58 protein-coding genes and 1 pseudogene (2 of these 59 only partly in view) are annotated in these 55466 nt (G+C 71.4%); 25 read left to right on the top strand and 34 right to left on the bottom strand.

What is annotated here, in order from left to right; genetic code table 11:
• Together ACZ6IM_RS23815 and ACZ6IM_RS23810 are read right to left on the bottom strand one after the other, a co-directional pair.
• On the bottom strand, window positions 1-821 hold the beginning of the coding sequence (locus tag ACZ6IM_RS23815) for a serine/threonine-protein kinase (RefSeq protein WP_469558843.1). The gene continues 952 nt to the left of window position 1, outside the view; only the first 821 of its 1773 coding nucleotides appear in the window; its start codon is at window positions 819-821; its stop codon lies beyond the left edge, outside the window.
• A gap of 91 nt (window positions 822-912) precedes the next feature.
• Entirely contained in the window at window positions 913-1761 is an 849-nt protein-coding gene (locus tag ACZ6IM_RS23810) for a menaquinone biosynthetic enzyme MqnA/MqnD family protein (RefSeq protein WP_052839416.1), read from the bottom strand.
• A 292-nt stretch (window positions 1762-2053) separates the two neighbouring features.
• Between ACZ6IM_RS23810 and ACZ6IM_RS23805 the strand changes: the two genes are divergently transcribed.
• Window positions 2054-2257: a cold-shock protein gene (locus tag ACZ6IM_RS23805; protein ID WP_003974443.1), complete on the top strand. Its 204-nt coding sequence runs from the start codon at window positions 2054-2056 to the stop codon at window positions 2255-2257.
• 120 nt (window positions 2258-2377) lie between these two features.
• Entirely contained in the window at window positions 2378-3049 is a 672-nt protein-coding gene (locus ACZ6IM_RS23800; protein ID WP_469558840.1) for a class I SAM-dependent DNA methyltransferase, read from the top strand.
• 18 nt (window positions 3050-3067) lie between these two features.
• Here ACZ6IM_RS23800 and ACZ6IM_RS23795 read toward each other — a convergent pair whose 3' ends face one another.
• Both ACZ6IM_RS23795 and ACZ6IM_RS23790 read right to left on the bottom strand, forming a co-directional pair.
• On the bottom strand, window positions 3068-4996 hold the full coding sequence (locus ACZ6IM_RS23795) for an AMP-dependent synthetase/ligase (RefSeq protein WP_052839414.1): 1929 nt from the start codon (window positions 4994-4996) through the stop codon (window positions 3068-3070).
• Between the two features lie 222 nt (window positions 4997-5218).
• Window positions 5219-6505, bottom strand: a complete 1287-nt coding sequence (locus ACZ6IM_RS23790; RefSeq protein WP_052839413.1) for an acetyl-CoA C-acetyltransferase — start codon at window positions 6503-6505, stop codon at window positions 5219-5221.
• 150 nt (window positions 6506-6655) lie between these two features.
• Here ACZ6IM_RS23790 and ACZ6IM_RS23785 point away from each other — a divergent pair, with 150 nt between their 5' ends.
• Window positions 6656-7948 (top strand): 3-oxoacyl-ACP reductase, encoded by a 1293-nt coding sequence (locus ACZ6IM_RS23785; RefSeq protein ID WP_052839412.1) that lies wholly within the window; start codon window positions 6656-6658, stop codon window positions 7946-7948.
• Entirely contained in the window at window positions 7948-8829 is an 882-nt protein-coding gene (locus ACZ6IM_RS23780) for a MaoC family dehydratase (protein ID WP_052839586.1), read from the top strand. The genes ACZ6IM_RS23785 and ACZ6IM_RS23780 overlap by 1 nt, the downstream gene beginning before the upstream one ends.
• On the opposite strand, the gene ACZ6IM_RS23775 is transcribed toward ACZ6IM_RS23780, so the two are convergent.
• The 11 genes from ACZ6IM_RS23775 to ACZ6IM_RS23725 all read right to left on the bottom strand — a co-directional run bounded on the left by ACZ6IM_RS23775 (window position 8814) and on the right by ACZ6IM_RS23725 (window position 17860).
• The gene (locus ACZ6IM_RS23775) at window positions 8814-9521 is read right to left on the bottom strand and encodes a TetR/AcrR family transcriptional regulator (RefSeq protein ID WP_469558836.1); all 708 of its coding nucleotides are present in this window, start codon (window positions 9519-9521) and stop codon (window positions 8814-8816) included. The genes ACZ6IM_RS23780 and ACZ6IM_RS23775 overlap by 16 nt on opposite strands.
• 81 nt (window positions 9522-9602) lie before the next feature.
• Window positions 9603-10958: a dicarboxylate/amino acid:cation symporter gene (locus ACZ6IM_RS23770; RefSeq protein WP_052839410.1), complete on the bottom strand. Its 1356-nt coding sequence runs from the start codon at window positions 10956-10958 to the stop codon at window positions 9603-9605.
• Window positions 10959-11030: 72 nt separating this feature from the next.
• Entirely contained in the window at window positions 11031-11132 is a 102-nt protein-coding gene (locus tag ACZ6IM_RS23765; protein WP_309546884.1) for a putative leader peptide, read from the bottom strand.
• A 138-nt stretch (window positions 11133-11270) separates the two neighbouring features.
• Window positions 11271-11570 (bottom strand): DUF4229 domain-containing protein, encoded by a 300-nt coding sequence (locus tag ACZ6IM_RS23760; protein WP_052839409.1) that lies wholly within the window; start codon window positions 11568-11570, stop codon window positions 11271-11273.
• A gap of 83 nt (window positions 11571-11653) precedes the next feature.
• The gene (locus ACZ6IM_RS23755; protein ID WP_052839408.1) at window positions 11654-12178 is read right to left on the bottom strand and encodes a GNAT family N-acetyltransferase; all 525 of its coding nucleotides are present in this window, start codon (window positions 12176-12178) and stop codon (window positions 11654-11656) included.
• Between the two features lie 16 nt (window positions 12179-12194).
• Entirely contained in the window at window positions 12195-12836 is a 642-nt protein-coding gene (locus ACZ6IM_RS23750; RefSeq protein ID WP_052839407.1) for a UdgX family uracil-DNA binding protein, read from the bottom strand.
• A gap of 200 nt (window positions 12837-13036) precedes the next feature.
• Window positions 13037-14200, bottom strand: a complete 1164-nt coding sequence (gene mqnE, locus ACZ6IM_RS23745) for an aminofutalosine synthase MqnE (protein ID WP_052839406.1) — start codon at window positions 14198-14200, stop codon at window positions 13037-13039.
• A gap of 65 nt (window positions 14201-14265) precedes the next feature.
• Window positions 14266-14721 (bottom strand): Lrp/AsnC family transcriptional regulator, encoded by a 456-nt coding sequence (locus tag ACZ6IM_RS23740; protein WP_030401669.1) that lies wholly within the window; start codon window positions 14719-14721, stop codon window positions 14266-14268.
• Window positions 14722-14788: 67 nt separating this feature from the next.
• Window positions 14789-15445 carry a UbiX family flavin prenyltransferase gene (locus tag ACZ6IM_RS23735; protein WP_469559132.1) on the bottom strand — a complete coding sequence of 219 codons (657 nt, stop codon included), beginning with the start codon at window positions 15443-15445 and terminating at the stop codon, window positions 14789-14791.
• A 55-nt stretch (window positions 15446-15500) separates the two neighbouring features.
• Window positions 15501-16406 carry a menaquinone biosynthesis prenyltransferase MqnP gene (gene mqnP / locus ACZ6IM_RS23730; protein WP_052839404.1) on the bottom strand — a complete coding sequence of 302 codons (906 nt, stop codon included), beginning with the start codon at window positions 16404-16406 and terminating at the stop codon, window positions 15501-15503.
• Window positions 16403-17860, bottom strand: a complete 1458-nt coding sequence (locus ACZ6IM_RS23725) for a menaquinone biosynthesis decarboxylase (RefSeq protein WP_052839403.1) — start codon at window positions 17858-17860, stop codon at window positions 16403-16405. Before ACZ6IM_RS23725 ends, mqnP begins: the two co-directional genes overlap by 4 nt.
• A 91-nt stretch (window positions 17861-17951) precedes the next feature.
• On the opposite strand from ACZ6IM_RS23725, the gene ACZ6IM_RS23720 reads away from it, so the two are divergent.
• Window positions 17952-18281, top strand: a complete 330-nt coding sequence (locus ACZ6IM_RS23720; RefSeq protein WP_052839402.1) for a PLD nuclease N-terminal domain-containing protein — start codon at window positions 17952-17954, stop codon at window positions 18279-18281.
• A gap of 21 nt (window positions 18282-18302) precedes the next feature.
• Here the strand turns inward: ACZ6IM_RS23720 and ACZ6IM_RS23715 are convergent, their stop codons facing one another.
• The 3 genes from ACZ6IM_RS23715 to ACZ6IM_RS23705 form a co-directional block, all read right to left on the bottom strand.
• Window positions 18303-20261, bottom strand: a complete 1959-nt coding sequence (locus ACZ6IM_RS23715; RefSeq protein ID WP_469558827.1) for a serine/threonine protein kinase — start codon at window positions 20259-20261, stop codon at window positions 18303-18305.
• Window positions 20262-20389: 128 nt separating this feature from the next.
• Window positions 20390-22159, bottom strand: a complete 1770-nt coding sequence (locus tag ACZ6IM_RS23710; protein WP_469558824.1) for a protein kinase domain-containing protein — start codon at window positions 22157-22159, stop codon at window positions 20390-20392.
• Window positions 22160-22217: 58 nt separating this feature from the next.
• Window positions 22218-22625 (bottom strand): VOC family protein, encoded by a 408-nt coding sequence (locus tag ACZ6IM_RS23705; RefSeq protein ID WP_052839399.1) that lies wholly within the window; start codon window positions 22623-22625, stop codon window positions 22218-22220.
• Window positions 22626-22717: 92 nt separating this feature from the next.
• Here ACZ6IM_RS23705 and ACZ6IM_RS23700 point away from each other — a divergent pair, with 92 nt between their 5' ends.
• A complete protein-coding gene (locus tag ACZ6IM_RS23700) occupies window positions 22718-23725 on the top strand; it encodes a helix-turn-helix transcriptional regulator (protein ID WP_469558820.1) in 1008 nt (335 codons plus the stop codon).
• Between the two features lie 14 nt (window positions 23726-23739).
• On the opposite strand, the gene ACZ6IM_RS23695 is transcribed toward ACZ6IM_RS23700, so the two are convergent.
• Both ACZ6IM_RS23695 and ACZ6IM_RS23690 read right to left on the bottom strand, forming a co-directional pair.
• Window positions 23740-24102, bottom strand: a complete 363-nt coding sequence (locus tag ACZ6IM_RS23695) for a DoxX family protein (protein WP_469558817.1) — start codon at window positions 24100-24102, stop codon at window positions 23740-23742.
• The gene (locus ACZ6IM_RS23690; RefSeq protein WP_052839396.1) at window positions 24099-24593 is read right to left on the bottom strand and encodes a cupin domain-containing protein; all 495 of its coding nucleotides are present in this window, start codon (window positions 24591-24593) and stop codon (window positions 24099-24101) included. The genes ACZ6IM_RS23695 and ACZ6IM_RS23690 overlap by 4 nt, the downstream gene beginning before the upstream one ends.
• 80 nt (window positions 24594-24673) lie before the next feature.
• Between ACZ6IM_RS23690 and ACZ6IM_RS23685 the strand changes: the two genes are divergently transcribed.
• A complete protein-coding gene (locus ACZ6IM_RS23685; protein WP_052839395.1) occupies window positions 24674-25528 on the top strand; it encodes a LysR family transcriptional regulator in 855 nt (284 codons plus the stop codon).
• Here the strand turns inward: ACZ6IM_RS23685 and ACZ6IM_RS23680 are convergent.
• Window positions 25525-27396, bottom strand: coding sequence for a serine/threonine protein kinase (locus tag ACZ6IM_RS23680; protein ID WP_469558812.1), 1872 nt, complete (start codon window positions 27394-27396; stop codon window positions 25525-25527). The genes ACZ6IM_RS23685 and ACZ6IM_RS23680 overlap by 4 nt on opposite strands.
• 176 nt (window positions 27397-27572) lie before the next feature.
• Between ACZ6IM_RS23680 and ACZ6IM_RS23675 the strand changes: the two genes are divergently transcribed.
• Together ACZ6IM_RS23675 and ACZ6IM_RS23670 are read left to right on the top strand one after the other, a co-directional pair.
• Window positions 27573-28172 (top strand): TetR/AcrR family transcriptional regulator, encoded by a 600-nt coding sequence (locus tag ACZ6IM_RS23675; protein ID WP_052839391.1) that lies wholly within the window; start codon window positions 27573-27575, stop codon window positions 28170-28172.
• A 172-nt stretch (window positions 28173-28344) separates the two neighbouring features.
• Window positions 28345-29250 carry an alpha/beta fold hydrolase gene (locus tag ACZ6IM_RS23670; RefSeq protein ID WP_469558809.1) on the top strand — a complete coding sequence of 302 codons (906 nt, stop codon included), beginning with the start codon at window positions 28345-28347 and terminating at the stop codon, window positions 29248-29250.
• A gap of 76 nt (window positions 29251-29326) precedes the next feature.
• On the opposite strand, the gene ACZ6IM_RS23665 is transcribed toward ACZ6IM_RS23670, so the two are convergent.
• Window positions 29327-29929, bottom strand: coding sequence for an O-methyltransferase (locus ACZ6IM_RS23665; RefSeq protein ID WP_052839585.1), 603 nt, complete (start codon window positions 29927-29929; stop codon window positions 29327-29329).
• Window positions 29930-29972: 43 nt separating this feature from the next.
• On the opposite strand from ACZ6IM_RS23665, the gene ACZ6IM_RS23660 reads away from it, so the two are divergent.
• Together ACZ6IM_RS23660 and ACZ6IM_RS23655 are read left to right on the top strand one after the other, a co-directional pair.
• Complete coding sequence (locus tag ACZ6IM_RS23660; RefSeq protein ID WP_469558805.1) at window positions 29973-30701, top strand: TioE family transcriptional regulator; 729 nt, start codon at window positions 29973-29975, stop codon at window positions 30699-30701.
• A 173-nt stretch (window positions 30702-30874) separates the two neighbouring features.
• A complete protein-coding gene (locus tag ACZ6IM_RS23655; RefSeq protein WP_052839388.1) occupies window positions 30875-32278 on the top strand; it encodes a condensation domain-containing protein in 1404 nt (467 codons plus the stop codon).
• On the opposite strand, the gene ccsB is transcribed toward ACZ6IM_RS23655, so the two are convergent.
• From ccsB to hemL, 7 genes are all read right to left on the bottom strand, one after another.
• The gene (gene ccsB, locus ACZ6IM_RS23650) at window positions 32260-33402 is read right to left on the bottom strand and encodes a c-type cytochrome biogenesis protein CcsB (RefSeq protein WP_469558801.1); all 1143 of its coding nucleotides are present in this window, start codon (window positions 33400-33402) and stop codon (window positions 32260-32262) included. The genes ACZ6IM_RS23655 and ccsB overlap by 19 nt on opposite strands.
• Window positions 33399-35144 carry a cytochrome c biogenesis protein ResB gene (gene resB, locus ACZ6IM_RS23645; RefSeq protein ID WP_469558798.1) on the bottom strand — a complete coding sequence of 582 codons (1746 nt, stop codon included), beginning with the start codon at window positions 35142-35144 and terminating at the stop codon, window positions 33399-33401. The genes ccsB and resB overlap by 4 nt, the downstream gene beginning before the upstream one ends.
• A 3-nt stretch (window positions 35145-35147) precedes the next feature.
• Window positions 35148-35918 (bottom strand): cytochrome c biogenesis CcdA family protein, encoded by a 771-nt coding sequence (locus ACZ6IM_RS23640; RefSeq protein WP_052839381.1) that lies wholly within the window; start codon window positions 35916-35918, stop codon window positions 35148-35150.
• Window position 35919: 1 nt separating this feature from the next.
• Window positions 35920-36588, bottom strand: coding sequence for a TlpA family protein disulfide reductase (locus ACZ6IM_RS23635; RefSeq protein ID WP_052839379.1), 669 nt, complete (start codon window positions 36586-36588; stop codon window positions 35920-35922).
• A 78-nt stretch (window positions 36589-36666) separates the two neighbouring features.
• Window positions 36667-37965: a polysaccharide deacetylase family protein gene (locus ACZ6IM_RS23630; protein WP_052839583.1), complete on the bottom strand. Its 1299-nt coding sequence runs from the start codon at window positions 37963-37965 to the stop codon at window positions 36667-36669.
• A gap of 207 nt (window positions 37966-38172) precedes the next feature.
• Window positions 38173-38880, bottom strand: a complete 708-nt coding sequence (locus tag ACZ6IM_RS23625) for a histidine phosphatase family protein (protein ID WP_052839378.1) — start codon at window positions 38878-38880, stop codon at window positions 38173-38175.
• The gene (hemL, locus tag ACZ6IM_RS23620; protein WP_052839376.1) at window positions 38877-40193 is read right to left on the bottom strand and encodes a glutamate-1-semialdehyde 2,1-aminomutase; all 1317 of its coding nucleotides are present in this window, start codon (window positions 40191-40193) and stop codon (window positions 38877-38879) included. The genes ACZ6IM_RS23625 and hemL overlap by 4 nt, the downstream gene beginning before the upstream one ends.
• Before the next feature lie 318 nt (window positions 40194-40511).
• Between hemL and ACZ6IM_RS23615 the strand changes: the two genes are divergently transcribed.
• Both ACZ6IM_RS23615 and ACZ6IM_RS23610 read left to right on the top strand, forming a co-directional pair.
• A complete protein-coding gene (locus ACZ6IM_RS23615) occupies window positions 40512-41138 on the top strand; it encodes a hypothetical protein (protein WP_469558792.1) in 627 nt (208 codons plus the stop codon).
• Between the two features lie 295 nt (window positions 41139-41433).
• Window positions 41434-42306: a helix-turn-helix domain-containing protein gene (locus ACZ6IM_RS23610; protein ID WP_052839374.1), complete on the top strand. Its 873-nt coding sequence runs from the start codon at window positions 41434-41436 to the stop codon at window positions 42304-42306.
• Window positions 42307-42319: 13 nt separating this feature from the next.
• On the opposite strand, the gene ACZ6IM_RS23605 is transcribed toward ACZ6IM_RS23610, so the two are convergent.
• From ACZ6IM_RS23605 to ACZ6IM_RS23595, 3 genes are all read right to left on the bottom strand, one after another.
• Window positions 42320-42547: a hypothetical protein gene (locus ACZ6IM_RS23605; protein WP_052839373.1), complete on the bottom strand. Its 228-nt coding sequence runs from the start codon at window positions 42545-42547 to the stop codon at window positions 42320-42322.
• Window positions 42548-42585: 38 nt separating this feature from the next.
• Window positions 42586-43017 (bottom strand): Asp23/Gls24 family envelope stress response protein, encoded by a 432-nt coding sequence (locus tag ACZ6IM_RS23600; protein WP_052839372.1) that lies wholly within the window; start codon window positions 43015-43017, stop codon window positions 42586-42588.
• Window positions 43018-43363: 346 nt separating this feature from the next.
• Window positions 43364-43495: a hypothetical protein gene (locus ACZ6IM_RS23595; protein WP_308293441.1), complete on the bottom strand. Its 132-nt coding sequence runs from the start codon at window positions 43493-43495 to the stop codon at window positions 43364-43366.
• Here ACZ6IM_RS23595 and ACZ6IM_RS23590 point away from each other — a divergent pair.
• The 3 genes from ACZ6IM_RS23590 to ACZ6IM_RS23580 all read left to right on the top strand — a co-directional run bounded on the left by ACZ6IM_RS23590 (window position 43467) and on the right by ACZ6IM_RS23580 (window position 46562).
• On the top strand, window positions 43467-44618 hold the full coding sequence (locus ACZ6IM_RS23590) for an ice-binding family protein (protein ID WP_469558787.1): 1152 nt from the start codon (window positions 43467-43469) through the stop codon (window positions 44616-44618). The genes ACZ6IM_RS23595 and ACZ6IM_RS23590 overlap by 29 nt on opposite strands.
• 242 nt (window positions 44619-44860) lie before the next feature.
• Window positions 44861-45478, top strand: a complete 618-nt coding sequence (locus tag ACZ6IM_RS23585) for a DUF5819 family protein (RefSeq protein ID WP_052839370.1) — start codon at window positions 44861-44863, stop codon at window positions 45476-45478.
• A complete protein-coding gene (locus ACZ6IM_RS23580) occupies window positions 45468-46562 on the top strand; it encodes an HTTM domain-containing protein (RefSeq protein WP_052839369.1) in 1095 nt (364 codons plus the stop codon). Before ACZ6IM_RS23585 ends, ACZ6IM_RS23580 begins: the two co-directional genes overlap by 11 nt.
• A 52-nt stretch (window positions 46563-46614) precedes the next feature.
• Here ACZ6IM_RS23580 and ACZ6IM_RS23575 read toward each other — a convergent pair whose 3' ends face one another.
• Window positions 46615-46995 carry a thiol-disulfide oxidoreductase DCC family protein gene (locus ACZ6IM_RS23575; protein WP_052839368.1) on the bottom strand — a complete coding sequence of 127 codons (381 nt, stop codon included), beginning with the start codon at window positions 46993-46995 and terminating at the stop codon, window positions 46615-46617.
• Between the two features lie 204 nt (window positions 46996-47199).
• Window positions 47200-47355, bottom strand: a pseudogene (locus ACZ6IM_RS23570) (site-specific integrase); the annotation flags it as partial.
• Window positions 47356-47647: 292 nt separating this feature from the next.
• On the opposite strand from ACZ6IM_RS23570, the gene ACZ6IM_RS23565 reads away from it, so the two are divergent.
• From ACZ6IM_RS23565 to ACZ6IM_RS23525, 9 genes are all read left to right on the top strand, one after another.
• A complete protein-coding gene (locus ACZ6IM_RS23565; protein ID WP_469558783.1) occupies window positions 47648-48661 on the top strand; it encodes a radical SAM protein in 1014 nt (337 codons plus the stop codon).
• Window positions 48658-48870 carry a hypothetical protein gene (locus tag ACZ6IM_RS23560; RefSeq protein ID WP_052839367.1) on the top strand — a complete coding sequence of 71 codons (213 nt, stop codon included), beginning with the start codon at window positions 48658-48660 and terminating at the stop codon, window positions 48868-48870. Before ACZ6IM_RS23565 ends, ACZ6IM_RS23560 begins: the two co-directional genes overlap by 4 nt.
• Before the next feature lie 114 nt (window positions 48871-48984).
• Window positions 48985-49773, top strand: a complete 789-nt coding sequence (locus ACZ6IM_RS23555) for a protein kinase family protein (RefSeq protein WP_469558780.1) — start codon at window positions 48985-48987, stop codon at window positions 49771-49773.
• Between the two features lie 903 nt (window positions 49774-50676).
• Complete coding sequence (locus tag ACZ6IM_RS23550; RefSeq protein WP_469558777.1) at window positions 50677-51423, top strand: IPT/TIG domain-containing protein; 747 nt, start codon at window positions 50677-50679, stop codon at window positions 51421-51423.
• 174 nt (window positions 51424-51597) lie between these two features.
• Window positions 51598-52614 carry an IPT/TIG domain-containing protein gene (locus ACZ6IM_RS23545; protein WP_469558774.1) on the top strand — a complete coding sequence of 339 codons (1017 nt, stop codon included), beginning with the start codon at window positions 51598-51600 and terminating at the stop codon, window positions 52612-52614.
• 209 nt (window positions 52615-52823) lie between these two features.
• Complete coding sequence (locus ACZ6IM_RS23540) at window positions 52824-53333, top strand: Ig-like domain repeat protein (protein WP_361460897.1); 510 nt, start codon at window positions 52824-52826, stop codon at window positions 53331-53333.
• Between the two features lie 301 nt (window positions 53334-53634).
• Complete coding sequence (locus ACZ6IM_RS23535; protein ID WP_052839363.1) at window positions 53635-54015, top strand: nuclear transport factor 2 family protein; 381 nt, start codon at window positions 53635-53637, stop codon at window positions 54013-54015.
• Between the two features lie 898 nt (window positions 54016-54913).
• Window positions 54914-55300, top strand: a complete 387-nt coding sequence (locus tag ACZ6IM_RS23530; RefSeq protein WP_052839362.1) for an MmcQ/YjbR family DNA-binding protein — start codon at window positions 54914-54916, stop codon at window positions 55298-55300.
• Window positions 55297-55466, top strand: the 5' end (the start) of a protein-coding gene (locus ACZ6IM_RS23525; protein ID WP_052839361.1) for an MmcQ/YjbR family DNA-binding protein. 199 nt of this gene lie beyond the right edge of the window; 170 of the gene's 369 nt are visible here — the first part of the coding sequence; its start codon is at window positions 55297-55299; its stop codon lies beyond the right edge, outside the window. The genes ACZ6IM_RS23530 and ACZ6IM_RS23525 overlap by 4 nt, the downstream gene beginning before the upstream one ends.

The following is a 55466-nucleotide window of genomic DNA, read 5'->3' as shown; positions in this document are numbered from 1 at the left end:
GTCACCAGGCGGGCCGCGCCCTCGGGAGCCAGGCGCCGGGCCACCTCGCCGGGGGCCGGACGGGCGGCAGGGTCCTTGGCGAGGCAGGAGGCGACCAGCTCGCGCAGCCCAGCGTCCAGGCCGTCGAGCCGCGGCTCCTCGTGGACGACCTTGTAGAGCAGCGCGGCCGAGGAGTCCCCGGGGAAGGGCGGCAGCCCCGTCGTCGCGTACGCCAGCACGGCGCCCAGTGAGAAGACGTCCGCCGCGCCGGTCACGGCCTTGCCGAGGATCTGCTCGGGGGACATGTAGCCGGGCGAGCCGATGGACACGCCCGTCGAGGTCAGGGAGGCGGTGCCGTCCGTGGCGCGGGCGATGCCGAAGTCGATCAGGAGGGGGCCGTCGAGGGTGAGGAGGACGTTGGACGGCTTCACGTCACGGTGGACGAGGCCCAGCTCGTGCACCGCGGCCAGCGCCTCGCCGAGGCCCGCTCCCAGCGCCCGTACCGAGTGGACGGGCAGCGGGCCGCCGTCGGCCACGGCCGCCGTCAGGGACGGACCGGCCGTGTACGCCGTGGCGACCCACGGCACGCGCGCCTCGGGGTCCGCGTCCAGGACGGGCGCGGTCCAGGCGCCGCCGACCCGGCGCGCGGCGGCCACCTCGCGCCGGAACCGGGCCCGGAACTCCTCGTCCAGCGCGAAGTGCGGGTGCACGATCTTCACCGCGACCGTGCGGCCCCCGGCGCTGCGGCCCAGGTAGACCCGGCCCATGCCGCCGGAGCCCAGCCGGCCGAGCAGCCGGTAGGGGCCCACCACGGTGGGTTCGTCGACTTCGAGCGGCCGCATGGCGTCCACCCCTCCCCCGTACGCCGGTACCTGCCAGCAGGGTAGTGGGCCGCCCGCGGAAGGCCCCAGGGGCGAGGGGCCCGGCTGCGGATCAGGGCCGCAGCAGCTCCACCTTCACGTCCGCCGGGAAGCCGGTGGTCGGTCCGACCCGGCGGGCGAACTCGGTGACCGCCTCCAGCTGCGGGGCGCCGAAGCGGAAGTCCAGGGTGGTGAAGTACTTCGCGAGGGTCTCCTCGTCGAAGGCCTCCCAGCGGGCGGCCTGCTCGGCGACCTTCTCCACCTCCTCCAGGGAGAGGTTGCGGGAGGCGAGGAATGCCTCGTGCACCTTGCGGGTGATGACCGGCTCGCGCTCCGCGTAGTCGCGCCGGGCCGCCCAGACCGCGAAGACGAACGGCAGGCCCGTCCACTCCTTCCACAGGGCGCCCAGGTCGTGCACGTCGAGGCCGTAGCGCGGGCCGTCGATCATGTTGGCGCGCAGGGCCGCGTCCCCGATCAGGACGGCCGCGTCGGCCTCCTGCATCATCAGGCTCAGGTCCGGCGGGCAGGTGTAGTAGTCCGGCTGGACGCCGAAGCGTTCCGCCAGGAGGAGCTGGGCGAGGCGTACGGAGGTGCGCGAGGTCGACCCGAGGGCGACCCGGGCGCCGTCCAGGCGGTCCAGCGGGACCTGGGAGACGATCACGCACGACATCACGGGGCCGTCGCAGCCGACGGCGATGTCGGGGAAGGCGACGAGGTCGTCGGCGTTCTTGAGGAATTCGACCAGGGTGACGGGACCGATGTCGAGATCGCCGCGCACCAACTGCTCGCTGAGCTTCTCCGGGGTGTCCTTCGTCAGCTCGAAGTCGAGGAGCGTGCCTGTTCTCGCGAGCCCCCAGTACAGGGGCAGGCAGTTCAGGAACTGGATGTGGCCGACGCGCGGCCGGGTGCGAGAATTGTCCACATCGCGAGGCTAGCCCTCCTCCGGGGTCCGCCCGTCGCCGACCCCCGGCGTCAGCCGAACGGCGCAGGTGTTCAAACGTCCGGGTGAAGTGATCTTGACCTCTGTTGCGCTCGGGGGCCTGCGTGCTAGGCTCACAGCAAGTTGCAGTTTGGTTTCCCTTGCAGTACAGAGCCTGCGGAGCATGTGACCGCGGGCTCTCGTCGTTCTCAGACGTATGCAGTTGTGCGGCATTCAAAGTCTTCACACTTGCTGGTTCTGGAGCAGGGCAACCCTTTGGGCCCAAGGAGGGCTTATGGCTACCGGAACCGTGAAGTGGTTCAACGCCGAAAAGGGCTTTGGTTTCATCGCCCAGGAAGGCGGCGGCCCGGACGTCTTCGTCCACTACTCCGCGATCAACGCTCAGGGATTCCGTTCCCTCGAGGAGAACCAGCAGGTGTCCTTCGACGTCACGCAGGGCCCCAAGGGTCCGCAGGCGGAGAATGTCACTCCTGTCTGATTGACAGCAGTACCCAAGGAGCCCCGCGCCGGTTTCGGCGACGGGGCTCCTGCCTTTCGAGAAACCTCCGCGCACATCCCGTCCGGCCCGGCTGTCGGTGGCTGCCACTAGGGTCCCGCCATGACTGACGCGCCGCGTACCGACGACACCCGCACCGACCCCGCCTTCGTGGCCACCACCAGGGCCTTCTACGACGCCGTCGCCGAGGACTACCACGTCCGTTTCCGCACCGTGCTCGACGACGCCCCACTGGACCGGGCGCTGATGGGCGCCTTCGCCGAGCTGGTGGGACCGCAGGGGCAGGTGGCCGACCTCGGCTGCGGGCCCGGCCTGGTCACCGCGCACCTGGCCACGCTGGGCCTGCGGGTCTTCGGCCTCGACCTGTCCTCCTCGATGCTCGCGATCGCGCGCCGCGAGAACCCGGGGCTGCGGTTCGAGCAGGGGTCCATGCTTGACCTCGACCTGCCGGACGGCGCCCTCGCGGGGGCGGTCTCCTGGTACTCGTCGATCCACACGCCCTGGGAGCGGCTGCCGGACCTCTTCGGGGAGGTGCGGCGCGTACTGGCCCCGGGCGGGCACCTGCTGCTGGGCTTCCAGGTCGGTGACGAGCCCCGCCACCACGACCGCCCGTGGGGGCACCCGGTGGCCCTGGACTTCGAACGGCGGCGGCCGGAACCGATGGCGGAGCTGCTGGAGCAGGCCGGGTTCACCGTGCTGTCCCGGACGGTGCGGATCACCGAGGAGACCACCGTCGCCCAGGTACCGCAGGCCTGCCTGATCACCCGCCGCTGAGCACCCGCCGGGCGGGCCCTACCCCTCGTAAAGGGCCTCCACCGCCCCCGCGAAGTCCCGCATGATCACCTCGCGCCGGAGCTTCATGGAGGGGGTCAGGTGGCCCTCCCACTCGGTGAAGTCCCTCGGCAGGACGGCGAAGCGGCGGATGGACTCCGGACGGGAGACCAGCTTGTTGGCCTCGTCGACCGCGCGCTGGAGCACCGCGTGGACCTCCTCGTCGTCGGTCAGCAGCTCCGGCGGCACGGGGTGCTTGCCGTTCATCCGGCGCCAGTGGGTGACGCCGTCGGGGTCGAGGGTGAACAGGGCGGAGACGTAGGGGCGGCGGTCGCCCAGGACGATGCACTGGGAGATCAGGGGGTGGGAGCGCAGCCAGTTCTCCAGCGGCGCCGGGGCGACGCTCTTGCCGCCCGCGGTGATCAGCAGCTCCTTCTTGCGGCCGGTGATGGTCAGATAGCCCTCGTCGTCCAGGCTGCCGATGTCTCCGGTGGCGAACCAGCCGTCGGGGGCGGCCTGGACGACGCCCCCGGCCTGCGGGTCCCAGTAGCCGTGCAGGACCTGCTCGCCGGCGACCAGGATCTCGCCGTCGGCGGCGATGCGGATGCGGGTGCCGGGCAGCGGCCAGCCGACCGTGCCCAGGCGCGGCTTGAGCGGCGGCGTGACGGTGGCCGCGGCGGTGGTCTCGGTGAGGCCGTAGCCCTCGAAGATCTCGATGCCGGCACCGGCGTAGAAGGCGGCCAGGCGGCGGCCGAGGGGGGAGCCGCCGCAGATGGCGTACTTGACCCGGCCGCCCATGGCGTTGCGGATCTTCCGGTAGACGAGCGGGTCGTAGAAGGAGCGGGCGGTCTTCAGGCCGCGGCCGGGGCCGCCGCCCGAGCCGGTCTGGCGGGCCTCCCTGGCCTCCCCGTAGCGCACCGCCACCGAGACCGCGCGGTCGAAGGCCGAGGCCCGGCCGCCGGACTCGGCCTTGGCGCGGGCGCTGTTGAAGACCTTCTCCAGCATGTACGGGATGGTCAGCAGGCAGGTGGGGCGGAAGGCCGCCAGGTCGGGGAGCAGGTCCTCGGGCTTCAGGCTCGGCGCGTGGCCGAGGCGGACCCGGGCGCGGACGCAGGCCACGGCGACCATCCGGCCGAAGACGTGGGACATCGGCAGGAAGAGCAGGATCGAGGGCTCCTCGCCGGTCTCCGCCTTGAAGACGGGGTAGAGCAGCTCGATCGCGTTGTCGACCTCGGCGAAGAAGTTGCCGTGGGTGAGCACGCAGCCCTTGGGGCGGCCGGTGGTGCCGGAGGTGTAGATGAGGGTGGCCAGCGTGCTCGGGCCGAGCATGCCGCGGCGCACCTCCACCTCCGCGTCGGGCACCCGCGCGCCCAGCTCCGCCAGCCGCTCCACATGGCCCTTCTCCATGACCCACAGGTGCTTGAGGTCCGGTATGCGGTCCAGCTCCGGGCCGAGGGCGGCGGCCTGCGCGGTGGTCTCGGTGACCAGAGTGACGGCGCCGGAGTCCTGGAGGATCCAGCGGGTCTGGAAGAGGGAGGAGGTCGGGTAGACGGGGACGGTGACCAGACCGGCCGCCCAGGCGGCGAAGTCCAGCAGCGTCCACTCGTACGTCGTCCGCGCCATGATCGCGATGCGGTCGCCCGGCATCATCCCCTCGGCGATCATGCCCTTGGCCACCGCCAGCACCTGCCCGGCGAACCCGGCCGCCGTGACGTCGCTCCAGTCGCCCTCCGACGACCTGCGGCTGAGGACGACCTGGCCCGGGACCGCGGCCGCGTTGTCGAAGGGGAGATCGGCGAGGGAGCCGCGGCGCACCGGCGGCGCGAACGGGGGGACGTACGCCTCCCGCACGGCCCCGTCCAGCATCCGCGTCTCGGGCGCCACCAGGGTGGGGCCGGGCGAGTCGGCGTAGGCGGCGGATGCGGCGAAGGACGGAAGCGGGGTGGACACGGGCGGCTCCTGGGACGTGCAGCAAAGACACTGCTTCTGCTGTCGCTGCTCTGCTGCATGACGTACGTGCCTCGCGCGCCGAGGCGTTCATCGCCGGTCCGCGGACATGGGTTACCGGCGGTCAGTGACGGGATCGTACGGGGCCCGCGTGAGGAGTTGGTGCGCGTTCGGGGACGGTCCCGCGCCGGGCGTGTGCAGTGTTGAGGGTTACCTGAGGGTAAGTCACGTTCGTTCCAGTATGGCCGTGACGCCCTGGCCCCCCGCCGCGCACACGGAGATCAGGCCGCGCCCTGGGCCTTCCCGCTCGGCGAGCAGGGTGGCCAGCGTCGCCACGATCCGGGCGCCGGTCGCGGCGAAGGGATGGCCGGTGGCGAGGGAGGAGCCCGCCACGTTCAGGCGGGCCCGGTCCACCGGGGCCAGGCCGCGCTTCTCCCAGGCGGCCAGCGTGGCCAGCACCTGGGAGGCGAACGCCTCGTGGATCTCGACGAGGTCGAAGTCCGCGGTCCCGAGCCCGGCCCGCTCCAGCATCCGCGGGACCGCGTGGGCGGGCGCCATCAGCAGCCCGTCCTCGCCACCGGCCACGTCGCCGCCGACGAAGTCCACGGCCGCCGTCTCGTACGCCGTGAGGTACGCGAGGGGTTCGACGCCCCGGGCCTCGGCCCACTCCTCGCTCGCCAGGAGCACCGTCGCGGCGCCGTCCGTCAGGGGTGTGGAGTTGCCCGCCGTCATGGTGGGGCCGGGGGCGTCGAGCCCGAACACCGGCTTGAGCGCGGCCAGTTTCTCCACCGTCGAGCCGGGGCGCAGGTTCTGGTCGCGGGCCAGGCCGCGGAAGGGGATCACCAGGTCCTGGAAGAGGCCGCGTTCGTACGCCGCCGCCAGCCGCTGGTGGCTCGCGGCGGCCAGCGCGTCCTGCTCCTCCCGGGTGATGCCCCACCGGCGTGCGGTGACCGCAGCGTGCTCGCCCATCGACAGGCCGGTGCGCGGCTCGGCGTTGCGCGGGATGTCGGGGACCAGGTGCCCCGGGCGGATCTTGGCCAGGGCTTTCAGCCGGCCGCCGGTGGACTTCGCCCGGCGGGCCTCGAGGAGGATGCGGCGCAGCCGGTCGTTGACGCCGAGCGGTGCGTCGCTGGCGGTGTCGGCGCCGCCCGCGATCGCCGACTCGGTCTGGCCGAGGGCGATCTTGTTGGCGGCGGCGATCACGGCCTGGAGTCCGGTGCCGCAGGCCTGCTGGATGTCGTAGGCGGGGGTGCGCGGGTCGAGGGCCGAGCCGAGGACCGTCTCGCGGGCGAGGTTGAAGTCCCGGCTGTGCTTGAGGACCGCGCCGGCCACGAACTCGCCGACGGCGCCGGGTCCCTGGAGGCCGTGCCGCTCGACCAGGCCGTTCAGGGCGGCGGTGAGCATCTCCTGGTTGGAGGCGGTGGCGTACGGCCCGTCGGAGCGGGCGAAGGGGACGCGGGCGCCGCCGAGGACCGCGACGCGGCGCGTTGGCTGCGGTGCCAGAGGGCTCATCTCGACCTGCTCCTCACCCGTGACATAGGCTTACCTCCGGTAACCTTACTCCAGAGTAAGCAATTGTGGGCAGGGCCTGGTTCCGCAAGCCCGGGTCCGCAGGCCCTCGGGAAGACCTCTGGACCGTCGCAGCCGTTGGGGAGACAGGACATGGCCGACCGCTATCTCAGCTTCACCGGCACCGCACCCGGCCGTTTCCTCACCCGAAGGCTGGGGCTGCCCCAGCCCGCGGCACTGCGGCGGGACGCGTTCGACGGCGGCCTTCTGCACCTCACGGCCGGCAGGTCCGACCTCGGCCTCGCGCCCGTCCTGGCCCGCACGGGCCTGGCCCGGGACGGGGACGGCCGGCCCGCCGCAGTCGTCCTGGACGCCACCGGCGTACGGGACGTCGACGCGCTCGCCGAGGTGCACGCCGCGCTGCACCCCGTGGTGAGGTCCGTCGCCGCGAGCGGCCGCGTGGTGGTGCTCGGCGCCCCGCTCGACCCGGCCGACCACCACCAAGCCGCCGCCCAGCAGGCGTTGGAGGGCTTCACGCGCTCGCTCGGCAAGGAGATCGGGCGGGGCAGGACCGTCAACCTCGTACGGCTCACCGACGCGGCGCCCGCCGAGTCCACCCTCCGCTTCCTCCTCTCCCCCGCCTCCGCCTACGTCAGCGGCCAGGTGATCGAGGTCGGGCCGTCGGGCGAGGACACCGCGCCCGACGACTGGACCCTCCCCCTCGCCGGGCGCACCGCCCTGGTCACCGGCGCCGCGCGGGGCATCGGCGCGGCGGTCGCCGAGACGCTGGCCGGACAGGGCGCCCAGGTCGTCGTCCTCGACGTACCGCAGGCCGAGGAGGCCGCACGCCGGGCCGCCGAACGCCTCGGCGGCACTTCCCTCGCGCTGGACATCACGGCGGCGGACGCGGGCGAGCGCATCGCCGCCGCGCTGCCCGGCGGGCTGGACATCCTGATCCACAACGCGGGCGTCACCCGCGACCGGCGCCTGGTCAACATGCCCGCCGAACGCTGGAGTTCCGTCCTCGACGTCAATCTCGCGAGCGTCCTGCGCACCACGGACGCGCTGCTCGCGGCGGGCGCCGTCAACCGGGGCGGCAGGATCGTGGCCACGGCCTCCATCGCCGGGCTTGCCGGCAACGCGGGCCAGACCAACTACGGCGCGAGCAAGGCGGGGATCGTCGGCCTGGTCCGCTCGCTGGCGCCCCGCGCGCTCGCCGGGCACGGGGTGACGGTGAACGCGGTGGCGCCGGGCTTCATCGAGACGAAGATGACCGCGGCCGTCCCGCTCTTCATCCGCGAGGCCGGACGCCGTATGAACTCCCTCGCCCAGGGCGGGCTGCCGGTGGACGTCGCCGAGACGACCGCCTGGCTCGCGCACCCGGCCTCCGGCGCCGTCAACGGCCAGGTCGTACGGGTCTGCGGCCAGAGCCTGCTGGGGGCGTGATGACCGCCACGAGCCCCGCCACCCCCGCCACCATCACGCTGAGCGGCGTCCCCGCCCTCGCCCCGCTCCTCGCCCGCGGCGCGCTGCTGTCGCCCCTCAGGCGCCCCCGTCCGGACGCGGACTTCCCCCGCACCCGGCTGGTGCTGCCCGGCCTGCGCGTCGACCTCGCACGGCTGGCGGCGTACGAGCGGGTGTGCGGGTTCGCGACCGGCGCGGACGCGCTTCCGGTGACGTATCCGCACGTGCTGGGCTTCCCGCTGGCCATGCGCCTGATGAGCGCCCGGGACTTCCCGCTGCCCCTGCTCGGGCTCGTCCACACCTCCATCGGCATCACCCGGCGGGCCGCCGTGCCCGCGACCGGCGCGTACGAACTCGCCGTGCACGTCGAGGGGCTGGCCCCGCACCGGCGCGGCACCGAGGCGTCGGTGGTCACGGAGCTGCGCGCCGGTGCCGACGTCGTGTGGGAGTCCCGCAGCACCTATCTGGCCCGGCACCGCACCACCGCCCGGCCCACCGCAGAGGAGACCCCCTCGGGAGACCGGGAGCTCCTCCCCGCCCGCGCCGAATGGCGGCTGGCCGGTGACGTCGGACGCCGCTACGGCGCCGCGTCCGGCGACCGCAACCCGATCCACCTGCACCCGCTCACCGCCCGCCTGTTCGGCTTTCCGCGGGCCATCGCACACGGCATGTGGACCGTGGCCCGGTGCCTGGCCGAGCACGGGACGCCGGACGCGGCCGTGGTGTGGGCTCGGTTCCGGGCACCGGTGCTGCTGCCGGGAACGGTGACGTACGGGGCCGAGGACGGGCGGTTCGAACTGCGCGGCGCCCGCGACGGCCGGCTGCACCTGTCCGGCGAGGCCGGGCCCTACCCCGCCGCCTGAGCCACCGGCGCGGGAACCTGCACCGGTACCGGCTCCGGTCCCGGCTCGGGCTCCTCCGGCGGGCTCCACGGCCGCCCCGTCATCAGGTCGCCCAGGCCCGCCCAGGCGAAGTTCATCAGGGTCGCCGCCGCCTGCTTCGCGGTGACGCCCTCGGTGGCGCCCGCCCAGTCGGCGAGCGACTCCGCGGCGCCGACCAACGCCTCGGCCAGCCCGGCGACCTCGCCCTCGGGCAGATGCGGGTCCCGGTGCGCGTCACGCGCCGCGGCGGCGATCAGCTGCGTCACGAACGCGACGATCTCCTCGCGCATCGCCGCCACCTCGGCCGCGAACCGCTCCCCGTGCGTACGGGCGTGCAGGTGCAGGACCCGCCAGGCGTCCGGGTGCCGCGCGGTGTGGGTGAAGAACGCCCGCAGCCCCGACCAGAGTTGTCCGTCGGCGGACAGCCCCGGACGCACACCGGCCCGCACCGCCTCGGTGAGGGCGCGGGCCTCGCGGCTGATGCAGGCGCTGAAGAGGTCGTCCTTCGAGTTCAGGTACAGGTACACCAGCGGCTTGGACACGCCCGCCAGTTCGGCGATCTCGTCCATCGACGCCGCCATGTACCCGCGCCTGCCGAAGACGCTCACGGCGGCGTCCAGCATCTGCTGCTCACGGACCGCACGCGGCATCCGCTTGGTCTTCCCAGCACCCATGCGAATCAGCGTACGGTCCGTGCGGCGGTGATCAGGACGTCAGCGCGGTGCCGGCGTCCGGAACCGGGCGAACACCGGCGGTCAGGCGGCGACCGGAACGGGCTCCGCGTCCTGCTTCTGCCGCTCCGGCTCGTCGATCGGCGAGGCGTGCGCCTCGTCGTACGCCTTGCGGTCGAGCAGCCCCTCGCGGGCCGAGACGATGACCGGGACGAGGGCCTGGCCCGCGACGTTGGTCGCCGTCCGCATCATGTCCAGGATCGGGTCGATGGCGAGGAGGAGGCCGACGCCCTCCATGGGCAGGCCCAGGGTGGACAGGGTCAGGGTGAGCATGACCGTGGCACCGGTGAGGCCGGCCGTGGCGGCGGAGCCGACCACCGAGACGAAGGCGATCAGCAGGTAGTCGCCGACGCCGAGCTGGATGTCGAAGATCTGCGCGACGAAGATCGCGGCGATCGCCGGGTAGATCGCGGCGCAGCCGTCCATCTTGGTCGTCGCGCCGAACGGCACGGCGAAGGAGGCGTACTCCTTCGGGACGCCGAGGCGCTCGGTGACCTTCTGGGTCAGCGGCATGGTGCCGACCGAGGAGCGGGAGACGAAGGCCAGCTGGATGGCGGGCCAGGCGCCCTTGAAGAACTGGAGCGGGCTGGCCTTGGCGACGGTGGCGAGCAGCGTCGGGTAGACGACGAACATCACGAGGGCGCAGCCGACGTAGATGTCGGCGGTGAAGGTGGCGTACTTGCCGATGAGGTCCCAGCCGTAGGTCGCGATGGCCTTGCCGATGAGGCCGACGGTGCCGAGCGGGGCGAGGCGGATGACCCACCACAGGGCCTTCTGGAGGAGTTCGAGGACGGACTCGCTCAGGTTCAGGATCGGCTGGGCCTTCTCGCCGAGCTGGAGGGCGGCGATGCCGGCGACGGCGGCCATGAAGACGATCTGCAGGACGTTCAGCTCGGTGAACGGCGTGATGACGTCGGTCGGCACGATGCCGGTCAGGAAGTCGATCCAGGAACCGGTGTGCTCGGGCTTGGCGCCGTCGGCGGGGGTGAGGCCGGTGCCGGAACCGGGGTTGGTGACCAGGCCGATGACGAGGCCGATGGCCACCGCGATCAGCGACGTGATCATGAACCAGAGGAGGGTGCGGGTCGCCAGGCGGGCCGCGTTGTTCACCTTCCGCAGGTTGGTGATCGAGACCAGGATCGCGAAGAAGACCAGCGGTGCGACGGCCAGCTTCAGCAGGCCGATGAAGGTGTCACCGACCTTCTCCAGGGTGGTGACCAGCCACGATATGTCCTGGCTGCGGGCCAGCCAGCCCAGCAGGACGCCGAGGACGAGACCGCCGAGTATCTGGGCCCAGAAGGGCACCTTGAGGTACTTCGTGAAGGACGGCGACGAGGTCTTCGTCGCCGGAGACGGTGAGGAAGGTGAAGACACGGACATGCTCCGTAGGGGGACGGGACGCGGGATGGGACGCGCTGAGCTGACGTGGGGACGACTGGCGAGGGGGGAACGTCAGGGGCGACAGTTCGCGGACGCGCACCGGCAGAGGTCCACGTGCAGGCGCGCCACGAGCGCGAGGCGCTGCGGTGTGGTGGGCGCGGCTGCTTGCTTCATGCACACGACTTTAACACCCATGCTTTGAGACACTCAAAGCCATGCTTTGAGAGGCAGGAGTGCACTACTGCCCGCAAAACGCAAAGCGCCCCGGTTTCCGGTGAATTCGGAAGCCGGGGCGTGCGTGCGTGACGGACGTTACGAGGTCTGGCCCTGTGCCCGCGCCGTGTCGTCGGCGCTGTCCTCCTGGCCGCGGTTGGCCTCCAGGTTGGCCTTCATGCGGGTCACCCGGCCCGCGACCTGGACCGAGGCCCGGTCCCGCTCCTTGCGCAGCGCGACGTAGCTGATGGGGGCGGAGATCAGCAGGGAGAGCAGGAGGATCCACATGCCGTTGGAATCGCCGAGGCCGCGCGGGAACACTCCGGCGTAGACGAGCCCCCAGACGACCACGAGGCAGCCTGCGAAGATCCCGAGGCGCATCAGCGTGTAGCGGAGCATCTCAATCCACTCTTCCGTTTCTGGCACAAAGAGGCACTGTCCAGTGAAACATGCCGGGCTGCCGATCTTGCACGGGGGTCGCGTCAGCCCAGGGGCAGCAGCATGAAGACGTCGTCCCGGTCGTCGCCGGGGGCGACCCGGATGGCGCCGGGGACCCGGCCGACCTCCTTGTAGCCGCAGGACTCGTAGAACCGCTCCAGGCCGAGGCCGCCCCGGCAGGTGAGCCGTATCGCCTCGATGCCTTCGCAGCTACGGGCGGCGTCGGCGGCGGCGGCCATCAGGTCCCGGCCGTAACCCCGGCCCTGGTGGCGCGGGTGGACCATGACCGTGTAGAGCCACAGCCAGTGCCGCATCAGCCGGTGGGTGTTGAGGGCGAGGAACGCGGTGGCGGCCACCCGCCCCTCCTCGTCGTGTCCGACGAGCAGACGGGTACGCCCTTCGGCCATGCCCGTCATGTGCTTGACCAGCTCGGGGCGGATGTCCTCCCGCGTCACCGGCGGCACGAAGCCCACGGAGCCGCCGGCGTTGGAGACGTCGGTCCACAGGTCGAGGACGCCGTCGCGGAGGTCGGGGGTGACGGCCGGTTCGAAAGTGAAAGTAAGGGACACACCGCCATACTAGCCATTACCCCAGGGCCCGTGCGGCGACTTTCAGGTCCGAGACCAGTCCCCGGTAGGCCCCCTCCCGGTCGTCGGCCCGCAGCACCGCCGACGGGTGCACGGTCGGCACCAGCCGTTCCGGACGCCCGTGGATCTCCTCCTCCAGCAGCGTGCCGCGCACCTGCGTGACCCGGAACGACGAGCCGAGCAGCGCCTTGCCCGCCGTGGCGCCCAGCACCACGATCAGCTCGGGCTCCACCCGGTCCAGCTCGGCGGCCAGCCAGGGGCCGCAGGCGGTCGTCTCGCGCAGGGTGGGCGCCTTGTGGATGCGGCGCTTGCGGGGCTCGGCCCGGGTGAATTTGAAGTGCTTGACGGCGTTCGTCACGTACGCGTCCGCCGGGTCCAGGCCGGCTTCCGCCAGCGCCCGGTCGAGGAGGTGCCCGGCGGGGCCGACGAACGGTCTGCCCTGCCGGTCCTCCTGGTCGCCGGGCTGCTCGCCGACGAGCATGACCCGGGCGGTCGCCTTGCCGGCGCCGAAGACGGTCTGGGTGGCGTCCCGGTGCAGGGGGCAGCCCCGGCAGCCGGCTGCCGCCTCGCGCAGGGCGGGCAGGCCGCCGCGCCTCGGAACGAAGGGTTCGGCAGAGTAAGCGTCCTCGGTACCGGCCATGCGGTGCGGGTACCCGCCGTTGTCCTGCGGACCCGTGCCGGGTGCGGCTGGGTGTGTGGTTGCTCGCGCGGTACCCCGCGCCCCTGGGTCAGGACAGTCCCCGGCGCCCGTTCAGGCGGCGTGAGTGCCTGCCCTGAGGGGCGCGGGGAACTGCGCGACCAGCCCGGCCCGCACCCGGCGGACAACCGAACCGCCCCGTGTCAGACCCGCATCGGCTGCGGCGACTCCCGGCGCGCCGGGTCGGGGCCCTCGTACTCCCGGAGGATCTCGTACCGCGTGTTCCGCTCGACCGGGCGGAACCCGGCGTCGCGGATCAGGTCCAGCAGGTCCTCGCGCGTCAGCTTGTTCGGCGTGCCGAAGTCGTCCGCGTCGTGCGTGATCTTGTACTCGACGACCGAGCCGTCCATGTCGTCCGCCCCGTGCTGGAGGGCCAGCTGGGCGGTCTGGACGCCGTGCATGACCCAGAAGACCTTGACGTGCGGGACGTTGTCGAAGAGGAGCCGCGACACCGCGAACGTCTTCAGCGCCTCCGCACCGGTCGCCATCTGCGTCCGCGCCTGGAGCCGGTTGCGGATCTTCCCGTCCTTCATGTCCACGAAGTCGTGCTGGTAGCGCAGCGGGATGAAGACCTGGAAGCCGCCCGTCTCGTCCTGCAGCTCACGCAGGCGCAGCACGTGGTCCACGCGGTGGCGGGGCTCCTCGATGTGGCCGTAGAGCATGGTGCACGGGGTCTTCAGGCCCTTCTCGTGGGCCAGGCGGTGGATGCGGGACCAGTCCTCCCAGTGGGTGCGGTGGTCGACGATGTGCTGCCGCACCTCCCAGTCGAAGATCTCCGCGCCGCCGCCGGTGAGGGACTCCAGACCGGCGTCGATCAGCTCGTCCAGGATGTCGGAGGCGGACATCCCGGAGATGGTCTCGAAGTGGTGGATCTCGGTGGCCGTGAACGCCTTGAGCGACACGTCCGGCAGCGCGGCCTTCAGTTCGCGCAGCGAGCGCGGGTAGTAACGCCACGGCAGGTTGGGGTGCAGGCCGTTGACGATGTGCAGCTCGGTGAGGTTCTCGCCCTCCATCGCCTTGGCGAGCTTCACCGCCTCCTCGATGCGCATCGTGTACGCGTCCTTCTCCCCCGGCTTGCGCTGGAAGGAGCAGTACGCGCAGGAGGCGGTGCACACGTTGGTCATGTTGAGGTGGCGGTTGACGTTGAAGTGGACGACGTCGCCGTTCTTCCGCGTCCGCACCTCGTGCGCGAGGCCGCCGAGCCAGGCGAGATCGTCCGACTCGTACAGCGCGATGCCGTCCTCGCGGGTCAGCCGCTCACCGGAGCGGACCTTCTGCTCCAGCTCGCGCTTGAGCCCGGCGTCCATGCGATACCTCTTTCTGAGACGAACTCGTCAACCGTACGCCCCGGCCCGGCGGCCGGTTGCAGAAGCTAGACCTCTTCGGGCAGCTCACCCACCCGGTTCTCCCACTTGGTGGAGAGAACGATGGTGGTACGGGTGCGGGACACGCCCTTGGTGCCCGACAGCCGCCGGATGATGCTCTCCAGGCCGTCCACGTCGGCGGCGCGCACCTTGAGCATGTAGGAGTCGTCGCCGGCGATGAACCAGCAGTCCTCGATCTCCCGCAGCTCCTTGAGGCGCTGGGCCACGTCCTCGTGGTCGGCGGCGTCGGAGAGCGAGACGCCGATCAGGGCGGTGACGCCGAGGCCCAGCGAGGCGGCGTCCACGGTGGCCCGGTAGCCGGTGATGACCCCGGCCGCCTCCAGCCGGTTGATGCGGTCGGTGACGCTGGGGCCGGAGAGCCCGACCAGGCGCCCCAGCTCCGCGTAGGAGGCCCGGCCGTTCTCCCTCAGGGCCTGGATGAGCTGCCTGTCCACCGCGTCCATGCGATCGAAGCCTTCCACTGAAGAATTCTGAAGATGTGGGTAACAACCGTGTGGGGGGAGGTGATGCTCAGGTGGTGGGGCGGGCCCCGCCGAGGTCGCCGCGCCAGCGGCGGTAGAGGTCGTGCCCGACGCCCGCCGCGTCGAGGACGCGCCCGGCGACGAAGTCCACCAGGTCCTGGATGTGCGTCGCGCCCGCGTAGAAGGCCGGGGAGGCGGGCACCACGCTCGCGCCGGCGTCGTCCAGCGTCACCAGGTGCCGCAGCGTCCGGCCGTCCAGCGGGGTCTCCCGTACGGCCACGACCAGTGTGCGGCGCTCCTTGAGGGTCACGCTCGCGGTGCGCTGGAGCAGGTCCTTCGACAGCCCGAGGGCGACACCGGCCACGCAGGCCGTCGACGCGGGCACGATCAGCATGCCCTTCGTCGGGTACGACCCCGAGGACGGCCCGGCCGCGAGGTCGCCCGCGCTCCAGTGCCGCACCTGGTCCCCGTCGAGATCCACGTCGAAGGTGCCGGGCTTGCCGTCGGCTCCGCGGGCCAGCCACGCTCGCAGGTCCTGCTGCCAGTGGGCGTCGCGGAAGGAGATGCCGGTCTCGTCGAGCAGGGTGAGCCGCGAGGCCCGGCTGACCACCAGGTCGACGCTCTCGCCGGCGGCGAGCAGCGCACGCAGCACGGCGGCGGCGTACGGGGTGCCGGACGCCCCGGACACCCCCACGATCCAAGGCACGCGCTGCGTCTGTCCTGGCTTCATGATGCCGAGCCTAGTCGCAGGCTCAGGGCTTTCAGACCGTGAGGCCCCGTACGAGCAGATCCAGCAGCGCGCACACGAACAGGGCGATGCCGATGAAGCCGTTGACCGAGAAGAACGCCCTGTTGAGGCGGGTCAGGTCGGTGGGGCGGACGATGGTGTGCTCGTAGAGGAACGCGCCCGCGACGATCAGCAGGCCGAGCCAGAAGAAGACGCCGGCGTCGGTGGCGACGGCGTACCAGGCGAACAGGGCCGTGGTGATCGTGTGGCAGACGCGGGCGCCCCGGATCGCGGCCGGCACGCCGAAGCGGGCGGGGACCGACTTCACGCCGACCTGACGGTCGGTCTCGACGTCCTGGCAGGCGTAGATCAGGTCGAAGCCGCCGATCCAGATGCCGACCGCGAGGCCCAGGATCACGGCCTCCCAGGACCACTCGCCGCTGATCGCCAGCCAGCCGCCGACCGGGCCCATGGCCTGGGCGAGACCGAGGATGGCCTGCGGGAAGTTCGTGAACCGCTTGCCGTACGGGTAGACCACCATCGGGATCACCGCGACCGGGGCCAGCGCCAGGCAGAGCGGGTTGAGCAGGGCCGCCGCGCCGAGGAAGACGACCAGGGCGATCAGCGCGCCGGTCCAGGCGTGCTTGACCGACATGGCGCCGGTGACCAGTTCGCGGTGGGCGGTGCGGGGGTTGCGGGCGTCGATCTCGCGGTCGATGATCCGGTTGACCGCCATCGCGAAGGTGCGCAGGCCCACCATGGCGACGGTGACCAGGAGCAGCCGGCCCCAGTGGATGTTCCCGTCCCGCTGGTACATCGCGGTCAGCGCGGCGATGTAGGCGAAGGGCAGCGCGAACACCGAGTGCTCGATCATCACCAGGCGCAGGAACGCCTTGGTGCGCCCCGGCTGCTGCGGCAGGGCGGCGGAAGCCGATGTCACAGTCCGTACTCCTTCCAGCGGCGGTCGACCTTCGCCGCCGTCTCCGGGTCGGACAGCACCATGTCCGGCCAGCCCCCGTCCCGCGTGTACCCCTCCTCGGGCAGCTTCTTCGTGGCGTCGATGCCCGCCTTGCCGCCCCAGAACTGCTGGTAGGAGGCGTGGTCGAGGTGGTCGACCGGGCCTTCGACGACGGTGAGGTCGCGGCCGTAGTCGGTGTTGCCGAGCGCCCGCCAGGCGACCTCGTGCAGGTCGTGGACGTCGCAGTCGGAGTCGACGACCACGATCAGCTTGGTCAGGGACATCATGTGCGCGCCCCAGATGGCGTGCATGACCTTCTGGGCGTGCTTCGGGTACTTCTTGTCGATCGAGACGATCGCGCAGTTGTGGAAGCCCCCGGCCTCGGGGAGGTGGTAGTCCACGATGTCCGGGACGATGATCTTGAGGAGCGGGAGGAAGAAGCGCTCCGTGGCGCGGCCGAGGGGACCGTCCTCCGTCGGGGGGCGGCCGACCACGATCGACTGGAGCAGCGGGCGCTTCCGCATCGTCACGCAGTCGATCTTCAGGGCGGGGAAGGGCTCCTGCGGGGTGTAGAAGCCGGTGTGGTCGCCGAAGGGGCCCTCGGGAAGCATCTCGCCCGGCTCCAGCCAGCCCTCGACGACCACCTCGGCCTGCGCGGGGACCTGGAGCGGGACCGTCTTGCAGTCCACCATCTCGATCCGCTTGCCCTGCAGGAACCCGGCGAAGAGGTACTCGTCGATGTCGCCGGGGAGCGGGGCGGTGGAGGCGTAGGTCACGGCGGGCGGGCAGCCGAAGGCGATGGCGACCGGCAGCCGCTCACCGCGCCGGGCGGCGACCTGGTAGTGGTTGCGGCTGTCCTTGTGGATCTGCCAGTGCATGCCGATGGTGCGCTTGTCGTGGCGCTGGAGCCGGTACAGGCCCAGGTTCCGGACGCCCGTCTCCGGGTCCTTGGTGTGGGTCAGGCCCAGGTTGAAGAAGGAACCGCCGTCGTCCGGCCAGGTGAACAGCGCGGGAAGCCGCTCCAGGTCCACGTCGTCGCCGGTGAGGACGACCTCCTGCACGGGCGCGCTGCCCGGCTTCACCTTCTTCGGCGGTACGTGTGTCATCGTGCCGAGCTTCCCGAAGGCCTCGCGGATGCCGACGAAGCCCTGGGGCAGCTCGGGCCGGAGCAGCCCGCCGATCTTGTCCGAGATCTCGGAGTACGACTTGAGGCCGAGGGCCTTGAGCAGGCGGCGGTCGGTGCCGAAGACGTTCATCGCCAGCGGCATGTCGGAGCCCTTCACGTTCTCGAAGAGCAACGCCGGGCCACCCGCCTTGTTCACCCGGTCGACGATCTCCCCGACCTCCAGGTAGGGATCCACCTCGGCCTTGATGCGCTTGAGGTCGCCCTCGCGCTCCAGAGCCCTGAGCAGGGAGCGAAGATCGTCGTAAGCCATGCGGTCCAGTATCCCCGAGCGGCTACCCTGGCCCTGTACCTGGGGGCCGTGACGCGTCCCCAACCCCCTAGCTTCCCGCTGGAGAGGCCCCATGCTCCGGGTGCTGATGTTCCTCGTGCCGCTGGCACTGAGCGTCTACGCGTTCATCGACTGCATCAGCACGAAGGACGCGGACATCCGCCACATGCCCAAGCCGCTGTGGGCGATCCTCGTGCTGCTCTTCCCGCTGGTCGGCTCGATCTCCTGGATCATCGCCGGCAAGAAGCGGCAGCCCGCCGGCTCCTCGCCCTGGCAGGGCGGCGGGCGGCGGCAGTGGGTGGCACCGGACGACAACCCCGACTTCCTGAAGTCGCTGGGCAAGGACGACGACGAGGACAAGGACGACGAGGACCGCAGCGGCGGCAGGCGGGACGAGCCCTGACGCTCCCCCCGTCACGGTCCGTCAGATCCTGGTCCAGCGCTGGGAGGCGGAGCCGGTACACGTCGTGGTCGTCAGGCCGATCATGGACGCCCGGCGGTTGAGGTCGAGGCAGCCGCCCGTGGTGAGGCTCCTGAGCGAACCGTTCGCCCCCTGCCGCCACTCTCCGCCCGGCTGTCCGCAGGCGGCCCTGACGAGCCAGGCGTTCGCGCTCCTGGCGTGGACGCACTGGGCCGTTCCCACGTTGAGCATCCGGAAGGCGCCGTCGGAGGTGCTCTGGAAGCGGAAGACGGCGGTGTCGCCCGAGCAGGCGCCGTCGTCGATGGGAGTGCCGACGTACATGCACTTCCCGCTCGATCCGTTCTTCAGCATGAAGCTGCCCGACGCGGACCCGCCGCCCTCCGCGTCGTCACCTGAGGACCCGTCCGACCCCGACCCGCTTCCGGAGCCGGAGGACGCACCCGCGTCGGACGAGCCCCCCGAAGCGGACGACCCTCCCGCACCGGAGGCGCCCCCCGCACCGGAGACGCCGGAATCCGAGCCGCCGCCGGACGCGCCACGCGCGGCGGCCGCGTCCCCGCTCCCGTCCCCGCCGGGCGCGCCGCCGTCGCCGTCCCTCCCGCTCTCCTCACCCTTGGCCGTGTCCTTGCCGTCCTTGCCGTCCTTGTCGTCCTTGTCGTCCTTCTTCCCGCCGTCGGGACTGGGGGACGCGGAACCGCTCGGGCCGGCGGCGGGGCCCGGGGCGGCCGTTCCGGTGGCCGCGGGCGGCGCGGCCGCGTTCCCGCCCTCGTCCGCGTCGTTCATCGCGTACGGCAGCAGCGTGAATCCGAGCGTCGCCCCGGTCACGGCGATCGGGATCACGAACGCCAGCACCTTCGTACGGCCCCGCCGCGGGCGCTTCTCCGGCTGTCCGTCGGCGGCGGCGGGGGCGGACGGCGCGGCGGGCACCCGCTCGCCCGCCTGACCGGCTCCACCCGCCCCTTCGGCCCCTTCGGCCTCTTCCGCCCCTTCCGCCCCGTCGGGCTCGTCCGGCTCGGGCAGGTGCGCGGGGTCCGGGACCCGTGCGGCGAAGGCCGCCCGCTCGGTCAGCCGCTCGGTGATGTCCTGCGGCCACGGCGTGGCGGCCGACGGACCGTGCGCCGCGGCGCGTTCGACGAGTTCGGCGGCGGTGGGGCGGCCCTCGTGATCCTTGTCGAGGCAGGACGCGACGACCTCGGCGAGTTCGGGGTCCAGGTCCCGCAACGGCTGGAGGTCGGGCTCCTCGTGCACGATGCGGTACAGCACCGCGTGCCCCGACTCGTCGCCGAACGGCGGCCGGCCCGACGCCGCGTACGCGAGCACCGAGCCCAGCGCGAAGACGTCGACGACGCCGCTGGACGCCCGCTTCCCCGAGGCCTGCTCGGGCGACATGTAGGCGGGCGTGCCCACCACCATGCCGGTCCTGGTCAACTGGCTCTGGTCGGCTGCCCGGGCGACGCCGAAGTCGATGAGGGTGAGTCCGTCGAGGGTCAGCATGACGTTGGACGGCTTCAGGTCCCGGTGGACCATGTCCAGGGCGTGCACCGCCGCCAGCCCGGTGGCGGCCTCCCGCAGGATGAGCCACAGCGCTTCGGCGGGCAGCGGCCCGTGCAGGTCGACGGCCTCGCGCAGGGTGAGCCCGGGCACGTAGGCGGTGGCGAACCACGGCGGCCGGGCCTCGCGGTCCCCCACGAGCAGCGGCGCGGTCGCCTCCGCGGGCAGCCGGGCGAGGTTGTCCAGCTCGTGTCCGAAGCGGCGCAGGAAGTCCTTGTCCTCCCCGGCGACCGACGGCAGCACCTGTTTGACGGCCGCGTACCGGCCCTCGTGGACGCCGAGATAGACGCGGCCCATGCCGCCGGCCCCGAGCCGGCCCAGCAGTGGGACCGGCCCGATCCGGCGCGGGTCGTCGTCCTCCAACGGCTCGGCGCCACTGCCCGTGAGGCCGGATCCGGCTTCCCCGCTCAACTCTCTCCCCGTTCGCCGGCGCCGCGTGCTCCGTGCGGGTGCCGCGGCCACTCCTCGGAAGCTACATCTTTAGCACGAGCGCCCCAACTGCTGTCCCGCGGAACGCCGATGAGTCCCCGTCAGCCGGGTCACGCGAGCTTCGCGACCCGCTCCGGGCCCAGCGCCCGGTCGAAGGCCCGTACGTCGCGGATGGCGCCGGGGAAGAAGTCCCGGGGCTGTCCGTCGAAGGAGGCCCGGCCGATCACGAAGGCGCCGGTGGCGGGTACGGGGCCGGTGTCCTCGACGACCGCCTCCTCGACCCCGTTGACGTACAGGCGCAGCTTCCCGGCGCGGCCGTCGCAGACGCCGGTCAGGTGGGTCCAGACGTGCGCGGCGGGGGCGGTACGGCCGACGGCGCGCAGGCCGGGCCGGGAGAAGGCCCAGCCGCTGTCCTCGCTGGAGTACTGGAGGTAGAAGCCGCTGGCATCGGCGCTGTCCTGGCTGACGGCGGTGGCGAAGGTGCCCGGCACGGCGGAGAGGCGGACCCAGGCGGCGACGGTGAAGCTGCGGCCCGCGCCGGTCTCCAGCACCGGGCCGTCGGTGACGATCTGGCTGCCGGTCCCGTCGAAGGCCGCGCCCTGACCCGCACCCTGCCAGGCGACGCCGGTCACGGTGCCGTCGTGGCCGCCCGCGGTGTCCCGCGCGACCGGGCCGGAGACCTCGTCGAGGGGCCAGAGCCCGACAGGAACCGGCGGCGGCGGAGTCGTGGAGGAGGGTGCCGGGGAGGGTGCGGAACCGTCCGACGCGCCCGAAGGGTCCGAGGCCGCCGGGCGGTTGAGCCAGAACCCGGTCCCCACGCCGAGGGCGGCGAGTGCGCCCGCGCCGGAGAGCAGGAAGGCCCGCCGGCCGGGGCGACCGCCGTCCCCGGTCGCCGTGGGGTGTACGTCCGCCGGCGCGGGCGCCGTCGCGTGCGCCGGTGGCCGGGTGGTGTCGACGCGGGTGCGCGCCTGCGCCGGGGGCGGCGGGACGATCTCGGTGGGCACGGTGTCCGCGCGGGTCGGACGGACGGCCGGCGTCCACTGCTGGGCGTGCGGCAGGGCCGTCGCGCTCTCGCCGCCCAGCGGGCCGATGCGGGCGAGGATCTCGCGCGGGGTGGGCCGGTGGGCCGGGTCCTTGGCGAGGCAGTCGGCGATCAGGGAACGCAGGGCCGGGTCGGTGACGGCGTCCACGTCGGGGGCGTTGTGCACGACGCGGTAGAGCAGCGCGGGCGTCGGTCCGGCGCCGAAGGGGCCCGCGCCGGTCGCCGCGAAGGCCAGCACCGTGCCCAGGCAGAACACGTCGCTGGCCCAGGTGACCTCGTCCCCGTTGACCTGCTCCGGGGACGTGAAGCCCGGGGAGCCCGCCATGTGTCCGGTGCCGGTGAGGGAGTCGGCGTCGACGCTGCGCACGATGCCGAAGTCGATGACGCGCGGCCCGTCCTCGGCGAGCAGCACGTTGGAGGGCTTGAGGTCGCGGTGGACGAGGTGCGCGGCGTGGATCGACACCAGCGCCTCGGCCAGCCCGGCGGCCAGCGTGAGCACCGCCCGCGGCTCGAACGGTCCCCGCTCGGCCACCGCCTGCTCCAGCGACGGTCCGGCGATGTAGCTGGTGACCAGCCAGGGCAGGGGCGCGTCCGGGTCGGCGTCGACGAGCGGGGCGGTGAAGGCGCCGCTGACCATCCGGGCGGCCTGGACCTCGCGCCGGAAGCGGTCGCGGAACTCCGGGCGGCGCAGCAGCTCGGCGTGCACCACCTTGACCGCGACGAGCCGCCCGCCCGGGGACCGGCCGAGGAAGACGCGGCCCATGCCGCCCACACCGAGCCGGCTCAGCAGCCGGTACTCCCCGACGGAGCGCGGGTCGTCCGGCTCCAGCGCTGACACAGTTCCCTCCCGGCGTGCGGTCCTCGCCCCTGCGGGCGGGTCCAGCATAGGGGGGCCGTCAGCGGGCGACGCCGGCGAACTTCTCGACGGCGGCCGGGGTGACCGGGGTGAAGAAGTTGACCAGGTTGCCGTCGGGGTCGCGGAGGAGGAGCGCGCGGTTGCCCCAGGGCATGGTCGTGGGTTCCCTGACGAACTCCGCCACGAAGCCGGTGAGGTTGCGGTGCACGGCGTCCACGTCGTCCACCAGGAACTCGATGATCACGCTGCGGTTGTCGGCGGGCTGGGCGGAGCCGGGGGCGAAGAGCGGCACGGTGCGGGTGCTGCCGATCGCGAGGGTGCCCGAGGGGGTGCGCAGTTCCGCGAAGTCCTCGGTGGCCCGGTCCGCGCGCAGTCCGGTGGCGCGCTCGTAGAAGTCGACGAGGCGGGCGACGTCGCCCGTGATGACGCGGATCGAGACGAGATTCATCGGTTCACTCCAGTTCGGCCGGTGCGGTCCTGACCCACGCTAGGAGCAATACCGGTCACGATCCGGCCGGTATCGGCGGCAGACTTTGCCGCATGTCACGCCCCGTATCCCGCGTCCTCACCCTGCTCGAACTGCTCCAGGCGGGCGGGGTGCGCACCGTGGCCGAACTCGCCGACCGGCTCGGCGTCGGCGAGCGCACGGTGCGCCGGTACGTCGACCACCTCGTCGACCTCGACGTCCCGGTGGAGTCGGTGCGCGGCCGCTACGGCGGCTACCGGCTCGCCCCCGGCCACCGCATGCCCCCGCTGATGCTGACCGACGACGAGGCGCTGGCCGTACTGCTGGGGCTGGTCGCCGGGCGGCGGACGGGGCTCACTGCGGCGGCGGGCACGGCGGGCGAGACCGCGGCGGCGAAGGTCCGGCGGGTGCTGCCGGAGCGGCTGCGCCACCGCCTGGACGCGGTGCTCGACTCCCTCGCCTTCACGACCGCGCCGGCCGAGTCCGCCGCCCCGGAGGCCGCCGTCCTGCTCCCGGTCGCCGACGCGGTGCGCCACCACCGGCCGGTGGCCATCCGGTACACCGGCGGGCGCGGTGGGGGCGGCGAACGCACCGTGTATCCGTACGGGCTCGTCGCGCACGCGGGCCGGTGGTACCTGACCGGCCGGGACCTCTCGGCCGGTGCGGAGCGGACGTTCCGCCTCGACCGGGTGAGCGGCGCGAGGGTCCTGCCCGGCACCTTCGAACCGCCGCCGGGCCCCGGCCCGGCGGAGCGCGTGCTGACGGCACTGGCCACCGCGCCCTACCGGCACGCGGTGACGGTACGGGTCCGGGGGACGGCCGAGGAGATCCGCGCCCGGCTACCGGCGAGCGTGGCGATCGTGGCCGCGGAGGACGGCGGGGACGACACCCCGCCGGGGGCCGGGGGCGGGCCGTGGTGTCGGGTCGAGATCCGGGCCGAGCGTCTGGACTGGCTGCCGGGCGTGCTCGCCTCGCTGGACCGCCCGTTCGTCGTCGAGCGGCCGGACGAGCTGCGGGGTCTCGTCGCGGACCTCGCGGCCCGGCTCATGGAGGCGGCCCGGCACCCCCCGCCGGGCGACTGACGCCGGACGCCGGGTCACCGCCAGGCCGTGGCGAGCGCGGCGGTGACGGCGGCGGTAACCAGCAGGGCGAGGTTCAGGGCGACTCGGCGGTCCCCGAGGCGCAGGTGGACCCCGGTCGCGGCGATCTGCAGGACGACGAACCCGACGGCCGCGGCCAGGGCCAGCCAGGGCGCGACGCCGGTCAGCGGCGGCAGGACCAGCCCGGCCGCGCCGAGCACCTCGACCAGCCCGATGGCGCGGACGGCCGGCATCGGCGTGCTGTCCACCCAGGCCATCATCGGCCGGAGCCCCGCCCTGCTCCGCACCACCTTCAGCGCACCCCCGTAGAAGTAGAAGGCGGCCAGGAGCCCGGCGACGATCCAGTACGCGACGTTCACGACCCGGCGCTCCGGACCGGCTCGGTCGCGTAGCGGCTCATCGTGCGCAGGCTCTCCCCCGGGGTCGGGGTCCGGCCGTCGGCGTACAGCTCCCTCAGGTCGCGGAAGTACTGGACGTACAGGTCCGGGGTGAAGGTGCTGAGCATGCGGGCCGGTTCGCCGGTGGTGTTGGCGAAGGTGTGCGGTGCCCCCGGCGGGACCATCACGAGCGTGCCCGCCGTCGCGTCGATGTCCTCGTCCCCCACGGTGAAGCGCACCGTGCCGGAGATGACGTAGAAGCCCTCGTCGTGCCGGGCGTGGCGGTGCTGGGGCGGTCCGGGGGTGTGCGGGGCGAGCACGGACTCGGCCATGCCCAGGCGGTGGCCGGTGTGGCTGCCGTCCTCCAGGACGCGCATGCGGGTGGTGCCCAGGAGGATCGTCTCACCGTCGTCCGGGCCGACCACGGAGACGGCGGGGTCCCGGCCGTCACTGTCGTGTGGTTCATCGGTCATGCCCCGATTCCACCGCCGGGGCACCGGGGGCGTCCAAGACCGGTTCCGCGTACTCGATACCGCACGGGTATCGTCGCAGGATGGAGCTACGTACGCTGCGTTACTTCGTGGCGGTCGCCGAGGAACTCCACTTCGGCCGGGCGGCCGTCCGGCTGCACATGAGCCAGCCTCCGCTGAGCCGGGCGATCAGGGCGCTGGAGACGGAGCTGGGCGCCACGCTGTTCCACCGCACCTCCGGCGGCGTCACCCTCACCGGGGCCGGGGCGGTGCTGCTCGACGAGGCACGCGCCCTGCTCGACCGGGCCGACCGGGTACGCGCGCGCGTGGCCACCGCGGCCGGTGCCGCGACCCTCACCGTCGGCATCCTCGGCGACAGCGCCGACCCCGACGTGGTCCGGCTGGCCGACGCCCACCGCGAGCGCCACCCGAACGTCGAGGTCACCGTTCGCGAGACCGACCTGACCGACCCCACCTGCGGGCTGCACGCCGGACTGGTCGACGTGGCGCTCACCCGCGGCCCCTTCGACCCGACCGGCCTGACCACGCACACCCTGCGCGCCGACCCGGTGGGCGCCCTGCTGCGCGCCGACGATCCGCTGGCCGGCCGCGCGGGCCTGGACCCGGCGGAGCTGGCCGACCGCCGCTGGTTCCGGTTCCCCGCGGGCACGGACCCCCTGTGGCAAGCCTTCTGGAACGGCGGGGAGCCGCGCACCGGGCCGGTGGTGCGCACCGTGCGGGAGTGCCGGCAGGCCGTCCTGTGGAACGGCACGGTCGGCATGACCCTCGCCGGTCACGTCCCCGACGAGGGGCTCGTCGTGGTCCCGCTGACGGGCCTGCCGCCGAGCCCGGTGGTGCTGGCCTGGCCGCGGACCGGCCCGAACCCGCTGGTCCGCGCGTTCGTCCGGACCGCGATCGCGGCGTACGACACTCCCTAGGCGCGGTTCCAGCGCTGAGCCGCCGACTGGTCGCAGGCCTCGTTCCGGACGCTGGTGCCGCTCATCGCGCTGACGGTGACGCAGCCGCCGGTCGCGGCGTTCACGAGGGTGCCGCCGGGCCCTGTGCGCCATTCCTGCCCGGTGGTACGGCCGCAGGGGAACGAGAAGACCGGATGCCCGATCGCCGCGGTGTAGATGCATTGGCCCGAGAGCCCGTTGATGATCCACACGGTGCCGTCGGGCCTGCTCCGGAAGGTCCAGGTGGCCGCGTCGCCCGTGCAGGCGCCGTCGTACGGGGCGTCGGCGACGGCGGTGGTCATGCACCGACCGTTCTTGGCGTTCTTGAGCATGAAGACACCTGATCCAGGCGCATCGCCGTCTCCGGAACCAGAGCCGGAACCGGAGTCCGAGCCCGATCCGGAGCCCGAGCCGGAGCCGTCGCCACTGCCGGCACCGGCACTGGTACCGGCACCGGCACCGGCGTCGCCCCCACCGGACGAACCAGAACCGGAACCTGCCCCGGTCCCACCCGCACCCGCGTCCGCATCCGCTCGCGCACCACCGGCACCGCCCCGCTCCCCCGAGCCCGCGTCGTCCCGCTCGCCGCCCTGCTCCCCGGGCGATCGGCTGGGTGACGCGGACGGGTCCGGCGTCGACGTGTGCGCCGCCTTCCCGGGCCCGGTCGCAGACGCCGCGGGGGCGCTCGACGCCGGTGCGGACGACGACGGCGACGCGTCCGCGCGGTCGCCGGGGTCGAGGGTGTACGGCAGGAGTTGCACGGCGAGTGTCGCCCCGGCGGCGACCACGACCGGGACGACGGCGAAGAAGACGCGGTTGCGGCGTCGCCGTTCGGACCGGTCCGGATCAGGCCGCCGGGTGACGGCGGAGTCGCGTTCGGCCTCCGGACCGGGCTCGGGCCGGGGCTCCGGTTCGGGGAGGTCCGCCTCCTCCGGCGGCTTCGTGACGAAGGCGGCCCGTTCGGTCAGCCGCTCGGTGAGGGCACGCGGCCACAGCGGCGGCTCGTACGGGCCGTGCCGCTCGGCGGTCTCCAGCAGTTCCGCGGCGGTGGGCCGGCCCTCGTGGTCCTTGTCCAGGCAGGACGCGACCACGTCGGCCAACTCCGCGTCCAGCTCCCGCAACGGCCCGAGGTCGGGCTCCTCGTGCACGATGCGGTACAGCACCGCGTGCCCCGACTCGTCACCGAAGGGCGGCCGCCCCGACGCCGCGTACGCCAGCACCGAACCCAGCGCGAAGACGTCCACGGCGCCGCTGGACGACGGCTTCCCGGAGGCCTGCTCCGGCGACATGTAGGCGGGCGTGCCCACCACCATGCCCGTCCTCGTCAGCCGGCTCTGCTCCGCGGCCCGGGCCACGCCGAAGTCGATGAGGGTCAGGCCCTCCAGCGTCAGCATCACGTTGGACGGCTTCAGGTCCCGGTGCACCATGTCCAGGGCGTGCACCGCCGCCAGGCCCCTGGCGGCCTCCCGCAGCAGCAGCCACAGCGCACCGGCGGGCAGCGGGCCGCCGTGGGCCTCCAGCGCCCCGGTCAGGGTCAGGCCCGGGACATAGGCGGTGGCGAACCACGGCGGCCGGGCGTCCCGGTCCCCGGCGAGCAGCGGCGCGGTCGCCTCCGCGGGCAAGCGGGCCAGGTTGTCCAGCTCGTGCCCGAAGCGGCGCAGGAAGTCCTCGTCCTCGGCGACGACCGAGGGCAGGAGTTGCTTGACCGCGGCGTACCGGCCCTCGTGGACGCCGAGATAGACCCGGCCCATGCCGCCGGCGCCGAGGCGTCCGATCAGCGGGATCGGCCCGATCCAGCGTGGGTCCCCGTCCCGCAGCGGTCCCGCGCCGCTGCCGTCCAGCTCCAACACGTCAGCCCTGTCTCCCCGTTGTCCCGTCGGCCGGGGACCCGCGGCCCGCCCGCTCCCCTCCGAAGTCCGGGCGGACGCGCGTCCCGCAGGGGACAGTCTGAGTCAGACGGGCCTAGGATTGGAAGGAACTTCTAGAAAATTATTCTAGAAAACGGGAAATGAGAGCGCGCCTGCCCATGAGCCCCAAACAACACCGCGGCGAGGTCACCTCCGGCCTCCTCCTGGACGCCGCCCTGCGTGTGTACACCGATGCGGGAGAACAGGGGCTGACGGTCAGCGCCGTGACCAGGGCGAGCGGCGTCAGCCTGGGGAGCCTCTACCACCACTTCGGCAGCATCGACGGGCTCGTCAACGCGCTGCTGACACGCTGGCTCGGACGGCTGCTGGAGCAGCTGGCCGAAGCGGTGGCGCGCTCGCACGACGCGCGGACCGGCGTCCGCGCACTGGTCTGCGCCTACCTGGCCTTCGTCCAGGAGCATCCCGACGTGAGCCGCCTCCTGCACTCCTCCCGAGCGGACCAGGTGGGCATGTCACAGGGGAAGGAACTCCGCGACGTCCAGGAGGCCAGGATGCCGCCGCTCACCTCCTGGGTGATGCGGCACGTCCAGCGGGGCGAGATCGCGGCGCTGCCCCCCGCCCTGCTGGAGTCCCTCATCCTGGGCCCCGTCGTCGGGGTCAGCCGCCGCTGGCTGACCGTCGGGGACGTCGACCTGGACGAGGCCGCGCGGGTTCTGCCGGAGCGGATCTGGCGGTCGATCGGCGCGGACGGGGCGTAGGGCGGCGGGGCCGTCCCCCGAGGGAGCTACGGGTAGGTGTCCACCGCGGGGTGACGATCCGGGGCCGGTGGATCCATAGAGTCTTCATCAGTCGCCGAGCACCACAGGACGACAGAGAGAACTCCCCCCAACACCGCTTCCCCACCCCACCCTTGCCTGCTGGAGGCCCCCCATGTTCCGCACCCTCGCCAAGGCGACCGCCGCGATCGCCGTCGTCTGCACCGTGGCCGGCGCGGGACTCGTCCTGAACGAGGAATACGGCAAGGACGACTCCGACGCGAAGGACACCACGGCTTCCGCGGGAGCCTCCTTCACCGGCACGAAGAAGATGGACGTCGACGGCCGCACGGTCAACGTCTCCTGCTCCGGCCACTCGGACGCGGACCGGCCGCTGGTGATGCTGATGCCCGGCGGCGGCGAGGGCCTGGACAACATGGCCGCCCTGCAGAAGTCCCTCAGCAAGACGGACCGGGTCTGCTCCTACGACCGACTCGGGGAGGGCAGGAGCGACAAGCCCGCCCCCGGCACCCCGCAGACGGTCGACGACGCCGGCGGCCTGCTCACCAAGCTCCTCGACGACCTCGCCGGTGACCGCCCCGTCGTCCTGGCCGGACACTCCCTGGGCGGTTACATCGCCGCCCGCTACACCCCCGACCACACCGACCGCGTCAAGGGCCTGGTCCTCCTGGACGCCACCGTCCCCCACCTCACCCGTGACATGAAGCGCACCATCCCCGCCGACGCCACCGGCGCGGCGACCCAGGTCCGGGACGGCGCGCTCGCGGCCAACGAGGGCCAGAACCCGGAGCAGTTCGTCATCGCCGACGGCCCGGTCCGCTCCGCCGGGGACATCCCCGTCGAGATCCTCAGGCACGAGTCGCAGTACGCCGAGGTCCCGGACTACGGTCCCGCCCTGGAGAAGATGTGGGCCGAGGGCCAGCAGGAGTGGCAGCAGCTCTCCACCGACGCGAAGCTCACCACCGCCGAGAGCAGCGGCCACTACATCCACACCGACCGCCCCGACCTCGCCCTCAAGACGGTCCAGGACGTCACCGACCGCGCCGCCGAGGCCCGCTGACCACCCGCCGGACACCGGCCCCACAGACCGGCCCTGGGCCGTGGCTTCCCCCGCCACGGCCCAGGGCCTCCTCCCGTCAGACCCTCAGCCGGGTGCCGACGATCGCGGCCAGGTCCGGGGCGAGGCGCAGTTCCGTGGTGTGCAGGGCCGGGTGCTCCAGCCAGTGCAGCCGGGGACGGTCCGGGGCGCCGTCGAAGCGGGGCGGCCAGGTGGTGGCGGGGGTGAAGTCGTCGACCACCAGGGTGCCGCCGACGGTGAGGAGACGGACCGGGTCGGCGGCGCCGTCGCCCTTCGCCTGGCCTCCGCCGTCCAGCACCAGCAGGCCGTACGGGCCGCGTTCCCCGACGCGTCGCCAGTCTCCGTGGAGGATCTCGACCCCCGGGTGCTCCCGGAAGACCCGCCTGGCGACACGGACCCGCTCCGCATCCCGCTCGACGCCGACCAGCCGGGTCCCCGGGCGGGCGCCGGAGGCCGGCCAGGCCAGGCCGACGCCGCAGCCCGTGCCCGTCTCGGCGATGGCGTGCGGTGCCCCCGCGGCCAGCAGGCGGAGCAGGCGGCCCTGTTCGGGACGGCACGAGTGGGCGAAGCCGTGCGCCCGCGCCGCCGCCACGGCCCGGGCGACCAGTCCCGGCAGGGTGCCGTCGTCGTCCCGGTAGGCGTCCGTCCCCTGAAGCGACATGGCCCGCATTATGGCTCTGCGGCCCCCGCATAGGCTGCGCCGGGTGAGCAACGGCGAGCGGCGGCCGCGTACCGTCGACCTGGCCCGTGCGGCCGGGCTGTCGACGCAGCAGGTCCGCAACTACGAGGACGCCGGTGTGCTGCCCCCGGCCGGGCGGACCGACGCCGGCTACCGGATCTTCGGCGAGCGGCACCGGGACGCGCTGCTGACGTACCGGGCGTTGCGGCCGGGGTACGGGGCGGTGACGGCGACGCGGGTCATGCGGGCGGTGCACGACGGGGACGTGGCCGCCGCCCTCGCCCTGGTGGACGCCGCGCACGCCGCGCTGCACGAGGAGCGGATGTCACTGCGGGCCGCCGGCGAGGCGCTGGAGGCGCTGGCAGGGCGGGAGACCGCCGCCCCGGAGCCCCGTACCGACGCCGGGCCGCACGGGCCGCACATGCTGCGCATCGGCGAGGTGGCCGCGCTGATCGGCGTACGGACGTCCGCGCTGCGGGTGTGGGAGGAGGCGGGGCTGCTCGTGCCCGGGCGGGAACGCGGCACCGGGTACCGGCTGTACGGGCCCGCAGACGTGCGGGACGCTCGGGTGGTGCGGGCGCTGCGCCGCAGTCACCACCTCTTCGACCGGATCCGGCCCGTGCTGGAGGACCTGCGGCGGGAGGGCGGCAGCGAGGCGCTGCGGGCGGCGGTCGAGGCGCGCGGACAGGCCCTCACCGCGCGGACACGGTCGATGCTGGCGGGTGCGGGCGCCCTGCACGCGTATCTGGAGTGACGGGCGAGGCGTGAAGGGCGCCGGTGGGAAGGGTGAAGGACGGCCGGGCGCCGGGGCGTATCGGCGTTCGAGAGACCATCCGTTCCGTTGAACACTGCCGACACACCAGGTGCGCGGTCGCGGAGACGGCATTCCCTTGGTCGGGTCTGTACATCTGCGAACGGAGACCCCTCGTGCGAATGACCGACATCCAGCGCTGCGAGATCCGGCCCGGGCGCCTCGTCGAGTGGACGCTCAGTCCCGCGACGCTCGACATCGCGGCGGCGCTGCCCGAGGACGCGCGACCGCCCGCGTACATCCAGGAGTCGCACATCCGGACGGCCCGGTCGGTGCGCGAGGACGGCCTGTTCGTGCCGACCTGGCTCGGCGCGGCCTTCGACCTCCCGGGCCCGGTCGACCTCGACGTGCTCCAGGAGGCGCTGCGCGCCTGGACCCTGCGGCACGAGACGCTGCGCAGCGGGTTCCGGTGGAGCGGCGAGGGCGGGGACACGATGCGCCGGTTCACGCTCGACGCGGACGCCGTGGCCCTGCACCGCGAGGACGTGGGGGACTTCCCGGACGCGGCAGAGCTGGCCCGGCACCTCCAGGACCGCTTCGACCGCGTCGCGGACGCGCTGCGCTGGCCCAACCTCATCTACACGGCGGTCGTCCGCGACGACGGCGTCAGCGTCTACATGGCCTTCGACCACAGCAACGTCGACGCGTACTCCATCTACCGCATCCCCGCCGAGGTCGGCGAGCTGTACGCCGCGGGCGTCGCGGGACGGACCGTGCCGCGGCCCAGGGTCGGCTCCTACGTCGACTTCTGCGAGGCCGAGCGGGCGCAGGCGGACCGCATCGACGGCGACCACGACATCGTCGCCCGCTGGCGGGAGTTCATCCGTCGCTGCGACGGGCGGCTGCCGTCCTTCCCCGTCGACCTCGGCGTCCGGCCCGGCGGCCCGCTGCCCGAACAGCGGATGCTGCGCGAGCCGTTGGTGGACGCGGCCGACGCCGCCGCGTTCGAGGCGTACTGCCGTCCCTACGGCGGCAGCCTGGTCGGTGTCCTGGCCGCGACCGCGCTGATCGTCCACGAGATCGGCGGCGAACCGGTCTACCGCACCGTCGTGCCCTTCCACACCCGGTCGCGGTCCCAGTGGACGGAGTCCGTCGGCTGGTACGTGGGCGGGGCGCCGATCGAGATCCCGGTGGAACGGGCCCACGACTTCCCCGCCGCCCTGCGCACCGTCCGCGCCGAACTCCAGGCCAACCGGCGGCTGTCCCGCATGCCGATCGACCGGGTGCTGCGCCTGCTCGGCACGGACTTCCGGCCGACCTCACCCGACCTGTACTCGATCGTGTCGTACGTCGACGCCCGTGACGTCCCCGGCGCGGCCCACTGGCCGGACCAGTCGGCGTACGCGCTGCTCCGGGTCTCGTACGGCGACCAGGTGTGCGCCTGGGTGACCCGGCTCCCGGAGGGCCTGTGGTTCGCCAGCCGCTACCCGGACACCGACGTCGCCCACAAGAACCTGCGGCTGTACGTCGAGCGCCTGCGGGACATCGTCACGGGCGTCGGTCAGAAGCCGACCGACTGAAGGGCGCCGAGGCCCACGTCCGCGTAGGAGTGCTTGCCGGAGACGAAGATGTTGACGCCGTAGTAGTTGAACAGCCAGCAGCCGAAGGCGACCAGGGCCAGGTAGGCGGCCTTGCGGCCCTTCCAGCCGGCGGTGGCGCGGGCGTGCAGGTAGCAGGCGTAGGCGACCCAGGTGATGAAGGACCAGGTCTCCTTGGGGTCCCAGCCCCAGTAGCGGCCCCAGGCGTCGCCCGCCCAGATGGCGCCCGCGATGATCGTGAAGGTCCACAGCGGGAAGACGGCCGCGTTGACGCGGTAGGCGAACTTGTCGAGGGAGGCCGCGGCGGGCAGCCGGTCCAGGACCGAGCTGGCGAAGCGGCCGGGCGTGCCGCCGGAGGCGAGCTTGCTCTCGAAGCTGTCCTTGAAGAGGTACAGGATCGTGGAGACCGCGCCGACGTAGAAGACCGCACCGCAGAAGATCGCCGTGGAGACGTGGATGTACAGCCAGTACGAGTGCAGGGCCGGGACGAGTTGGTCGCTGGCGGTGTAGAGGACCGTGACGGCGAGGCCGAGGTCGAGCAGGACCGTGGTGGTCAGCGGCAGGCCCAGCCAGCGGACGTTCTTCTTCAGGGCGAGCAGCGCCAGGTACACGCCGACGGCGACCGTCGTGAACGTGATGTTGAACTCGTACATGTTGCCCCACGGCGCCCGCTCCACCGACAGGGCGCGGGTGAGGACGCCGCCCGCCTCGATGGCGAAGGCGAGCACCGTGAGCGAGATGGCGACCCGTCCGTACAGGTCGCCCTTCTCGGTGCCGCCGTGCGCGCCGGGACCGTCGGGCACGTCGCGGGTACCGGTCGCGGACCGCACGACGACCGCGGGGCGCTCCAGTACGGCGGTGCCGCCGGCCTTCTTCACCATGACGGCCGGACCGGACTCGGCACCGGCCCTGGCTCCGGCCGTGCCGTCGGTGAGCGCGGCGGCGGTGCGGCCGACCTTGCTGCGGCTGCCGAAGAGCCACTCGGCGATGTACGCGAAGAAGGCCAGCGTGTAGACGGCCATCGAGGAGTAGATCAGCGTGTTGCTGACGTTCGCAAGATGCTCGTTGGTCGCGGCGGCCAACTCGGTTGCGGCGGCGAGAGTCACTTCTCAGCCCCTTCGGCAGGTACGACGTGGGTGTCGGGGGAATCGGGGGTGTCGTCGTTCTCTGGGGTGTCGGGCCCGGCGGATTCGTCGGGCACGGCGGGTGCCCGGTCGTACAGGACCCCGGCGAGCTCGCCCAGCTCCTCGGGGACCTTCGCGGACTCGCTGCGGCCGAGGCCGGCCATCTCCACGACGGTGACGCCGTCGGCGCCGCGCACGGCCCGCACCCAGACCCGGCGGCGCTGGATGAACAGGGAGCCGGCCAGGCCGAGGATGGCGACGACCGCGCCGCCGAGGGCCCAGCCGCTGCCGGGCTGCTCCGTGACCTGGAAGCCGGCCCACTCCTTGACGCCGTTGAAGGTGACCGAACCGGCGCCGTTCGGGAGGGTCATGGTGTCGCCGACCTTGAGCTGCTGCTTGAACAGCTTGCCGTCGGAGCCCTTGAACTCCTCCAGGTTGGTCTTGTCGAGCTGGTAGACGCTCTGCGGGATGCCCGCGTCGACGCCGAGGTCCCCGTGGTAGGCGGAGAGCGCGAGCATCGGGTTGAGCAGCGCCGGGAAGGTGGAGAGCATCGTGCTGCCCTTGCCGCCGTAGGTCGGCAGGAAGAACGCGTTGAAGCCGAGCTGCTCCTTCTCCCCCTTGGCGTTGCGGTAGCCGTCCATGACCTTGACGGCGCCGGAGGAGGTGACGTTGCCGTCCAGCGGCAGCAGGGCCACGGCCTGCTTGTCCATCACCACGTCGCCCTTGGCGTCCTTGACGGTGAGGACGGGGGCGTAGCCGTGGCTGACCAGGTACACCTTGGAGCCGTCGATGTGCAGCGGCTTGTTGACCTCGACGGTCTTCGACTTCTCGGCGCCGTCGGCACCCTCGTTGTAGGTGACCTTGGCCTCGTAGACGCGCGGGGTGCCGCGGTTGGGGCCGGTCGCCTCGTAGGTGCCGTGGAAGTCCTTCAGGGTGAAGCTGAAGGGGGCCAGGTCGTGGTCCGCGTCGAAGAGGTTCCCGGACTTGAAGTCGTCGTACTGGGTGAGGGTGTTGGAGAAGCCGTCGCCCTCCAGGACCAGCTTGTTGCCCTCGTACTTGAACAGCTGGCCCCAGGCGAAGGCGGTCAGCAGCACGATCAGCGCGATGTGGAAGGCGAGGTTGCCGACCTCCCGCAGGTAGCCCTTCTCGGCCGCGACGGCGTCCCCGGCGGCGTCCGCGCGGAAGTGGCGCCTCTTCAGCAGCTTCAGCGCGGCCTCGCGGACGTCCTCGGGCTGGGCGCCGGTGCGCCAGGTGGTGTAGGCGGGCAGCCGGTCCAGGCGCCGGGGGGCGCGGGGCGGGCGGCCGCGGAGCTGGCCGACGAACTGCCAGGTGCGCGGGACGATGCAGCCGATGAGGGAGACGAACAGCAGGATGTAGATCGCGGAGAACCACACCGAGCTGTAGACGTGGAAGAGGCCGAGCTTGTCGTAGACCGGCGCCAGGATGTCGTGGTTCCGGCGGAACTCCTCGACCTTCATGGCGTCGATGCCGTCCTGCGGGATCAGCGACCCCGGGATCGCGCCCAGCGACACCAGCAGGAGCAGGATCAGCGCGACGCGCATCGAGGTGAGCTGGCGCCAGAACCAGCGGGCCCAGCCGATCACGCCGAGCGAGGGCAGGTTCGGGGCCTCTTCCGCGGGGGCGGTGGACAGCTGGGAGCCGGCGGCGCCGAGGTTTTGTTCCTCGTCGGTCGTCGGGGTCTTGCCCGTGGTGGTGTTGCTCATCGGTCAGATCCCTACAGTGAAGCCGTTGGACCAGGTCTGCATGTCCTGCACGATGCTGTCCCACGCGCCGGTCAGCAGCAGCACGCCGGTCGCGATCATCATGGCCCCGCCGATCCGCATCACCCAGACATAGTGGCGCTTGATCCAGCCGAAGGCGCCGAGCGCCTTGCGGAAGGCGATCGCGGCGAGCACGAAGGGCACGCCGAGGCCGACGCAGTACGCGACGGTCAGTATGGCGCCGCGGCCGGCGGTGCCCTGGTCGGCGGAGAGCGCGAGGACGGACGCGAGGGTCGGACCGATGCAGGGCGTCCAGCCGATGCCGAACAGCGCGCCCAGCAGCGGCGCGCCGACCAGGCCGGTCACGGGGCGCTTGTGGAAGCGGAACTCGCGCTGGGTGAACCAGGGCATGAGCCCGACGAAGAAGACGCCCATGAGGATCATGAGCACGCCGAGCACCTTGGTCAGGGTGCCGCGTTCCTCCTGGAGCGTGGAGCCGAAGTAGCCGAAGAGCGCACCGCTGGAGACGAAGACGGCGGTGAAGCCGAGGACGAAGAGGGAGGCTCCGGCGACCATCCGGCCGCGCCGGGCCTCGCCGAGGTCCGTGCCGGTGACGCCGGTCACGTAGGACAGGTAGCCGGGGACGAGCGGCAGGACGCAGGGCGAGAAGAAGGAGACCAGGCCGCCGAGCAGCGCGATGGGGAGGGCCACGAGGAGGGCGCCGTTCAGCACCGTGCCGTTGTAGCCCTCGGCGGCGAGGGTGGTCACTGCGGACACGTCACTTCTCCGGCTGGAGGTACGGGGCGAGCATCTTGCGCAGCTTCTCCTCGCTGAGCGCCTGGAGGGTGCGCGCGGCGACCTTGCCCTCCCGGTCGATGACGAGGGTGGAGGGGACGGCCTGCGGGTTGAGGGTGCCCTTCTCGAAGCGGAGCATCAGCCTGCCCGCCGGGTCGTACAGGCTCGGGTAGGTGACGCCGTAGTCCTTCTCGAAGGCACGGGCCGGGCCGGTGGAGGTGTCGCGGGTGTTGATGCCGACGAACTGGACGCCCTGGTCCTTGACGTCCTGGTACACCTTCTCGAAGTTCTTGGCCTCGGCGCGGCAGGGCGGGCACCACGAGCCCCAGACGTTGAGGACGACGACCTTGCCCCGGTAGTCGGCGACGTCGACCTGCCCGCCGTCGACGGTCTTGCCGGACAGCTCGGGGGCGTCGGCGCGCTCGCCCTTCTTGGCGGTGGCGATGCCGTCCGAGCCGGTGATGAAGCCCGTCTGGCCGCCGCCGCCCGAGGTGCCGCCGGAGCTGCACGCGGACACGAGCAGCGCCACGGCGGCCGCGCCGACGGCGGCCCGGGCCGCCCGGCTACGGACCCGGACGCGGGCGTCGGCCGTGCGGTCGGCGGTGCGGTTCGTGCGGTTCGAGCGCAGGGGGGCGCGGCTGGCGGCACTCATGTGAAAAGTTTCGCATGTCCGTTCCGAGGATCTTGCGCACCCCCCTCGCGGGCTCGAACCCGCATTTCAGGGGGTGTTTCAGGCGCCGTTGGCGGGTGCGCCCGAGGTGGCCGGGGTCTCCTTGAGGAAGGCGTTCCAGCCGCCGGCCGGCCGCTGCCCCACCTCGACCGTACGCAGCTTGGCGAGCACCTCCGGCTTCTGCACGTCCAGCCAGTCGGTGAACTGGCGGAAGGAGACCAGCCGGATGTCCTCGCCCTTCTCCTTCTCCCGCGCGATGTGCTTGAGGGCGTTCTCGACGGCGTCCATGTAGATGCCGCCGTTCCACTCCTCGAAGTGGTTGCCTATGAAGAAGGGCGCCCGGTTCGTCTCGTACGCCCGCTTGAAGCCTGATATGTACGCCTTCGTGGCCTGTTCGCGCCAGCCCGGGTAGTTGTGCGCGGGGGCCTTGGTGGAGTTGACCGACTGGTTGGCGAGGATGTTGTAGTCCATCGAGAGGACCTCGAAGGAGTGGCCGGGGAACGGTATCTGCTGCAGCGGCAGGTCCCAGATCCCGTCCTTCTTCACCGGCCAGACCTGACGGCCGCCGGGCGAGGAGGCGTCGTAGCGCCAGCCCAGCTCGCGGGCGGTGGGCAGCAGGTTGTCCTGGCCGAGCAGACAGGGCGTGCGGCCGCCGACGAGTTCCTTGTCGTAGTCGAAGGGCAGCGCCGGCAGGTCGGTCCAGCCGCTGTTGGTCCTCCACTCCTTGACGAAGGACTTCGCCTGGGCGATCTCGCTGCGCCACTGCGCGGACGTCCAGTTGCCGACGCTTCCGCCGCCGCCGCAGAAGTGGCCGTTGAAGTGGGTGCCGATCTCGTGCCCGTCCAGCCAGGCCCGGCGGACGTTCTTCAGCGTCGCCTTGATGTGCTCGTCGGTGAGGTAGCCGATGTCGGAGGCGCCGCGCGGGTTGTTCGGCGGGTCGTAGAGGCGCTTCTTCGACTCGGGCAGCAGGTACAGGCCCGAGAGGAAGAAGGTCATGTGCGCGCCGTGCTCCTGGGCGAGGTCCAGGAAGCGCGGGAAGAGCCCGTTGCCGACCTCCCCCGCCCCGTCCCAGGAGAAGACGACGAACTGCGGGGGCGTCTGACCGGGCTCCAGCGGCACCGGGGTGTCCGGCTGGTGCGGCTGCTTGCCGGTGAACGACGTGGAACCGTCACCGATGGGCTTCGCCGGGGCCTCACTGCTGCCGGAGGGCGACGGTTTCCCGGCGTCGCCGGCCTGGTGCGAGCCGTCCGACGAAGGGTGGGAACCGGTGCCGCAGCCCGCGAGCCCGACCGCCGCCGCGGCCCCCGCGCCGAGTCCGAGTATCCCCCTGCGGGTGAGAGTGCGGTTGGAAGTGCGCATCGCAACCTCGTTCGTCGCGTCCTTGGTGGTCACTGGGTGAGAGGACGCGACGAACGAGCGGGTTCCGGAAATTTGTGCGGATTGGGTAACAGCGGGCCCACAGGAACGGTTCCGCAGGACCGGACCGGACCGGACCGGACCGGGGCGGGGCGGGGCGGGGCGGGGCAGGGCAGGACGAGGCTGGGCGACCGTCAGACCCTCAGGCGCTCAGGCCCCGTACGCCTTCCCCTGCCCCTTCACGGGCTTGGCCCCCGCGAGGAGGTGCGCCGGGACGAGGTCGCGGGCGGGCTCGGTGTAGCCGACGGAGACGATCCGGTCGCCCCGGTAGGTGAACGTCGTCAGGGACGCCAGCGTGCACTGCCGCTTGCGCGGGTCGTGCCACAGCCGCCGCCGCTCGACGTACGACCGCAGGATCCAGATCGGCAGCTGGTGGCTGACGACCACGGCCTCGTGCCCGCGTGCCCGGTCCCGTGCGGCGTCGATCGCGCCCTTCATCCGCACGACCTGGTCGACGTACGGCTCGCCCCAGGACGGCTTGAAGGGGTTGACCACGTGCTTCCAGTTGGCGGGCCGGCGCAGGGCGCCGTCGCCGATGCCGAAGGTCTTGCCCTGGAAGACGTTCTCCGCCTCGATGAGGCGTGCGTCCGTGTCGAGGTCGAGCCCGTGCGTCTTGGCGATCGGTGTCGCCGTCTCCTGCGCCCGCTCCAGCGGCGAGGCGACGACGTACGTCACATCGCGGGGCGCGAGGTGCTCGGCGACCCGCTCGGCCATGCGCCGGCCCAGCTCGGAGAGGTGGTAGCCGGGGAGCCGTCCGTAGAGGACGCCGGTGGGGTTCTCTACCTCGCCGTGCCGCATGACGTGGACGACGGTCAGCTCGTCGTCGCGGTTCTCGTGGTTCTGGTTCGTGTCGCTCATGCCGTCGCCTCCGCGGCCGCGCGGGCCGCCGCCGGGAGGGCGTCGGCGATGCGCTGGACGGCCCGCTCGTCGTGGGCGGTGGACACGAACCAGGACTCGAAGGAGGACGGCGGCAGGTAGACGCCGCCGGCGAGGAGGGAGTGGAAGAAGGCGGTGAACCGGAAGGACTCCTGCGTCTTGGCGTCCTCGTAGTTGCGCACGGGCCGGTCGGTGAAGAACACGGAGAACATGTTGGAGGCGGTCTGCACCGTGTGCGCGACGCCCTCCTTGGCGAGCGCCTCGGTCACCAGCGACTGGATCCGCGCGGACACGGCGTTGACGGTGTCGTACGCGGCGTCGTCCAGGAGCCGCAGCTGGGCGAGGCCGGCGGCGGTGGCGACCGGGTTCCCGGAGAGGGTGCCGGCCTGGTAGACGGGCCCGGCCGGGGCGAGGTGCGCCATGACGTCGGCGCGCCCGCCGAACGCGGCGGCGGGGAACCCGCCCCCCATCACCTTCCCGAAGGTCATGAGGTCGGGCACGACCCCTTCGACCCCGTACCACCCGGCGCGGCTGGTACGGAACCCGGTCATGACCTCGTCGGAGACGAACAGCGCGCCGTTGGCCGCGCAGGCGTCCTTGAGGCCCTGGTTGAACCCGGGCAGCGGCGGCACGACGCCCATGTTGCCGGGCGACGCCTCCGTGATCACGCAGGCGATCTCGCCCGGGTGCGCGGCGAAGGCGGCGTGCACGGCCTCCAGGTCGTTGTACGGCAGCACGATCGTGTCGCTCGCCTGGGCGCCGGTGACACCGGGGGTGTCGGGCAGCGCGAAGGTGGCGACGCCGGAGCCCGCGGCGGCGAGGAGCGAGTCGACGTGGCCGTGGTAGCACCCGGCGAACTTGATCACCTTGGTGCGCTGAGTGAAGCCGCGGGCGAGCCGGATGGCCGACATGGTGGCCTCGGTCCCGCTGGAGACGAGCCGGACCTCCTCCAGCGGCGCGACCCGCTCGACCATCGCCTCGGCGAGCGCGACCTCGCCCTCGGCGGGCGTGCCGAAGGACGTACCGCGGGCCACGGCCTCCTGCACGGCGGCGATCACCTCGGGGTGCGCGTGCCCGAGGATCATCGGCCCCCAGGAGCACACGAGGTCGACGTACTCACGCCCGTCCGCGTCCGTCAGGTACGGCCCGGTGCCGGACACCATGAACCGGGGGGTGCCGCCGACGGCGCGGAAGGCGCGCACCGGGGAGTTCACGCCGCCGGGCGTGACGGCCGCCGCGCGGTCGAACAGAGCCTGCGAGGCCGGTGCTTCGTATGGATATGCCAGTTCGCTCATGACCTGCGACTTCTCCGACCTTCTCGACCTTCTCCGACGTATCGGACCCTGCGCGGCCCCAGGTTGCCCAGGGTGACTTCGACAAGGGTAGACAACCGCCCCGAACGCCGTGCCGTCTGCCAGACTGGAGCCCATCCACGCAGCTCACCGGGACGGCGCGGGCGCGGCTCCCGGCCGTCCCGCGAACGCGCGACGGACATATGACGTACATATGTTTCGCCGCACGTTTCGGCGAGCGGCCGTGGGGGAGGTCACTGACACGATGATCGGGTTGCGCGGCGGGGGCCACGCGTCCTAGAAAAGCAGTCGGGTGGAGATATGCATCGCGGTGGCGGACTGGGCGAGGGGACCGATGACCTGGGTCCTCGACGTGCCCGGCGGGGAAGGCACCGACGCGAGGCGGAGGAAGCGTCCGAAGCACGTCAGACACACGGCACACCGGGCGAGGCCGACCGGCTCGACGGGCGGGCCGGCCGGCTGGGGGCGGGGAGCAGGAATGGTGGTCGGGTGGGGGTGACCTACAAGTACTTCGGCGCGCCCGACGGCGCGACCGCGGCCCGCGTCCCGATCTCGATGCGCCCCGAGGAGCTGGGCGGCGACGAGCTCGGGATGAACGGCATGTTCACCAAGATCAAGCCGGAGACCATGGCCGCCATGGTCCTCACCGGCATCGAGGGCGTCCCCCTGCACAAGGTCCCCCCGCTGGAGCTGGTCGTCCTGCACCCCGACTACGCGGTCGTCAAGCTCCCGATGACGGTCGTCGACCCCCTGCGCGGCATCGGCGAGGAGGCGGTCGGCGCGGCCGCCTTCATATGGTCCACGGTCCCGGACCGAGGCGGCCCACGGGACGCGTTCAACGTGTACCAACTGCTGCACGAGTGGCAGGACTTCTCGCACCGGCTGCACGAGGCGGGGCATCAGCCTTATTGCCTGGTGTGGCCCTGAGCTGGGGTTTCGTGAGGGTCGGGCGGGGTCTTCGGGCCTCGCCCTTTTGCTTGCCGGGGAGGGGGCGTCAGGCGGCCAGGGCACATTGAGGGCACACCGGTCCTGCCAGGGGGCTGCCGAGGTGGAGTCCGGGTGGTGGGCAGGGCGCCGTCGGCTTCGCCTGTGCGGCACATTACGCGGGCAGATCCCATTTTCGGCCGTCCCGGAGCAGGACGGCACGGCACTCGCTCCACAAGCCCTGGATCTGGAAATCTACGGGCCGGCACGACGAATTGGAGCAGGAGGTAGCCCGCTCGTGACGGCGAACGCCAACCCCACCGTCAGGAGACGCCGCCTGGGAGCCGAGCTGCGTCGGCTTCGCCAGGCCAGTGGGCTGAAGGGCTCCGAGGTGGCAGAACGCCTCATGGTCTCCCAGCCCAAGATCAGTCATATGGAGAACGGCAACCGCGCCATCAAACCCCGTGATGTGCGCGATCTGTGCACCATCTACGGGGTGTCGGACCCGCAGGTCGTCGGCTCCCTCATGCGGATGGCTCAGGAGTCCGGACAGCACGGCTGGTGGCACTCCTACGGCGACATCCCCCAGAGCGTCTACATCGCCCTGGAGACGGACGCCGCCTCCCTCCACACCTACGAGTCCCTAGTCATCCCCGCGCTGCTGCAGACCCCCGCCTATGCCACCACGGTCATCGAGGAAACCATTCCCCGGCTCACCGCAGAAGAGGCGGCCGCGCACCTCAACGTGAGGTTGCGCCGTCAGCACCGGATCTACGACCCGGCTCGCCCGTTGCGTCTGTGGGCCGTCCTGGACGAATCGATGCTGCACCGCATGGTCGGCAGCCCCGACATCATGCGGGAGCAACTGGAACACCTGAACGTGCTTGCCACCGAGCCGCACATCACGGTGCAGGTTCTCCCCTACACGGCAGGGGCCCACCCAGGCATGTCAGGACAGTTCTCCATCCTGCGCTTCACCGACACGTCGGAGGCTGGGGTGGTGTGCCTGGACCGGCACACCAGCGATCTCTGCCTGGAGAAGCCGTCCGACGTGCAGCACTACAGCGTGCTGTACGACCACCTTCAGGCCCAGGCTCTCAGTCCTGACCGAACGCGCGGACTCATCAACGACGTCATCAAGGGATACATCGACGCGGTAAAGCGGCCCTGAGCGGTTCCCCGGCTCACCGCCGCCAGTCCCCGCGGTTCCGACGCCGGTCGTCACGGATCCGTTCCCGCCGGTCCCGGCGGCGGACGAGCTCGCCCGGCTCAAGGTCGCCCTCCATCAACCGCCCGACCGCGAGACCGACGGCGCCCAGCCCCAGGACCAGCAGGAACGCCCAGGCGTCCCCGAAATAGGCGGCGAAACCCAGGGCCATTCCCGTGATCAGGCCCACCATGGCTCTGCTCATCACGCGCTCCTTCGCCTACGCCGGCCCTTCGACCTCGACTACTGGACGCGCTGCCCCTCTTCCTCCTCTTCCTCCTCATCGGGCAGTTTCACGTCGCTCACCGTGATGTTGACTTCGACGACTTCCCGACCCGCCATCCGCTCCACGGCCGAAACCACGTTCTCGCGCACCTCACCGGCCACGTCCGTGATCGGGAAGCCGTAGTCGACGACGATCTCCAGATCAACGGCCGCCTGCAGCTCTCCGACCTCGACGCTGACTCCGCGGGTGGCGGACCGGCCGCTCCCGGCACCAGGCACCCGTTCCCGCATGGATCCCATCGCGCGGGCGGATCCGCTGCCCAGGGCATGGACGCCGCGCACGTCCCTCGCCGCCATTCCGGCGATCTTCGCCACCACTACATCCGCGATGGTCGTCCGGCCGCGAGACCCGGGCGCTCCACCACGCCTGACGCCGGTGTTCTCAGTCATCGGGACAGTCCTCCCTCACGAGGCCCACACGGCACTCTCGTTCAAATGTACGCCTTTCGTACTTTTTGCTCCAACCGGCATCGGGCACCCATCCACCCCTCAACACGGACCGCGTCGCGCCGCGAAATAAATCAAATCCCGCGCTTCCCGTCAGCCAACCCCGCCGACGTAAATATTAATTGCAGAATACTTGCGCGCATTGGGGTTCCTAATCTTCAACCGGGCACGACCCGCCCGCAATCAATCCTCCTCGGGCACATTTCTGCGTAATATTCCATCAATTCTCAAGCTTCCCGGGCAGAAAGAAGTCCCGGTAGCTCACGGCCCCTCCACAGGAAATGGCCTCTCAAATGAAGCTGAAGATCCCCCGGGCGGCCAGATGCCGCTCTTTGACCGGATGGCTGACCACAGGACTCGCTGCGACGGTTGCCGCCGTGATGGTCGCCGTCGTGCCGACACCTGCCGAGGCGATCGCCACGCCCGTCCCCCTCGGCACAGCTGCCAGTTTCTCGGTTCTGGCAGGCTCCGAGGTCACCAACACCGGACCGTCACTCCTCAGTCAGGATCTCGGAGTGAGTCCGGGGACGGCCATCTCCGGTTTCCCCCCGGGCCAGGTACTCGGTGCCGTGCACGCGGCGGACCAGGTAGCCAACAACGCCAAGAGCGACCTCGTCACGGCATACAACAACGCCGCGAGCCAGGCCACCGACTTCGCCCTCGCGGCGGGAATCGGTGCCGGTCAGACCCTGCTCCCCGGCGTCTACACCGCTTCGTCCGGTGTGGGCCTCACCGGTGACCTGATCCTGGACGCCGGCGGGAACCCGAACGCCGTCTGGGTCTTCCAGATCCCCGAGGCGCTGACGACGGCCTCCTCCAGCCGGGTGCTGCTCACGAACGGCGCCTCGGCGTGCAACGTGTACTGGCAGATCGGAAGTTCGGCCACGCTCGGCACCAACTCGACGTTCGTGGGCACCCTCATGGCTCTCACCTCGATCAGTGTGACCACGGGGACGAACATCGAAGGTCGGGCTCTCGCCCGCAACGGCGCCGTGACGCTCGACAACAACAGGATCTTCCCGGGCAGCTGCTCGAGCGCGACCTCCGGCACCACGTCCGGGACCACCACCGGCACGACGACCGGGACCACAACGGGCACGACGACCGGGACCACCACCGGTACGACGACCGGCACCACCGTCGGACTGATCGGTGGCGGCCTTTTGGGCGGGCCGCTCGTCACCGGCGGGGGCACCGTGGGGTCCACCTCCGGCAACACCGCCGGCAACACGGCGGGCAACACCGCAGGGAACACCGGTGGCAACAACGTCACCGCTGGAAACACCTCGGGCAACACCGCCGGCAACGCCACCGGCGGCCACGACGGCAAGCCCGGTGGGCCCGGCCACGGGGACGACCATGGCGGTAAGCCCGGTGGTGGCCACGGAGAGGGTCACGACGAGGGCGGCAAGCCCGGCAAGGAGCACGGAGGAATGCCCAGCAAGCCGGATCACGGCTACGGCATGGGATCTGACGAGTTCCCCGGCGGCTACGGCTACGGCGACGCCCCGAAGACCGAGGAACACGAGGACGCCAAGGGCTAGACAGCCCATCGAGCTGCGATGAGTCCCTTCACCGGATGACGGCGCGCTGCGGAATCACATCGATTCCGCAGCGCGCCTCCGGTGCGTCTCCAGATGCATACCGATCGCGGGCAGAAGACATGAAGGCAAGGTGGGCGGTGTCCAGCCGAATCGAACCAGTGGATGTGCAGGACCTCGGGCAGTGCGACTCCGGTCCGCCGCGGGAATGCCACGACGAAGCGGGCGCTTCCGGATCACGGCCGGTGGCCGTACGACTACTGAAAACGGTCCTGCATGCGACCGTGTTCCTCTGCCTGGCCGTGACTCTGGTCCACGTCGTCCTCGTCTTCTTCCACGTCGCACCGCCCAACCCCGTCTCTCGGCGATACAGCCAGCAGATCGACGCATGGGTCTACCCCCTCTTCGAACAGAACTGGCGGCTTTTCGCTCCCAATCCCGATTCCGTCAACCGACAGGTTTTGGCGAGAACCGCGCACGCCGGCCCCGATGGATCGATGCAGGTCAGTCCTTGGTTCGACCTGTCAGCCGTGGACAGTGAGGCCATCGAACACCAGGCGTTTCCCAGCCACACGGCGCAGAATCTGCTGCGACGCGCCTGGGCCGCTTACGCCGAAACGCACGGGAAGGACGACACCGCACGCTCGGAACGGGCCGTCATGCTCCAGAAATACATGAACAACATCGCCTCGGACCGCATCGCCGAACACCGCGGCGACAGCGTCCGCGACATCGACTTCATCCAGCTCCGAGTCATCACTCTCCCCGTCGCGGCGCCCGGCTCCAACGCAGCGGACAGCCCACCGAAACCTGTCGAGAACCGACTCCTGCCCTGGTGGAAGGTGACCTCTCATGGCAAGTGAGCAGCTGCGCAAGCTCCCAGCCGCGGCGATCGCGCTCGTCACCGGCCGGCCGGTATCCCTGTACGCCACGTCGGTGCTGCGCATCGGCTACGGACTGCTCTACCTGGTCTTCCTGCTCCGCGAGTTCCCGCACCGCCACGAGATCTGGGGGCCGGACTCCCCATGGACTCCCGCGCTGGCCGCGCAGCTCTTCGACCAGACCGGGTGGTACAGCTTCCTGCTCCTGTCCGACAGCCGCGCCTACTTCGAGCTGTGCTACGGGATGGCTGTGGTGACGTCCGCGCTGTTCATGCTCGGCTGGCGGACCCGGGCCACGTCCATCGTGTTCGCCGTCGTGGTGACGTCGTTCCACTCACGGTCGATCTTCATGACGGACGGAGGCGACAACCTGGTCCTCCTGATGTCCCTCTACCTCGTGCTCACCGCGTGCGGCCGACACTGGTCCCTGGACGCACGCCGCGAGCGGCGCAGGGCGGCTCGCGCGGCCGGTGCGGCGACCCGAGCGAAGAGTCCCGGCCCGACCGCTCGGCAACTCCGTGACGCCCGCGTCACCTTGACCACCGTGGTGCACAACTGCGGTGTCTTCATCATCGCGGCCCAGGTCTGCTTCCTGTACGGATCAGCCGGCCTGTACAAGGTCCAGGGATCGTACTGGGCCGACGGCACGGCACTCCACTACGTACTGCACCTCGAACTCTTCCAGCCCTGGCCCGCGCTCTCCCTCTTCCTGGACCAGTACCCTCTCGCGATCGCGGCCATCAGCTACCTGACCGTGCTCACCCAGGTCGCCTTCCCGTTCGTACTGTTCGGCAGGCTCAAGTACCCCGTCCTCGCAGTCCTATTGGGCATGCACGCCGGCATCGCGGTCCTGCTGGGGCTGCCGGTATTCTCGGGCGCCATGATCATCGCGGACGCCGTGTTCCTGCCCGACCGCTTCTACACCTCACTGCCCCGCCTGGGGCGCAGTACGGCACGGCGGCTCGGCCTACGGCTGCCGCGGCCCCGCGGAGAGACCGGGGTGGCCGGGAGTGGCACCGTGCCTCCGCAGGTCAAGTCCGGGAGCCTCGGCGTGCACCTGCGGTGACGGTCGGCGGAAGGGCGGAAGGGATGACACCGACGGTCCGCCGGGGCCACCGTCAGCGACGGCCTGCAGGGAGGGCGCAGGCCGCGGTTCCGCCCGGCAGGCGGTCGCGGTTGTTCGCGACGATCCGGTAGACGCCGTGCGCGACCCAGCGGAACGGCGGCAGGGTGAGCAGCGCGCCGAGAACGGCCCACCCCTTGCCTGCCCGCAGCAACAGCCTGGCCACCGCCTGCGCACCGCCGTGCACGGTCCCGTCGGGCGTGATCCACAGGGCCTCGTACTCGGCCTGACCCTGAGTGGCGCCCAGAGCGGCCAGGTCAGCGAACTGCCACGGCGTGATGGAGCAGTCGGGTCGTAGCAGGCGTTCGAGGAGGGTGACTGACGTCGTACAGAATCGGCAATCACCGTCGTAAACCAGCACAGGTCGGGTCCGCATGGCAGCAATCCTGCCTCACCAGGGCAGTCGGCCAGGGCAGGCCGCCCCATGGCGCTTCCGACGGTTCATCGTCACGAGCCGACGCGGCTGGGTTTTCGTGCCTCAGGCATGCGATGCAGCGGGTGGGGTCTGAGACGGCCACGGCCCGTTGATCGACCGGGGGCACCGATGTGCCCTGAGCGGAGGTCGGGTCGCCGCCCTTTACGCTTCGGCTTCGGCTTCGGTGAAGGCGTCGTCGATCGTCTTCCGGGTTCGACTCTCGCTGGACGGAAGAAGATGCGTGTACGTCCGGAGTGTGAAGCCCGGGTCCGAGTGGCCGAGGTATTCGGAGAGCGCCTTGATGCTCTCCCCCGCGTCCACGCCTCGACGAGCTGCTCAACGATCTGGCCACTGCCTCGTAGATCCCGGCGTCGGGGCCCTCCTGCCTCACCGGCCGGCCAACCGAAGGACAGGAGGCCGGTGAGCGGGGCGGGTCCGAGGAGTTCCCCCGACTCCACCTCTGCACGGACCCGCCCCACCCCCTGCCAGACGACATGGAGGCAACGTGCACCAACTGATCGCGAGCCCGTTCCTGGGCCAGTAGTACCTCCTCCTCCGACCCGGTCACGCCAGGGGGTTGGCCCTCCCCGAGTCCCGATTCGAGGAACTGCGCATGGCGGTCACCGAGGACCGGTCGGCCCCGGCCTGGCTCGCCGAGGCGACCACGGCCGCATGGCAGATGCCCGTGCCCACCGGGCCCCTGTGGGAAACCCTCCTTGTCCGGGAACGCTCCGCCTACGGGTACGTGAAGGCGGCATGGGAGATCAACCTCGGCTGTGACCACGACTGCGGCTTCTGCTACCTCGGCGAGAAGCGGTTCGAGTGCCTGGACTGCGACGACAAAACGCGCCTGCTCACCATGCTGCGCGATGCCGGCGTCCTGTGGCTCCAGATCACCGGCGGGGAGGCCCTGATCGACCCGCAGTTCGCCGCCGCGTACGAGTACGCCACCGGACTCGGCATGGTGATCCAGATCTCGACGAACGGCAGTCAGCTCCACAAAGTGAGGATGCAGGAGCTGTTCGTCCGACTGCGGCCCTACCGGCTGACGGTGAGCCTCTACGGAGCGACCGGAGAGACCTACGACGCCGTCACCCGCAACCGCGGCGCCTTCGACCGGTTCACCCGCGGCCTGGACGCCTCCCGCACGGCGGGACTGCCCGTCCGCATCAACATCATCGTCGCCGAGGAGAACGCCCACGAGGCGGACGACATGGTCCGCCTCGTGGAAGACCGCTGGGGCTTCCCGTACCAGGTCTTCACGAACATGTCCCCGACGATCGACGGAGAGGCGAAGCCGCTCGCCTCACAGGCCCAGAAGTACGTCCGCGCCCGCCGTTTCTTCACCGGCTGCAACGCCGGCCGCACCTTCTTCCACGTCGACCCGCACGGCATCGCCTCGGTCTGCAAGATCGGCCGCGATCCCAGCGTGAACCTCATGACCGAGGGCCTGACCGCCCTCCCCCGACTCGGCGGCATCGCCGAGTCCCTCCAGCTCCGCACCGGTGGATGCTCCGGCTGCTCGAAGATCGGCACCTGCAGGACATGCCGGCCGCTGGCCAAGCTCCACCAGGAGGCGGGGGACAACCGATCGCTCTACTGCCAACACGGAGGCTACGGAGCATGACTCCCACCAGCGCCACCCTGGCCCGACCCGCACCAGTCCCGGTCACCATCGGCCTGCGCCCGCCCACAGAGGCCACCGGCACCCTGCCCGTGCCCATCTCCGCGCCCCCGGTCCCTGAGGGTACGTTCCGGATCATCGGCGACCTGGACGTCGACGTCGCCGAGTCCGCCGGGTGCAGCTGCTCGGCCGGCGACGACCAGCCCTACTAGACCGGGGCTCCGCTCCGGCACGCTGCCCCGGCCGTACGCTGGCCGGGGCAGCCCGTCGCCTTCTCCGAGGAACTGCGCCGTGTCCATGATCCGCCGCCACTTCCACGACCTCCCGTGGAGGCACGCCAGGCCATCGCCGACAAGGCGGGCCCCGTCCACGCCGCCCGCACCGCCGACGGAGGGCTGAACTCAGGCATCGCCGCGTTCCTCGAAACGGATCACGACCCGGTCTTCGTCAAGGGCATCCCCACCGACCACCCACAGGCCCCGGCCCAGCATCGAGAGGCCGCAATCAGCCCACACCTCCCCCGTGCATGCCCCCGCCTGTACTGGCACATCGAGACGGCCGGCTGGGACCTCCTCGGATACGAAGTCCTCCCGGGACGGCACGCCGACTACAGCGCGGGCTCCCCAGACCTGCCCCTCGTCGCTGCGGCTCTTGCGGAACTCCAGGAGACCACCGCTCCCACGGACGTTCCCATCAAGGACGCCGAACAGCGCTGGGCCGCCTACGCCCCGCCCGGAACTGCCGCCCTCTTCTCTGGCGATACCCTCCTGCACACCGACCTCGCCCCGCACAACGTGCTCGTGGACGACCGCGCCCACATCATCGACTGGGCTTGGCCCACACGCGGCGCGGCCTGGATCGATCCCGCCATCCTCATCCTGCGCCTGCTCGAAGCCGGACACACGCTCGTTGAGGCGGACGCCTTCGCCCGCCGCTTCCCTTCCTGGCGCACCGCACCAGCGGAGGCCAAGGTCGCGTTCGCCGCCGCCAACGCCGCGGTGTGGGAGGAGATCTCCCGCATCGATGCCGCGCCCTGGAAGACTTCGATGGCCGGCCACGCGGTCGCCTTCCATGTCCACCTACGTGCCCAGGTCATCGGGAACCAGCCAACGTAAAGGGACTGCAGCCGGTGTCCAGCCCTGCGAGGGCACACTCGGGGCTACGGGTCGGACCACTGTCAACGCCGACGTCCTACCGGGAGCAGGGAGGAACACAGCGACCAGGTCAGGACAGTGGCAAAGCGTCTGTTTCCTGGCACCGAGGCGGTCCAGGAAAACGCGCCGACGACACCGTGCTCGCGAGTCGCGCGCATGTGGTGGACAGCGCCGGGCAGGGCTGGTGGCGCCCCGCAGCAGCCGACCGAAGGGATCCGCGAGAACCTGCATCTGCCTGTCGTCCCAACTGACTCAATCTCCAGACTGGTTGAGTAGAGCTCACGGAACGAGGATCGGCGCTACTCCGATCAGGTGACACCGAGCTCTGAGGCTTGAGGCATATGCCGCGATCCTGCGTTACTGGGCATATCCAACCAGGGCAGCCCGTTCCGTTCGGGGAGCGTGGCAACGGTGCGAGTTGCAGCCCTTCACACGTGGGGAGGTAAGCGGCTCCGCCGGGACCGCGATGGGCACCCCGGAGGGGTTGGATGGCCAGCCGGCATCGCGTGCGGTGCCGGCTGGTCTTTGCTCACGCAAGGGGAGGGCTCAAGGCGCACGCCGGTGGTACGCAGGTCTGCCCGCGCCCCGCTGCCGACGGAATTATGCGATTGACGTCTTGTCAAAGAGTAGCGCGTGTGGGGTACTTGAAATAGCGAACCGGCGGGCCGCCCATCCCAAGACCGGGGATCACGATCAAGGGCGGCATGTGCCGGTTCTTCTCCTGTGCGGCGCCGAGCGAAGCCCCTCGGCACGGCGGCACTCTTCAGTCGTCTGCTCTTGCGTGCAACTCCTCCGCGAAGGTCGGCTCCCAAAGCTCACGGTTTCGCTGCGCCCTGTCTGTTCCTGTCAGCGAGGAGTCTCTCCATGCCCATCTCTCCGAACCAGGGATCCACCGGCGGCGGTACGTTGGTGACGATCACAGGTACGAACCTGTCCGGCACAACCGCCGTCACCTTCGGCACCAGGCCGGCCACCAGCATCACCAACGTCTCTCCGACCCAGGTCACGGCCGTGTCCCCGTCGGGCACCGGCACCGTCGGAGTCACCGTGACCACCGCGGGCGGAACCAGCAACCCCGTCCCGTTCTTCTACGTAGGAGCACCGTTCAAGTCCTCGGTCGGCCCGACCTCCGGCCCGCTGGCGGGCGGCAACACGGTCACCCTCAACGGTGTCGGACTGGCGACGGCCACCAGCGTCGCCTTCGGCGCCAACACCGCCACACCCACGGTCGTCTCCGACACCCAGCTCACCGTCACCGTGCCGGCAGGAGCGGCGGCCGGCCCCGTGGGGGTGAGCGTGACCACCGCGGGCGGGACGAACAACGGTCTGTCCTACACCTACGTGGACGTCCCCACCGTGACCACCGTCGCACCTGCCTCCGGACCGACGTCGGGCGGCACCGGTGTCACCATCACCGGCACCAACCTCGACACCACCGAATCGGTCACCTTCGACGGCACCCCGGCGCCGTTCTCCGTGGTGAACGCCACCACGGTCTCGGCAGTGACCCCGCCCGGCGCCGCCGGTGCCGTCGACGTGGTGGTGACCAACGCGGCCGGATCCGACACAGCCGCCGACGCCTTCACCTACGTCGCCGGCCCCGGCATCTGACCCGCACCCCCGCTGCCGCCCGGCATACATCGGGCGGCAGCCCTGCCCACCGTTCGAGCGGGGGAACCCGTGCCGGGCGGACAGTCTCCGGCTTCTCCCGTGCGGTGACTCCCAGCCCGGGCCGGCGCCCTCGTCGGCCCGGGCTTCACCCAGGCTGCCATTGGAGCAACCTTCATGCCGCCCACGATCACTACCATCAACCCCACACAGGGGCCCACTACCGGGGGCACCGTCGTCACCCTCACCGGCACGGCGATGACGGGAACCACCGCCGTACGCTTCGGCAGCACCAACGCCACCTCCTTCACCGTCAATTCGGCCACCCAGATCACGGCTGTGAGCCCACCCCGCGCCGCCGGTGCGGCCGCAGTGACGCTCATCCATCCGACCGGGACCAGCAACTCGGTGACATTCACCTACGTTGTCGCGCAGGTCCCCCAGATCACGGGGGTGACGCCTGCCAGCGGCCCGACGGCCGGCGGCACCACTGTCATCCTTTCGGGAACGGGGTTCACCGGAGCTACGGCGGTCACCTTCGCGGGAGTCCCGGCCACGTCGTTCCTGGTGAACTCAGCCACCCAGATCACCGCTGTCTCCCCCTCCGGCGTCGCCGGGGCCGCCGCGGTGGCCGTGACCGCGCCGGGAGGCACCAGCGCCCCGGACGCCTACTTCTTCTACGCAGCGCCGCCCGCTCTCCACAGCGGCAGCCCCGCCCAGGGCCCGACGGCCGGCGGCACTGTGGTCACACTCATCGGAAGCAACCTGCTCAACGCCGGCGCCGTGCTCTTCGCCTCCATCAATGCGGCCTCCTTCACCGTGGTGTCGGCGACTCAGATCACGGCCTCCGCTCCTCCGGGGACAGGCAGCGCGCCGATCACGGTGGTGACGCCGGGCGGCACGAGCAACCCCGTCGCCTTCGCCTACGTCGCCCCGCCCACGCTGTCGGCACTGGTTCCCATTACCGGCCCGGCATCAGCGGGCACCGTGGTCACCCTCACCGGCACGAACCTCGCCACTGCCTCGGCTGTCACCTTCGGGAGCACGGCCACCTCGTTCACCGTGGTGTCCGACACGCAGGTCACCGCGGTCGCACCCGCAGGCGCCCCAGGTCCGGTCACGGTATCGGTCACCACGGCGGGCGGCATCAGCCCCGGGCTTTCCTACACACGAACCGCCACGCCCGGTATCTGACCCGGCGACCGGAGGGACAACAGCCTCACACCCTGCGCGAGCATCCGCTCGGTTCCCTCGCATGGCCGCCCGGCGAGCGGCGCAGGCCGCTAATCCGACCAGGCTACTTATCAGCGCCGCGTCCCAGGAAGGCAGAAGCGACCGCCATAGCGTGAGGGTCCACGGCACCCGCACTCTGCGGACCGGAAACGGAAGCAAGGAACCGAACGGTGCACATCACGCCACGTAGAGCGCGACTGGTCGTCGCCGCAGCCCTGGCCGCCACACTGGGGCTCGCCTCACCCGCCTGGGCCGTACCCTCGACCACCACGGTGACAGCCAACCCTCAGTCGACCGAGGTGAACGCCCCCGTGCAACTGGCGGCCACAGTCGACTGCCCTTCCGATCCCACCGGCGGCCTCGGCGTCACATTCTTCGACGGCAGTGACCTGCTCGACACCGTGCCTGTCAACGCCAACGGCCAGGCCACCTACACCGCCGCCTTCACCACCACCGGCACCCACACCATCACCGCCGCCTACAACGGCAACGCCGACTGCGACGCCTCAAACAGCACCACGACCGTCCAGGTCACCGCAGCCCCGACACCCCCCGGCCCGACCCCCGGCCTCTGTCTTCTGGCCTGCGGCGGCCTGATCAACTTCAACGTCGGCGACATCACCAACACCATCAACAACTCATACACATACAAGTCCCATGACCAGCGGCACCAGCGCTAGCTAGGCGGTTCCGTTCTGCTCGGCGGGCGGACCGGCCGAGGGCGCGCGGGATGTGGAGTCCGGCGAAGTAGATGGTCGCGATCGTCTCGTAACGGTGGCGATACCGCCTGAGCCCGTACGGCTTGCACCCGGTCGTCCGCATCCGGATTTTCCACAGCAGATGGCGGCCCCGCTCCCAGTACGCTCGGCACAGTCCGGCTGGACGGTGTACCGGAACGGCGAAAGGTCCTTCGCCGGCGCCCGATCACCTGCTCGACGCACTCACCGTGCCGCACCCGGATGTCGGCCCTACGTTGGCCTCATGAACGACCCGGAGCAGAACAAGGCCGCTGCCAAGGCGTTCTACGACCTGATGTTCAATCAATGCCGCCCCGCAGAGGCCATCGACCAGTACGCTGGCGACACCTACATCCAGCACAACCCGCACGTCGGCGACGGCAAGCAGGCGTTCATCGACTACTTCGAGCGCATGGCCGCCGAGTATCCGGGCAAGCGCGTCGAATACAGGCGTGCCTTCGCCGACGGCAACCACGTCATCCTGCACTGCCACCAGACCTGGCCCGACGAGGAGTACGCGGGCATCGACATCTTCCGCTTCGACGCCGACGGCAAGATCGTTGAACACTGGGACGTCCTCCAGGTCATCCCGCCCACATCCAAGAACGACAACACCATGTTCTAGGCGGTTTAGTTCTGTTCAGCGGGCGGAGAAGAGGAAGGTGCCCGTGATCTCAAGTCCGGTGAGGAAGATGGTCGCGGTCCTCTCGCAGCAGGTGGCGACGCAACACGGTTGATGTACTGCTCCACCATGCTGCGTTGCCGTACGCCTCTCAGCAAGCACTCGCGGATCGCGCGGAAGGAGTACGCCCCGTTCCCCGGCGCTGGTGCATCGCCGTCCTGACCAGCGACGAGGGCGAACGCCAGTGCCCGTCACCGGCCTCGGCCGCGACGTGTACCTGCGTGGGCAGTCCGCCGCGGGACCGCCCGAGGGAACCATCGTCCGGTTCGCCGACCCGTGGGCCCTTCCTAGGGGCGCCGACCGCATGTCGGTGAGAGGGCACGGTTTCGCAGCCAGGGCAGGGCACATCCAGGGCACATGAGCCTGGGAATCGGCGTTGACCCGTGAGAACTACCGTGACAAGTTCCCGCAGGTCAACGCTCACTTCGCCGAGAAGAACCAGCTCAGCGCCCTCCCGCCCCCAATCGCTGCACGAGTGGCAGGACTTCTCGCACCGGCTGCATGAGGCGGGGCACCAGCCGTACTGCCTGGTGTGGCCCTGAGCCGGGGTTTCGGTGATCGTGGGCGGGGTCTTCGGGCCTCGCCCTTTTCCGTGCCGGGGAGGGCCGTCGGGTGGCCGGGGCACGGGCGCCGGTCACGGGCCGGTCGCGCCCTCCCGGGCCGCGAACGCCCCCCGGGGTGAGGAGCGGGATGTCGCTTGCCGACCACCATGTGGCCGCCACCTGCCGCCCTTTTCGGCGGTTTAAGGGCAAGGATGAGTGGTGCCGGCGCGACCGCGGGGCGGGTACTCCGCGGTCTTCAGCGCCGCGGTCCGCCACCGACCCGAGAAGGACGACGCCCCATGACTCTGCACAGGACCGCCGCCGACTGCGCGCAGGAGCTTCCCGGAGCCGAGCCGGATCATCCCTTCGGGGACGACTGGGAGGTCTTCAAGGTGCGCGGCAAGGTGTTCATGCTGATGACCGAGGTCCCCGGGCGGCCCGTCGTGATCCTCAAGGCGGACCCCGGCGAGGCCCTCGCCCTGCGGCAACACAACAGCCACATCACCCCCGGCTACCACATGAACAAGAAGCACTGGATCACGCTTGAGGACGGGGACGGTGTCGACGAGTCCCTCGTCCGGGAGCTCGTCACCGAGTCCTACCGGCTCGTCGTCGCCCACCTGCCCAAGGCCGAGCGGCCGGTCGACCCGCACACCTACGCCGGCGGCACGCGGGCGTCCCGGTGAGCGCGGTCGGCGACCGGCTCCAGGACGCCGCCCGTAAGGCGGCACTCGCCCTGCCCGACGTCAGCCACGGGCGCCCCTTCACCCCCCAGCTCGACGTGTACAAGGTCGCGGGCAGAGTGTTCCTCATCGTCACCGACGACCCGGACGAGCAGATCATCACGGTCAA

The sequence above is a fragment of the Streptomyces sp. NPDC042336 genome (assembly GCF_055581985.1).
This window is presented reverse-complemented; position numbering and strand designations above follow the sequence as displayed.

Coding starts and splice junctions, on each gene's coding strand:
- ACZ6IM_RS23805 (WP_003974443.1), top strand. CDS start 2,054: ATGGCTACCGGAACCGTGAAGTGGTTCAACGCCGAAAAGGGCTTTGGT.
- ACZ6IM_RS23800 (WP_469558840.1), top strand. CDS start 2,378: ATGACTGACGCGCCGCGTACCGACGACACCCGCACCGACCCCGCCTTC.
- ACZ6IM_RS23790 (WP_052839413.1), bottom strand. CDS start 6,505: ATGAGCCCTCTGGCACCGCAGCCAACGCGCCGCGTCGCGGTCCTCGGC.
- ACZ6IM_RS23785 (WP_052839412.1), top strand. CDS start 6,656: ATGGCCGACCGCTATCTCAGCTTCACCGGCACCGCACCCGGCCGTTTC.
- ACZ6IM_RS23780 (WP_052839586.1), top strand. CDS start 7,948: ATGACCGCCACGAGCCCCGCCACCCCCGCCACCATCACGCTGAGCGGC.
- ACZ6IM_RS23775 (WP_469558836.1), bottom strand. CDS start 9,521: ATGGGTGCTGGGAAGACCAAGCGGATGCCGCGTGCGGTCCGTGAGCAG.
- ACZ6IM_RS23770 (WP_052839410.1), bottom strand. CDS start 10,958: ATGTCCGTGTCTTCACCTTCCTCACCGTCTCCGGCGACGAAGACCTCG.
- ACZ6IM_RS23765 (WP_309546884.1), bottom strand. CDS start 11,132: ATGAAGCAAGCAGCCGCGCCCACCACACCGCAGCGCCTCGCGCTCGTG.
- ACZ6IM_RS23760 (WP_052839409.1), bottom strand. CDS start 11,570: ATGCTCCGCTACACGCTGATGCGCCTCGGGATCTTCGCAGGCTGCCTC.
- ACZ6IM_RS23750 (WP_052839407.1), bottom strand. CDS start 12,836: ATGGCCGGTACCGAGGACGCTTACTCTGCCGAACCCTTCGTTCCGAGG.
- mqnE (WP_052839406.1), bottom strand. CDS start 14,200: ATGGACGCCGGGCTCAAGCGCGAGCTGGAGCAGAAGGTCCGCTCCGGT.
- ACZ6IM_RS23740 (WP_030401669.1), bottom strand. CDS start 14,721: ATGGACGCGGTGGACAGGCAGCTCATCCAGGCCCTGAGGGAGAACGGC.
- ACZ6IM_RS23725 (WP_052839403.1), bottom strand. CDS start 17,860: ATGGCTTACGACGATCTTCGCTCCCTGCTCAGGGCTCTGGAGCGCGAG.
- ACZ6IM_RS23720 (WP_052839402.1), top strand. CDS start 17,952: ATGCTCCGGGTGCTGATGTTCCTCGTGCCGCTGGCACTGAGCGTCTAC.
- ACZ6IM_RS23705 (WP_052839399.1), bottom strand. CDS start 22,625: ATGAATCTCGTCTCGATCCGCGTCATCACGGGCGACGTCGCCCGCCTC.
- ACZ6IM_RS23700 (WP_469558820.1), top strand. CDS start 22,718: ATGTCACGCCCCGTATCCCGCGTCCTCACCCTGCTCGAACTGCTCCAG.
- ACZ6IM_RS23690 (WP_052839396.1), bottom strand. CDS start 24,593: ATGACCGATGAACCACACGACAGTGACGGCCGGGACCCCGCCGTCTCC.
- ACZ6IM_RS23685 (WP_052839395.1), top strand. CDS start 24,674: ATGGAGCTACGTACGCTGCGTTACTTCGTGGCGGTCGCCGAGGAACTC.
- ACZ6IM_RS23675 (WP_052839391.1), top strand. CDS start 27,573: ATGAGCCCCAAACAACACCGCGGCGAGGTCACCTCCGGCCTCCTCCTG.
- ACZ6IM_RS23670 (WP_469558809.1), top strand. CDS start 28,345: ATGTTCCGCACCCTCGCCAAGGCGACCGCCGCGATCGCCGTCGTCTGC.
- ACZ6IM_RS23665 (WP_052839585.1), bottom strand. CDS start 29,929: ATGTCGCTTCAGGGGACGGACGCCTACCGGGACGACGACGGCACCCTG.
- resB (WP_469558798.1), bottom strand. CDS start 35,144: ATGAGCAACACCACCACGGGCAAGACCCCGACGACCGACGAGGAACAA.
- ACZ6IM_RS23635 (WP_052839379.1), bottom strand. CDS start 36,588: ATGAGTGCCGCCAGCCGCGCCCCCCTGCGCTCGAACCGCACGAACCGC.
- ACZ6IM_RS23630 (WP_052839583.1), bottom strand. CDS start 37,965: ATGCGCACTTCCAACCGCACTCTCACCCGCAGGGGGATACTCGGACTC.
- ACZ6IM_RS23625 (WP_052839378.1), bottom strand. CDS start 38,880: ATGAGCGACACGAACCAGAACCACGAGAACCGCGACGACGAGCTGACC.
- hemL (WP_052839376.1), bottom strand. CDS start 40,193: ATGAGCGAACTGGCATATCCATACGAAGCACCGGCCTCGCAGGCTCTG.
- ACZ6IM_RS23615 (WP_469558792.1), top strand. CDS start 40,512: ATGCATCGCGGTGGCGGACTGGGCGAGGGGACCGATGACCTGGGTCCT.
- ACZ6IM_RS23605 (WP_052839373.1), bottom strand. CDS start 42,547: ATGAGCAGAGCCATGGTGGGCCTGATCACGGGAATGGCCCTGGGTTTC.
- ACZ6IM_RS23600 (WP_052839372.1), bottom strand. CDS start 43,017: ATGACTGAGAACACCGGCGTCAGGCGTGGTGGAGCGCCCGGGTCTCGC.
- ACZ6IM_RS23580 (WP_052839369.1), top strand. CDS start 45,468: ATGGCAAGTGAGCAGCTGCGCAAGCTCCCAGCCGCGGCGATCGCGCTC.
- ACZ6IM_RS23575 (WP_052839368.1), bottom strand. CDS start 46,995: ATGCGGACCCGACCTGTGCTGGTTTACGACGGTGATTGCCGATTCTGT.
- ACZ6IM_RS23565 (WP_469558783.1), top strand. CDS start 47,648: ATGGCGGTCACCGAGGACCGGTCGGCCCCGGCCTGGCTCGCCGAGGCG.
- ACZ6IM_RS23560 (WP_052839367.1), top strand. CDS start 48,658: ATGACTCCCACCAGCGCCACCCTGGCCCGACCCGCACCAGTCCCGGTC.
- ACZ6IM_RS23550 (WP_469558777.1), top strand. CDS start 50,677: ATGCCCATCTCTCCGAACCAGGGATCCACCGGCGGCGGTACGTTGGTG.
- ACZ6IM_RS23545 (WP_469558774.1), top strand. CDS start 51,598: ATGCCGCCCACGATCACTACCATCAACCCCACACAGGGGCCCACTACC.
- ACZ6IM_RS23535 (WP_052839363.1), top strand. CDS start 53,635: ATGAACGACCCGGAGCAGAACAAGGCCGCTGCCAAGGCGTTCTACGAC.
- ACZ6IM_RS23530 (WP_052839362.1), top strand. CDS start 54,914: ATGACTCTGCACAGGACCGCCGCCGACTGCGCGCAGGAGCTTCCCGGA.